This window comes from Mesorhizobium sp. B3-1-7 (assembly GCF_006439385.1).
In the GTDB taxonomy this organism is placed as follows: domain Bacteria; phylum Pseudomonadota; class Alphaproteobacteria; order Rhizobiales; family Rhizobiaceae; genus Mesorhizobium.
Genome location: NZ_VFTL01000039.1, coordinates 1 through 54446, shown reverse-complemented (window position 1 = coordinate 54446; position 54446 = coordinate 1). Strand labels below are relative to the sequence as shown.

At 64.0% G+C, this 54446-nt stretch carries 58 protein-coding genes and 1 tRNA gene (1 of these 59 running past the window's edge); 26 read left to right on the top strand and 33 right to left on the bottom strand.

Annotated features, from left to right (window positions below):
* Together FJ417_RS27160 and FJ417_RS27155 are read right to left on the bottom strand one after the other, a co-directional pair.
* Positions 1-699 carry the 5' portion of an AAA family ATPase gene (locus FJ417_RS27160; protein ID WP_140785546.1) on the bottom strand. It extends 84 nt beyond the left edge of the window, so the window shows 699 of its 783 coding nt (coding positions 1-699); the start codon lies at positions 697-699; its stop codon lies off the left edge, out of view.
* A gap of 44 nt (positions 700-743) precedes the next feature.
* Positions 744-1565, bottom strand: coding sequence for an enoyl-CoA hydratase (locus tag FJ417_RS27155; protein ID WP_140785545.1), 822 nt, complete (start codon positions 1563-1565; stop codon positions 744-746).
* A gap of 136 nt (positions 1566-1701) precedes the next feature.
* Between FJ417_RS27155 and FJ417_RS27150 the strand changes: the two genes are divergently transcribed.
* The 3 genes from FJ417_RS27150 (at position 1702) to rpsI (ending at position 3331) form a co-directional block, all read left to right on the top strand.
* Positions 1702-2166 (top strand): PaaI family thioesterase, encoded by a 465-nt coding sequence (locus FJ417_RS27150; RefSeq protein ID WP_140641529.1) that lies wholly within the window; start codon positions 1702-1704, stop codon positions 2164-2166.
* Positions 2167-2396: 230 nt separating this feature from the next.
* A complete protein-coding gene (rplM, locus tag FJ417_RS27145; RefSeq protein ID WP_140785544.1) occupies positions 2397-2861 on the top strand; it encodes a 50S ribosomal protein L13 in 465 nt (154 codons plus the stop codon).
* Positions 2861-3331, top strand: a complete 471-nt coding sequence (gene rpsI / locus FJ417_RS27140) for a 30S ribosomal protein S9 (RefSeq protein WP_140641525.1) — start codon at positions 2861-2863, stop codon at positions 3329-3331. Before rplM ends, rpsI begins: the two co-directional genes overlap by 1 nt.
* Positions 3332-3455: 124 nt before the next feature.
* Here rpsI and FJ417_RS27135 read toward each other — a convergent pair whose 3' ends face one another.
* Positions 3456-4364, bottom strand: coding sequence for a LysR family transcriptional regulator (locus FJ417_RS27135; protein WP_140707571.1), 909 nt, complete (start codon positions 4362-4364; stop codon positions 3456-3458).
* Between the two features lie 94 nt (positions 4365-4458).
* Here FJ417_RS27135 and FJ417_RS27130 point away from each other — a divergent pair, with 94 nt between their 5' ends.
* Entirely contained in the window at positions 4459-5331 is an 873-nt protein-coding gene (locus tag FJ417_RS27130; protein ID WP_140785543.1) for an aldo/keto reductase family oxidoreductase, read from the top strand.
* A gap of 200 nt (positions 5332-5531) precedes the next feature.
* Here FJ417_RS27130 and FJ417_RS27125 read toward each other — a convergent pair whose 3' ends face one another.
* Together FJ417_RS27125 and FJ417_RS27120 are read right to left on the bottom strand one after the other, a co-directional pair.
* Positions 5532-6590 (bottom strand): glycerophosphodiester phosphodiesterase family protein, encoded by a 1059-nt coding sequence (locus FJ417_RS27125; RefSeq protein WP_140785542.1) that lies wholly within the window; start codon positions 6588-6590, stop codon positions 5532-5534.
* A gap of 166 nt (positions 6591-6756) precedes the next feature.
* Positions 6757-7971, bottom strand: a complete 1215-nt coding sequence (locus tag FJ417_RS27120; RefSeq protein ID WP_140785541.1) for an acyltransferase — start codon at positions 7969-7971, stop codon at positions 6757-6759.
* 125 nt (positions 7972-8096) lie between these two features.
* Between FJ417_RS27120 and speB the strand changes: the two genes are divergently transcribed.
* The 4 genes from speB (at position 8097) to FJ417_RS27100 (ending at position 11299) form a co-directional block, all read left to right on the top strand.
* The gene (speB, locus tag FJ417_RS27115; protein WP_140707563.1) at positions 8097-9098 is read left to right on the top strand and encodes an agmatinase; all 1002 of its coding nucleotides are present in this window, start codon (positions 8097-8099) and stop codon (positions 9096-9098) included.
* 29 nt (positions 9099-9127) lie between these two features.
* Positions 9128-10060: an N-acetyl-gamma-glutamyl-phosphate reductase gene (gene argC / locus FJ417_RS27110; protein ID WP_140785540.1), complete on the top strand. Its 933-nt coding sequence runs from the start codon at positions 9128-9130 to the stop codon at positions 10058-10060.
* Positions 10061-10066: 6 nt separating this feature from the next.
* On the top strand, positions 10067-10900 hold the full coding sequence (locus FJ417_RS27105) for an aminoglycoside phosphotransferase family protein (RefSeq protein WP_140785539.1): 834 nt from the start codon (positions 10067-10069) through the stop codon (positions 10898-10900).
* Positions 10901-10984: 84 nt separating this feature from the next.
* Entirely contained in the window at positions 10985-11299 is a 315-nt protein-coding gene (locus FJ417_RS27100; protein WP_140785538.1) for a hypothetical protein, read from the top strand.
* A 3-nt stretch (positions 11300-11302) separates the two neighbouring features.
* Here the strand turns inward: FJ417_RS27100 and FJ417_RS27095 are convergent, their stop codons facing one another.
* The gene (locus FJ417_RS27095) at positions 11303-12394 is read right to left on the bottom strand and encodes a COX15/CtaA family protein (RefSeq protein WP_140785537.1); all 1092 of its coding nucleotides are present in this window, start codon (positions 12392-12394) and stop codon (positions 11303-11305) included.
* 151 nt (positions 12395-12545) lie between these two features.
* Between FJ417_RS27095 and FJ417_RS27090 the strand changes: the two genes are divergently transcribed.
* Positions 12546-12761 carry a DUF2842 domain-containing protein gene (locus FJ417_RS27090; RefSeq protein WP_040999884.1) on the top strand — a complete coding sequence of 72 codons (216 nt, stop codon included), beginning with the start codon at positions 12546-12548 and terminating at the stop codon, positions 12759-12761.
* 99 nt (positions 12762-12860) lie between these two features.
* On the top strand, positions 12861-13265 hold the full coding sequence (locus tag FJ417_RS27085; protein WP_140785536.1) for a hypothetical protein: 405 nt from the start codon (positions 12861-12863) through the stop codon (positions 13263-13265).
* Between the two features lie 13 nt (positions 13266-13278).
* Here FJ417_RS27085 and FJ417_RS27080 read toward each other — a convergent pair whose 3' ends face one another.
* On the bottom strand, positions 13279-14337 hold the full coding sequence (locus tag FJ417_RS27080) for a polysaccharide deacetylase family protein (RefSeq protein ID WP_140785556.1): 1059 nt from the start codon (positions 14335-14337) through the stop codon (positions 13279-13281).
* 91 nt (positions 14338-14428) lie between these two features.
* On the opposite strand from FJ417_RS27080, the gene FJ417_RS27075 reads away from it, so the two are divergent.
* Together FJ417_RS27075 and FJ417_RS27070 are read left to right on the top strand one after the other, a co-directional pair.
* Positions 14429-15658 (top strand): GNAT family N-acetyltransferase, encoded by a 1230-nt coding sequence (locus tag FJ417_RS27075; RefSeq protein WP_140641499.1) that lies wholly within the window; start codon positions 14429-14431, stop codon positions 15656-15658.
* A gap of 126 nt (positions 15659-15784) precedes the next feature.
* Positions 15785-16021, top strand: a complete 237-nt coding sequence (locus tag FJ417_RS27070; protein ID WP_140641497.1) for a hypothetical protein — start codon at positions 15785-15787, stop codon at positions 16019-16021.
* 98 nt (positions 16022-16119) lie between these two features.
* Here FJ417_RS27070 and FJ417_RS27065 read toward each other — a convergent pair whose 3' ends face one another.
* Entirely contained in the window at positions 16120-16554 is a 435-nt protein-coding gene (locus FJ417_RS27065) for a peptidylprolyl isomerase (RefSeq protein ID WP_140641495.1), read from the bottom strand.
* 287 nt (positions 16555-16841) lie between these two features.
* A complete protein-coding gene (locus tag FJ417_RS27060; RefSeq protein ID WP_140785535.1) occupies positions 16842-19079 on the bottom strand; it encodes an exopolysaccharide transport family protein in 2238 nt (745 codons plus the stop codon).
* Positions 19080-19341: 262 nt separating this feature from the next.
* On the opposite strand from FJ417_RS27060, the gene FJ417_RS27055 reads away from it, so the two are divergent.
* The 5 genes from FJ417_RS27055 to FJ417_RS27035 all read left to right on the top strand — a co-directional run bounded on the left by FJ417_RS27055 (position 19342) and on the right by FJ417_RS27035 (position 24095).
* Positions 19342-19905, top strand: coding sequence for a polysaccharide biosynthesis/export family protein (locus tag FJ417_RS27055; protein ID WP_140658553.1), 564 nt, complete (start codon positions 19342-19344; stop codon positions 19903-19905).
* Positions 19906-19915: 10 nt separating this feature from the next.
* Positions 19916-21043: a glycosyltransferase gene (locus FJ417_RS27050; RefSeq protein WP_140785534.1), complete on the top strand. Its 1128-nt coding sequence runs from the start codon at positions 19916-19918 to the stop codon at positions 21041-21043.
* Positions 21044-21139: 96 nt separating this feature from the next.
* Positions 21140-22675 (top strand): undecaprenyl-phosphate glucose phosphotransferase, encoded by a 1536-nt coding sequence (locus FJ417_RS27045; RefSeq protein WP_140785533.1) that lies wholly within the window; start codon positions 21140-21142, stop codon positions 22673-22675.
* The gene (locus FJ417_RS27040) at positions 22672-23964 is read left to right on the top strand and encodes an O-antigen ligase family protein (RefSeq protein ID WP_140785532.1); all 1293 of its coding nucleotides are present in this window, start codon (positions 22672-22674) and stop codon (positions 23962-23964) included. Before FJ417_RS27045 ends, FJ417_RS27040 begins: the two co-directional genes overlap by 4 nt.
* A gap of 54 nt (positions 23965-24018) precedes the next feature.
* A tRNA-Pro gene (locus FJ417_RS27035) sits at positions 24019-24095 on the top strand.
* Between the two features lie 64 nt (positions 24096-24159).
* On the opposite strand, the gene FJ417_RS27030 is transcribed toward FJ417_RS27035, so the two are convergent.
* Positions 24160-25173, bottom strand: coding sequence for a sugar-binding transcriptional regulator (locus FJ417_RS27030; RefSeq protein ID WP_140707537.1), 1014 nt, complete (start codon positions 25171-25173; stop codon positions 24160-24162).
* Positions 25174-25325: 152 nt separating this feature from the next.
* Here FJ417_RS27030 and FJ417_RS27025 point away from each other — a divergent pair, with 152 nt between their 5' ends.
* Positions 25326-26108, top strand: coding sequence for a hypothetical protein (locus FJ417_RS27025; RefSeq protein ID WP_140785531.1), 783 nt, complete (start codon positions 25326-25328; stop codon positions 26106-26108).
* A gap of 17 nt (positions 26109-26125) precedes the next feature.
* Here FJ417_RS27025 and ptsP read toward each other — a convergent pair whose 3' ends face one another.
* Genes ptsP through FJ417_RS27000 form a run of 5 tightly spaced genes read right to left on the bottom strand, consistent with a single transcriptional unit; the run spans position 26126 to position 30846 of the window.
* Positions 26126-28111: a phosphoenolpyruvate--protein phosphotransferase gene (gene ptsP / locus FJ417_RS27020; RefSeq protein WP_140785530.1), complete on the bottom strand. Its 1986-nt coding sequence runs from the start codon at positions 28109-28111 to the stop codon at positions 26126-26128.
* 49 nt (positions 28112-28160) lie between these two features.
* Positions 28161-28541, bottom strand: a complete 381-nt coding sequence (locus FJ417_RS27015) for a PTS glucitol/sorbitol transporter subunit IIA (RefSeq protein WP_140658568.1) — start codon at positions 28539-28541, stop codon at positions 28161-28163.
* Between the two features lie 26 nt (positions 28542-28567).
* On the bottom strand, positions 28568-29572 hold the full coding sequence (locus FJ417_RS27010) for a PTS glucitol/sorbitol transporter subunit IIB (protein ID WP_140641477.1): 1005 nt from the start codon (positions 29570-29572) through the stop codon (positions 28568-28570).
* Between the two features lie 15 nt (positions 29573-29587).
* The gene (locus FJ417_RS27005; protein WP_127867858.1) at positions 29588-30355 is read right to left on the bottom strand and encodes a PTS glucitol/sorbitol transporter subunit IIC; all 768 of its coding nucleotides are present in this window, start codon (positions 30353-30355) and stop codon (positions 29588-29590) included.
* 53 nt (positions 30356-30408) lie between these two features.
* Positions 30409-30846, bottom strand: a complete 438-nt coding sequence (locus tag FJ417_RS27000; RefSeq protein ID WP_140641475.1) for a transcriptional regulator GutM — start codon at positions 30844-30846, stop codon at positions 30409-30411.
* A 190-nt stretch (positions 30847-31036) separates the two neighbouring features.
* Between FJ417_RS27000 and FJ417_RS26995 the strand changes: the two genes are divergently transcribed.
* The gene (locus FJ417_RS26995) at positions 31037-31678 is read left to right on the top strand and encodes a hypothetical protein (protein WP_140641473.1); all 642 of its coding nucleotides are present in this window, start codon (positions 31037-31039) and stop codon (positions 31676-31678) included.
* 89 nt (positions 31679-31767) lie between these two features.
* Positions 31768-32442 (top strand): HAD family phosphatase, encoded by a 675-nt coding sequence (locus FJ417_RS26990; RefSeq protein ID WP_140785529.1) that lies wholly within the window; start codon positions 31768-31770, stop codon positions 32440-32442.
* Positions 32443-32525: 83 nt separating this feature from the next.
* On the opposite strand, the gene FJ417_RS26985 is transcribed toward FJ417_RS26990, so the two are convergent.
* From FJ417_RS26985 to FJ417_RS26955, 7 genes are all read right to left on the bottom strand, one after another.
* Complete coding sequence (locus tag FJ417_RS26985; protein ID WP_140785555.1) at positions 32526-33689, bottom strand: DUF930 domain-containing protein; 1164 nt, start codon at positions 33687-33689, stop codon at positions 32526-32528.
* Positions 33690-33826: 137 nt separating this feature from the next.
* A complete protein-coding gene (locus FJ417_RS26980; protein WP_140785528.1) occupies positions 33827-35176 on the bottom strand; it encodes a pyruvate dehydrogenase complex dihydrolipoamide acetyltransferase in 1350 nt (449 codons plus the stop codon).
* A gap of 3 nt (positions 35177-35179) precedes the next feature.
* Positions 35180-36178, bottom strand: coding sequence for an alpha-ketoacid dehydrogenase subunit beta (locus tag FJ417_RS26975; protein WP_140641599.1), 999 nt, complete (start codon positions 36176-36178; stop codon positions 35180-35182).
* Positions 36178-37206 carry a thiamine pyrophosphate-dependent dehydrogenase E1 component subunit alpha gene (locus FJ417_RS26970; protein WP_140785527.1) on the bottom strand — a complete coding sequence of 343 codons (1029 nt, stop codon included), beginning with the start codon at positions 37204-37206 and terminating at the stop codon, positions 36178-36180. Before FJ417_RS26970 ends, FJ417_RS26975 begins: the two co-directional genes overlap by 1 nt.
* Positions 37207-37208: 2 nt before the next feature.
* Positions 37209-38537: an NAD(P)H-dependent oxidoreductase gene (locus FJ417_RS26965; protein ID WP_140785526.1), complete on the bottom strand. Its 1329-nt coding sequence runs from the start codon at positions 38535-38537 to the stop codon at positions 37209-37211.
* 257 nt (positions 38538-38794) lie between these two features.
* Complete coding sequence (locus FJ417_RS26960; protein ID WP_140785525.1) at positions 38795-39253, bottom strand: YbaK/EbsC family protein; 459 nt, start codon at positions 39251-39253, stop codon at positions 38795-38797.
* 154 nt (positions 39254-39407) lie between these two features.
* Positions 39408-39674, bottom strand: coding sequence for a helix-turn-helix transcriptional regulator (locus FJ417_RS26955; RefSeq protein ID WP_140641461.1), 267 nt, complete (start codon positions 39672-39674; stop codon positions 39408-39410).
* A gap of 297 nt (positions 39675-39971) precedes the next feature.
* On the opposite strand from FJ417_RS26955, the gene FJ417_RS26950 reads away from it, so the two are divergent.
* The 3 genes from FJ417_RS26950 to FJ417_RS26940 all read left to right on the top strand — a co-directional run bounded on the left by FJ417_RS26950 (position 39972) and on the right by FJ417_RS26940 (position 41816).
* Positions 39972-40580 carry a hypothetical protein gene (locus FJ417_RS26950; protein WP_140641459.1) on the top strand — a complete coding sequence of 203 codons (609 nt, stop codon included), beginning with the start codon at positions 39972-39974 and terminating at the stop codon, positions 40578-40580.
* Between the two features lie 223 nt (positions 40581-40803).
* Positions 40804-40998: a hypothetical protein gene (locus FJ417_RS26945; protein WP_140641457.1), complete on the top strand. Its 195-nt coding sequence runs from the start codon at positions 40804-40806 to the stop codon at positions 40996-40998.
* A 557-nt stretch (positions 40999-41555) separates the two neighbouring features.
* Entirely contained in the window at positions 41556-41816 is a 261-nt protein-coding gene (locus FJ417_RS26940; protein WP_140785524.1) for a hypothetical protein, read from the top strand.
* A 75-nt stretch (positions 41817-41891) separates the two neighbouring features.
* On the opposite strand, the gene FJ417_RS26935 is transcribed toward FJ417_RS26940, so the two are convergent.
* The 7 genes from FJ417_RS26935 to FJ417_RS26905 all read right to left on the bottom strand — a co-directional run bounded on the left by FJ417_RS26935 (position 41892) and on the right by FJ417_RS26905 (position 46670).
* Positions 41892-42194, bottom strand: coding sequence for a DUF883 family protein (locus FJ417_RS26935; RefSeq protein WP_140785523.1), 303 nt, complete (start codon positions 42192-42194; stop codon positions 41892-41894).
* Between the two features lie 94 nt (positions 42195-42288).
* Positions 42289-42828: a MerR family transcriptional regulator gene (locus FJ417_RS26930; protein ID WP_042640150.1), complete on the bottom strand. Its 540-nt coding sequence runs from the start codon at positions 42826-42828 to the stop codon at positions 42289-42291.
* 132 nt (positions 42829-42960) lie between these two features.
* Positions 42961-43284 (bottom strand): integration host factor subunit alpha, encoded by a 324-nt coding sequence (locus FJ417_RS26925; RefSeq protein ID WP_023815657.1) that lies wholly within the window; start codon positions 43282-43284, stop codon positions 42961-42963.
* A gap of 104 nt (positions 43285-43388) precedes the next feature.
* Complete coding sequence (locus FJ417_RS26920) at positions 43389-44360, bottom strand: beta-ketoacyl-ACP synthase III (RefSeq protein WP_140785522.1); 972 nt, start codon at positions 44358-44360, stop codon at positions 43389-43391.
* 9 nt (positions 44361-44369) lie between these two features.
* The gene (gene plsX / locus FJ417_RS26915; RefSeq protein WP_140785521.1) at positions 44370-45437 is read right to left on the bottom strand and encodes a phosphate acyltransferase PlsX; all 1068 of its coding nucleotides are present in this window, start codon (positions 45435-45437) and stop codon (positions 44370-44372) included.
* Between the two features lie 130 nt (positions 45438-45567).
* A complete protein-coding gene (locus FJ417_RS26910) occupies positions 45568-46116 on the bottom strand; it encodes a DUF177 domain-containing protein (protein ID WP_140785520.1) in 549 nt (182 codons plus the stop codon).
* An 11-nt stretch (positions 46117-46127) separates the two neighbouring features.
* Entirely contained in the window at positions 46128-46670 is a 543-nt protein-coding gene (locus FJ417_RS26905; protein WP_140785519.1) for a ubiquinol-cytochrome C chaperone family protein, read from the bottom strand.
* 117 nt (positions 46671-46787) lie between these two features.
* Between FJ417_RS26905 and FJ417_RS26900 the strand changes: the two genes are divergently transcribed.
* The 3 genes from FJ417_RS26900 (at position 46788) to FJ417_RS26890 (ending at position 48979) form a co-directional block, all read left to right on the top strand.
* Positions 46788-47312, top strand: coding sequence for an outer membrane protein assembly factor BamE (locus FJ417_RS26900; protein ID WP_140641443.1), 525 nt, complete (start codon positions 46788-46790; stop codon positions 47310-47312).
* 130 nt (positions 47313-47442) lie between these two features.
* The gene (locus FJ417_RS26895) at positions 47443-47988 is read left to right on the top strand and encodes a dTDP-4-dehydrorhamnose 3,5-epimerase family protein (RefSeq protein ID WP_246687555.1); all 546 of its coding nucleotides are present in this window, start codon (positions 47443-47445) and stop codon (positions 47986-47988) included.
* 1 nt (position 47989) lies between these two features.
* Entirely contained in the window at positions 47990-48979 is a 990-nt protein-coding gene (locus tag FJ417_RS26890) for a glycosyltransferase family 2 protein (protein ID WP_140707517.1), read from the top strand.
* Positions 48980-49073: 94 nt separating this feature from the next.
* On the opposite strand, the gene FJ417_RS26885 is transcribed toward FJ417_RS26890, so the two are convergent.
* The 4 genes from FJ417_RS26885 to FJ417_RS26870 all read right to left on the bottom strand — a co-directional run bounded on the left by FJ417_RS26885 (position 49074) and on the right by FJ417_RS26870 (position 54317).
* Positions 49074-51215 (bottom strand): sodium-translocating pyrophosphatase, encoded by a 2142-nt coding sequence (locus FJ417_RS26885; RefSeq protein WP_140641439.1) that lies wholly within the window; start codon positions 51213-51215, stop codon positions 49074-49076.
* A gap of 254 nt (positions 51216-51469) precedes the next feature.
* Positions 51470-52219 carry an ABC transporter permease gene (locus FJ417_RS26880; protein ID WP_140641437.1) on the bottom strand — a complete coding sequence of 250 codons (750 nt, stop codon included), beginning with the start codon at positions 52217-52219 and terminating at the stop codon, positions 51470-51472.
* Positions 52216-53154 (bottom strand): ABC transporter ATP-binding protein, encoded by a 939-nt coding sequence (locus tag FJ417_RS26875; protein ID WP_140641435.1) that lies wholly within the window; start codon positions 53152-53154, stop codon positions 52216-52218. The genes FJ417_RS26880 and FJ417_RS26875 overlap by 4 nt, the downstream gene beginning before the upstream one ends.
* Positions 53151-54317: an ABC transporter permease gene (locus FJ417_RS26870; RefSeq protein WP_140785518.1), complete on the bottom strand. Its 1167-nt coding sequence runs from the start codon at positions 54315-54317 to the stop codon at positions 53151-53153. Before FJ417_RS26870 ends, FJ417_RS26875 begins: the two co-directional genes overlap by 4 nt.
* Positions 54318-54446 lie beyond the last annotated feature (129 nt).

The window sequence follows — 54446 nt, the reverse complement described above, 5'->3', positions numbered from 1 at the left end:
ATCGGTGTCCTGAAAATCGATGCGGTCGAGGCCGAAGCGGCCGATGCGAAAAAGCCGCGCATTCGGACAAGCCATCAGCAGCGGCGAGTGCGTGGCCATGATCACTTGCGCGGTGCCGGACCGCTCCATGCGCCGGAGCAGTTTCAAAAGTTCGATCTGGCGCGTCGGCGACAGCGCGCTTTCGGGCTCGTCGAGGATATAGATGCCTTGCCGGCGGCAGCGCTCCTCGAAGAAGCGGATAAAGCCCTCGCCATGCGACCATGACAGGAAATCGGGCGGCGCCGCCCCAACATCCAGTGCGGCTCGGTCGAGATAACGCGATACGGAGTAGAAGGATTCGGCGCGAAAGAACCAGCCAGCAGTGACCTTGGGAAGCCAGTGGGCGCGGAGCGTGGCGCCGAGTGCAGCACCGCTTTTGTCGACAGCACGCGAATGGTCGACCGGCATGTAACCTTTTCCGCCGCCAGCCTCGTCATAGCCGGCCAGCGCGCCGATGGCTTCGAGCAGCGTCGATTTGCCGGTGCCGTTCTCGCCGACGATGACGGTGATGGCGCTCGTGAATTCGAACTCGAATTCGCGATCCCCGAAGATCGGCAGGTTCCATGGATATTGCTCCCAGTCGGAGACGCGCGACGGCTCGAGCAGGATGCGCTTGAGATAGGGCGCTTTCAGCCGCGTCAGTTGCTTGCGGGCAGCCACGTCGAACCTTCAGCGATGGGATGGCGCGGCTCCATTCAAGCCGGCTACTCGTCGGTCCATTCGGGCTTGCGCTTACCGATGAAGGCGCCGATGCCTTCCTCGGCGTCGCGCGCCAGCATGTTTTCGACCATCACCCGGCCGGTATAGGCATAGGCGTCGGCGAGCCCCATTTCGGCCTGGGCATAGAAGGCTTCCTTGCCGGTCCTGACCACCAAGGACGATTTGGAAGCAACGGTTTGCGCGTATTTGTTGACAACCTGATTCAGATATTCGCGCGGCACGATGCGGTTGATTAGGCCGAACTCCTTGGCGGTCGCCGCGTCGATCGTTTCGCCGGTGAGCAGCATCTCCATCGCCTGCTTGCGCGAGACGTTGCGCGACAGCGCCACCATGGGGGTCGAGCAGAACAGGCCGATGTTGACGCCAGGCGTGCAGAAACTCGCCTCGTGCGAAGCGATGGCAAGGTCGCAGCTGGCGACCAACTGCAGGCCGGCGGCTGTGGCAAGGCCGTCGACCTCGGCGATCACCGGTCTTGGGTGGCGCACGATCGTCTGCATCAAGGTTGCGCAAGCCGCGAAGGTCTTTTCGAAGAACGCCTTGCCCCGATCCGGCTCGGCGCGGTGCGCCGTCATTTCCTTGAGGTCGTGACCGGCACAGAACACCTTGCCGGATGCCGCCAGGATGATGACGCGCACGGATCTGTCGGCCTTGACGCGATCGAACTCAGCCTGCAGCGCCGCCATCGCCGCCAGCGACAACGCATTGGCCGGCGGGTTGGCGAGTGTGAGGCGCAAGATGCCCTTGTCCTGGCTGACAAGAACAGGGCCGTCGGTGACGGCGGGCTTGATGGCGACGACTTCGGCCACTTTCAAAACCTCGTGCTCATGGAGCAACAGAACTAGCACGCTGCCGGTTGAAGAACAGCCGCGAGACGTGTTTTCTCCGTCGCACCGTTTGGTCCAGGCGCACTGCCCGGAACTGCTCATCATATAGGACGCGCCGATGCCAGCCCAAAGCAATCTGAAGCCAATGCTCAACGCGGCGGAAGTCAATGCGCTGATGGCAAGCGTCTATCCGCAGCTCAACGACAATTTCACCTCCTATGAGGCGATCGATGTGTTTCCGGGCGGCTGCACGGTGCGGCTGAACGCCGACGAGCGGCATCTGCGCCCCGGCGGCACGGTCTCGGGTCCGTCGCTGTTTACGCTGGCCGACATCGGCGGTTACGTCTGCGTGCTCAGCCACGCCGGGCCTGACGCGCTTTCGGTGACGGTCAACCTCGACATCAACTTCATGCGCAAGGCCGAGGCCGGTCCGATCGACGGCCATTGCCGCATCCTGAAGCTCGGCAAGAGCCTGATGGTGTTCGACATCGACATCGTCGCAGGCCCGGACGGTCACACCGTCGCGCACGCCACCGGCACCTATTCAATCCCGAGGAAGCGGGAAAACGATGTGGTAAAATAATACCACTATACCAAGCTATTGTTTTTGCTTTACTTTATCCGCGCAACTCGTTTTCGATTGCCTTGACGCATCAGCCGCCCTCGCCTATAAGCCGACCCGAAGCAGCGGCCCGTAACGGCCGCCGTTTTGTTATTGACGGGGGCGGCTCCGGCTCTCCCGTCAATCCAAGCAACAAGAAACGCCTTCTCTTGTCCCTCGTGGACGGGAAAGGTCAACCTGAGAGCAAAACCATGGCTACCTTTTCGCAGAAGCCTGCGGATGTGGTGAAGAAGTGGGTGCTGATCGACGCCGAAGGTCTCGTCGTCGGTCGTCTGGCCACTGTCATCGCCAACCATCTGCGCGGCAAGCACAAGCCCACCTTCACCCCGCATGTCGATGATGGCGACAACGTCGTCGTCATCAATGCAGACAAGGTGGTGCTCACCGGCAAGAAGTACACCGACAAGGTCTACTACTGGCATACCGGCCATCCCGGCGGCATCAAGGAGCGCACCGCGCGCCAACTGCTCGAGGGCCGTTTCCCCGAGCGCGTCGTCGAAAAGGCCGTCGAGCGCATGATCCCGCGCGGCCCGCTCGGCCGTCGCCAGATGAAGAATCTCCGCGTCTATGCAGGCGCCGAGCATCCGCACACCGCCCAGCAGCCCGTCACGCTCGACGTGGCCAAGCTGAACTCCAAGAACAAGAGGGCTTCGTAATGGCTGAGCTTTCCTCGCTCGCAGAACTCGGCACCGTCGCCGCGCAGCCGGCCGCGCCCGTGCATGTCCAGAAGCTCGACAAGTCGGGCCGCGCCTACGCCACCGGCAAGCGCAAGAACGCCATCGCGCGCGTCTGGGTGAAGCCGGGCTCCGGCAAGATCACCGTCAACGACAAGGAATTCGCGAGCTATTTCGCGCGTCCGGTGCTGCAGATGATCCTCAACCAGCCGATCGTCGCGGCCAACCGCGCCGGCCAGTACGACATCGTCGCCACCGTCATCGGCGGCGGCCTCTCCGGCCAGGCGGGTGCTGTGCGTCACGGCATCTCCAAGGCGCTGACCTACTATGAGCCGGGCCTGCGCACGGTGCTCAAGAAGGGTGGCTTCCTGACCCGCGACAGCCGCGTGGTCGAGCGCAAGAAGTACGGCAAGGCGAAGGCTCGCCGCAGCTTCCAGTTTTCCAAGCGCTAAGAGGCGCTTGGGGCCAAGTTTGCCAAGCGTTAAAGAGCGCTTGGGGCCAAGTTCTCGAAGCGCTAAGCGTTACGGGTTCCAGCTTTCCGAAAGGCCGCCTCCGGGCGGCCTTTTTTGTTTTCCGTTACCAATGTCCGGCTGGCGTCTTGATGTAGTCGATGAAGGCGCGCAGCGGCGCCGGCACCAGCCGGCGTCCGGGATAGTACAGAAACGGCCCGGAGAATTCCTGCCACCACGGCTCCAGCACGGGTTCCAGCGCGCCGCTCTCGAAATGCGGGCGCACCCAGTCCTCGAAGAGCCAGAGAATGCCGACGCCGGCGATCGCCGCATCGATGGCTAGATCGACGCCGCCACCGATGCTGACGAGCAATGGTCCCCTGGTATCGACCCGCACCACCTCGCCGTCGCGCTCGAATTCCCAAGGCGTCATGACCCCGCTCGGAAAGCGACCGCGCACGCACGCATGCCCAAGCAGGTCACGCGGGTGTTGCGGCCGGCCGTGCCGATCGAGATAGGCCGGAGAGGCGGAGGTGGTGAAGCGCTGGACGCGTGGCCCGATCGGCACGGCGATCATGTCCTGCTCCAGCCGCTCGTCATAGCGGATGCCGGCATCGCAACTGGCCGCCAGCAGATCGACAAAGTTTTCCTCCGCGATCACCTCCAGCCGGATGGCCGGATAGGCCGCGAGAAATCCCGGAACGATTCTTGGCAGCACCAACCGAGACGCGCTGATCGGGACATTGAGGCGCAACGTGCCGGCGGGCCGGTCGCGAAAGCCGTTCACGACATCAAGCGCCGCTTCGACCTCGCCCAGCGCCGGGGCAAGCCGGGCCAGCAGGCTGGCGCCTGCCTCGGTCAGGGCGACACTGCGCGTTGTACGATTGAAGAGCCGCACACCAAGTTGGGTTTCCAGACGGCGGATGGCTTCACTGAGCACGGACGCGCTGCCCGCCGTCACGCGGGCCGCTTCGCGAAAGCCGCCGGCGCGTGCCACTGCCATAAATGCCTGGAGATCGTTGAGATCAGCCGCCATTGTTCTTAGTTCCGCACAGGTCGTGCTGGTTATACCAGGTTATCGGGACAGCGGCCATGCCCTATCTCCCTCGCCGACAGCGAAGGAGAACACGATGTCCAGCGTAGACAAATCCGGCACTTACAAACTCGGCGACCGCTCCGTTCATCGCATCGGCTATGGCGCCATGCAGCTTGCGGGCAAGGGCGTGTTCGGTCCGCCGAAGGACCATGACGCGGCGATCGCCGTGCTGCGCGAAGCGGTGGCGCAAGGCGTGAACCATATCGACACCAGCGATTATTACGGTCCGTACGTCACCAACAAGCTGATCCGCGAGGCATTGGCGCCTTATCCTGACGACCTCGTCATCGTCACCAAGATCGGAGCCCGCCGCGGAAGCGATGCCTCGTGGCTGCCGGCCTACTCGTCCGAGGAACTGACGCAGGCCGTGCACGATAATCTTCGCAATCTCGGGCTCGACGCGATCGAAGTGGTCAATCTGCGCATCATGTTCGACACCCATGGCCCGGCGGAAGGCTCGATCGAGGCGCCCCTGACTGCCCTTGCCGAGCTTCAGCGCAAGGGCCTGGTGCGCCATATCGGCCTGAGCAACGTCACCCGCGCGCAGATCGCGGACGGCCGCAGGATCTGCGATATCATCTGCGTGCAGAACCAGTACAATCTGGCGCACCGGGACGACGACGCGCTGATCGACGAACTGGCGCGCGACGGCATCGCCTATGTGCCGTTCTTCCCGCTCGGCGGATTCAGCCCGCTGCAATCGTCGACGCTGTCTGGGGTCGCAGAACGGCTTGGCGCGACGCCGATGCAGGTGGCGCTGGCGTGGCTGCTGCAGCGGTCGCCCAACATCCTGCTGATCCCGGGCACATCGTCGGTCGGGCATCTGCGGGAGAATCTTGCTGCGGCGGAGCTGGAGCTGTCGGCGGATGTGCTGAACGAGTTGGATGGGGTGGCGAAAGCGGCGTGAGGTCGGCGCTATCACCCCGCCCGCGCCTGCGGCGCGACCTCCCCATCGAGGGGAGGTAGGGCGCCGAGCCATACGTTCGAAGGTCCGCTTAATCTCATCGACTTCGCAGGCGTAGCGAAGAGGAGTTCGCACGACGCTCTACCTCCCCTCGATGGGGAGGTCGGCGCGAAGCGCCGGGCGGGGTGAAGCGCCAACGCGCTCTAATTAATACTCGCCGTATGCGCCGGCTCAGCCTGCTTGCTCTCCGTCGGATAAGGCACCCGATAACCGTTCGCCTTCAGCCACTCGATCGCCGCTTTCGGCTCGTCGGTCTGAATGATGGTGGCGCCGCGGTCGACCCAAAACCCCCAGGCTTCGCGCGGCAGGCTGGCGGCGACGGCGAGTTCGTCGCCGCGCCCGCCGGCAAGGAAGCCGCCCGGTTTGTTGACGATGGCGTAGGTGTCGGCCCAGAGATGCCAATCGCCGCGCGCCGCTTCCGCTCGCATATGGTTACCGAACAGCGGACCGCCGGTCGAAGTCAGCGTCTCGGCACCGTTGCGCCAGTTGATTAGCTCGATGGCATGCGGCGCGAACGCCTTGTCGACCTCGCCGGCGAAAGCTGCATCGTGGACAGCGTCGTCGGCGAGGATCGGCATGAACTGGAAGCCGCCGCCGGCCTTGGCAAGCGCCGCGCTCGCGGCGTCAATGCGCTGCCGATTCCAGAGGTTCTCCTTGACGATTACCTGATCGGCCATGCCGAGATCGCGCGCCTCGGCGATCATGCCCGGCAGGTCGGTCACCTCCAGCTTGTTGTCGAGGTTGATCAGGATCCTGTCCCTGGTCGTAAGCAGCATCTCGCGCAGCGTCGACACCGTCTCGTTGGTGACGGCGCCTGTGCCCTCGATCACCAGCCGGCATTTCTTCAACTCGGCAAGCGTGTATTTCACCACCTCGCCCTTGCAAGTGGTTGTTCTGTCGAGCCAGCTGTCATGCATGATGACGAACTCGCCGTCTCTCGCGCGTCGGACGTCGACCTCGACGATCTCGGCCCCAATCGCGATCGAGCCCTCGATCGCGGCCAGCGAATTCTCGGCGTAGAGCGTCTTGCCGGCCTGCATGCTGCCGGCGCGATGCGCGGCGATCATCACATGATCGCGCCACTGGTTGGCATGTTCGAAGCGGTCGAGGATTTGCGCGGCGCGCGTCTCGCCGGCTAAACCTTCGCCGGAGATTGCGGCAAGCGCGATGGACAGAAGAAGGCTCAGCCAGAGTGTTCGCATCGGGGAATCGCTCCGTTCCGGGTCGGAACCCGGTTAGGCGATGCCCATGACAGGCCGGTGAACGAAGCCGGCTAGTTGTTTCCTTGTTTGGCGCAATTCCGGACGGAAAGGCTACGGCGAAGTCGCCGAACCTGACCGCTTCACACTTTTGCCGGAATTGCCCGGGTCAAATCCGCTTGGAAAGGCGGCGGAACCAGGCGAGCGCGGGCATCTCGACGAAGCGCCAGGTGATCCAGGACGCGACGATGACGGCGATCAGCATGGCGATCAAAGCCGCGAAGCCGATCCAAGGCGAGCCAGTGCCGAAGCCGGTTGCATGGTCGCCGCGCAGCATCAGGTCGCCGACGATGCCGAGCCCGAGCTTGCGCTCGATCAGGCCGCCGGCATTGATCATGCGCGCCTGGACGAAGATGTGGACCATGTAGATCGAATAGGAGAGCGAGCCGAGCAGCAGCATCGGCCGGCTGCGCAGCAGGGCGCTGACCCATCCGCCCTCATGGGCAAAGAGATAAAGCGCCAGCGCGAAGACGACCGGCGCCGCAATACCAAGGTCGTTGGTGCCGGCAATGGAGACGAACAGCGCGATCCCAGCGATCATCGCCAACTCGGCCAGCGTCCAGGGGAGGCGCCCTGCCCCGCCGCTCAAAGCCTGTCGCGCCTCTGCAATGGAATCGTGCTGAAACCAGGCAAGCAACGCACCGAGCGAGAAGCCGTAAAGGCAGCGGATGAAGCCGAAATCGAAGGACACGTCCATATGACGCGTCGAGACCGCAAGCAGGAAAAGGGGCGCCGTCACCGCGGCGGCAACGAACCATATCCATGCGCGCTGCCCGGCGGTGAAGACGACGGCGGCAAACAGCAGATAGGTGAAGAACTCGGCAGAAATGCTCCAGCTCGGCGCGTTCCAGCTCAGATGATCTTCGACCCCCATGCCCTGCAAAAGGAAGAGGTTGGCGACGAGGCTTTTCAGGTCGAAGCCTCCGGTGAAGGGCGCGGGTCCCGTTCCATGCAGCGCCGGCAGCACGAGCCGCAGCGCCTCGAAGCCGGCGAAAGCGGCAAGCATCAGGAGATGCAGTGGATAGATGCGGCCGAAACGGACGAGCGCGAACCGTGCAAGGTCGCCCTGACCGGCGAGCCGGCCGCCATAGGCGCTGGCGATGACGAAGCCGGAGAGCACGAAGAAGAAATCGACGAACAGATAGGAGCCGCCGACAAAAGCGCTCTGCGATACCATCGAGGTCGTCGGGAAGTGGAACAGCGCCACCAGCAGCGCGCAGATGCCGCGCCAGGAATCCAGCACCAGGAAGCGCGCGCCGGCCGCCGTGCCGACACGGGTCGCCGCGGGCGCGGATGCAAGGTTGAGCAGAGCCGTCTCAGCCATAATGATACAAATCCTGTGTTGGCGTGGCACTCGCCGAGCGCCGCTTCGTTTCCGCAAGCTGTGACTGGCATGTTGCGTGCCGGTTCTGTAGTTGTGGCTGCCCCGATGAAAACCGAGGATTCCTGATGGCGAACAACGAGATCGACCATGCCTTCACCGCCCGTTCCAAGACGGGCGCGTCGTTCGAGCCGACCTATGCCGGCGCGCTGTCGTTCATGCGGCGCAAATACACGAAGGACGTGAAGGGCGCGGACGCTGTCGTGTGGGGCATTCCCTTCGACGCCGCGGTCACCAACCGGCCCGGCGCGCGCTTCGGGCCGCAGGCGATCCGCCGCGCCTCGGCGATCCTCGACAACGATCCGCAATATCCGTTCTCGCGCGACCTGTTCGAGCACCTCTCGGTGGTCGACTATGGCGATTGCCTGCTCGACAGCGGCAATCACCAGAAGACCCCTGGTACGATCGAGCGCGAGGCGGCCAAGATCCTGAAATCAGGCACGTTCCTTTTGACGCTCGGCGGCGACCATTTCGTCACCTGGCCGCTGCTCAAGGCGCACGCCGCGATCCACGGGCCGCTGGCGCTCGTACAGTTCGACGCGCATCAGGACACCTGGCCGGATGACGGCAAGCGCATCGACCACGGCTCCTTCGTCGCCCGCGCGGTGAATGAAGGCATCATCGACCCCGATCGCTCGATCCAGATCGGCATCCGCACTCATGCACCGGACACATTCGGCATAAAAATCCTCTATGGCCACGAGGTCGAGGAAATGCGCGCCTCCGACATCGCCTATGCGATCGTCGAGCGCACCGGCGGCAAGAAGACTTATCTCACCTTCGACATCGACTGCCTCGACCCGGCCTTCGCGCCGGGCACCGGAACGCCGGTGGCAGGCGGCCCCTCCTCGGCCAAGATGCTGTCGACGCTGCGCCAGCTCGGCCAGATCGACATCGTCGGCGCCGACGTCGTCGAGGTTGCGCCGGCCTATGATCATGCCGATATAACGGCGATCGCCGGATCGATCATTGCCATGCACTATCTCGGCCTGTTGGCAGAGCGAAAGGCGCGGCTCGACGAACTGAGCAACGGCAATCATGTAGCAGTAAATCACGCCAACGGCATATAACATTGGAATCGCAAGGAATTTGGCAAGCGATGAAACCGAAAATCTTCATTGACGGCGAACACGGCACGACGGGCCTCCAGATCAGGGCGCTGCTGGCCGACTGCGGCGACTTGGAGATCATCTCCATCCCGACGGAACGCCGCAAGGAGGCCGCCGCCCGCGCCGAATTCCTCAACGCGGCCGACGTCGCGATCCTTTGCCTGCCCGACGCGGCGGCCAAGGAAAGCGTGTCGCTGATTACGAACGACACCACGAAGGTGATCGATGCCTCGACCGCGCACCGCGTGGCCGAGGGCTGGGAATATGGCTTCGCGGAAATGGACAAGGACCAGGCGAAGAAGATCGGCAGCGCGAAACGCATCGCCAATCCGGGCTGCTGGCCGCAAGGGCCGATCGCGACGCTGCGGCCGCTGGTTGCAGCCGGCCTTCTGCCTGCCGACTTCCCGATCACCGTCAACGGCATCTCCGGCTATTCCGGCGGCGGCCGGCCAATGATCGAGGACTATGTCGGCAAGGGCGAGGACGCGCCCGAATTCCTGCCCTACGGGCTGACGCTGCAGCACAAACATGTGCCGGAGCTCCGCACGTATGCGAGGCTGTCGCACGACCCGATCATGCAGCCGGCGGTGGGCAATTTCGCGCAGGGCATGATCACCGTGGTGCCGCTGCAGCTCGCGGGTCTCGACCGCGTGCCGACAGGCGCGGAGCTTCACGCGGCGATCGCCGATCACTATGCGTCGATCGACGGCGGCGTGGTCGAGGTCGCGCCCTACACGCATATGGAGCGCATGCCGGAAATCGATCCGGAGATCTATAACGGCACCAACCGGATGAAGGTCTACGTCTTCGCCAATGACGAGCGGGCGCAGGCGCTGCTGATGGCCGTCTACGACAATCTCGGCAAGGGCGCGTCGGGTGCCGCGGTGCAGAATCTCGACCTGATGCTCGGCATCAAGCACTGAGCGGTCATGCAGGCATTCCCTGGGCGCTGGAAGGTCAGCGCTCCCGAACTCATTGCGGAGACCTTTTCCAGCCGGATCTGGAAGGTGACGCGCGAGGATGGTTCGCCGGCAATCGTCAAGGACCTGAAACCCTTCGACGACGTCGCGGACGAGTTGCGCGGCGAGCATTACCTCGCCTGGCGGCGCGGCGAAGGCGCGGTGCGGCTGCTGGGCCGCGACGGCAATCGCATGCTGCTCGAATATGCCGGCGACAGGCTGCTTTCCGAACATCTTGCGGAGCATGGCGACGCTGCCGCGACGGCGATTGCCGCCGAGGTCATGACCAGGCTTTTCTCGCCTTCCGAGCACACGCCTCCATCGGACTTGCAGCCGCTGCGGGAAAGGTTCGCAAGCCTGTTCAAGGCGGCAAGGGCCGACCGCGATGCCAACCGGGAAACCCTTTACGTCGACGCGACGCCGATCGCCGAGCGGCTGCTTGCCGATCCGCACGCAGTCCGCCCGCTGCATGGCGACCTCCATCACGACAACATCCTGTTCGGGCCGCGCGGCTGGCTGGCGATCGATCCCAAGGGCGTGCTTGGCGATCCCGGCTTCGACGCGGCGAATATGTTCTATAACCCGCTCGACCGCGACGATCTCTGCCTCGATCCGCACCGAACCGCGCATATGGCCGAGATGTTTGGCACAACGCTCGGACAGTCGCCACGCGCCATCCTCGACCATGCGATCGCCTATGGCTGCCTGTCGGCCGCGTGGCATCGCGAGGACAAGAACGCGGTCGACGAGAAGCGGGAGCTGGCTGTGGCCGAAGCCGTTCGAAAGGTTCGGTCGCAATTCTGATCACCGAGACAGGACCGACCGCGGTAACCGCCGATTCACCATGATCGGCTATTGATGGAGTCGGCCCTCCTCAAAGGAATTCCCATGGTCAGCGCGATCTCCAGCTCCGTCCAAGCGGTGCAATACTCTTCGTCCACCTCGTCCGACAGCGAGGCCCAGGAGGCCGACCTCGAAAAGCAGATCCAGGCTCTGGAAGATCAAGCCAAGGCGGCTCAGGACCAGGTCGACGCCGCCAGGCTGCAGCAGCAGATCGCGGCGCTGGAGGCCAAGCTCGCCGCGCTCAAGGCGGCCGACGCGAAAAAGGCCGATCAGGACCAGTCGACGACGTCCGCCGCTGCTGCCCGCCAGGCCGAATTCGACAACGAGCCGACGACGCAGTCGCATTTGTTCTCGATGTGACCGTCAGCTCTTGACGGTAATCTCCGTCGGAAGCGGGTAAGCGCCCTTGGTGCCGCGCCAATGCGCGGCGGCGAAGCCGAGCAACACAAGCGCGATCGCCTGATGCGTCAACGCCATGTGCAGCGGCACCTGCATCAAGAGCGTGCCGATGCCGATCGAGGCCTGGACCACCACCAGCGCGAACAGAAGCGTGGCCCGGCGGGCATGGGTGGTGCCGGGCTGGCGCCGCCATGTCGCGATCATATGCCAGAGCGCCACGGCAAAGATGGTATAGGCGCCCAGCCGGTGGACGAACTGAACCGTCTTCGGATTTTCGAAGAAGTTCAGCCAGGCGGGCTTCAGGAGAAGCAGGTCGGACGGGATCACCTTTCCATCCATCAGCGGCCATGTGTTGTAGGAAAGGCCGGCGTGCAGCCCGGCGACCAGCCCGCCAAGGTAGATCTGGACCAGCGCGAGAAGCACGATGAAACCGGCGAGCCGCTGCGTCGACCGGCCGGCGGCGGGCTCCGAATGCGGCGCCAGCCCGCGCGAGACCACCATCGTCGCGGTGAAGATCAGCGCGGCAAGCGTTAGGTGCGTCGCCAGCCGGTACTGGCTGACCGAGACGCGGTCGGCCAGGCCGGAAGCCACCATCCACCAGCCGATTGCGCCCTGCAGTCCGCCCAGCAGAAGGATGCCGACGAGCTTCAGTCCAAGGCCTCGCTCGATGCGGCGCGTCGCCCAGAAGAACAGCAGCGGCAAGGCAAAGACCGCGCCGACGCTGCGCGCCAGGATGCGATGTGCCCACTCCCACCAGAAGATCGACTTGAAGTCCTCGACGCTCATGCCCTTGTTGATCTCGGTATATTGCGGGATCTGCTGGTAGCGCTGGAACTCTTCCTGCCATTCGACGTCGTTGAGCGGCGGGATGACGCCGTGAATCGGCTGCCACTCAGTGATCGACAGCCCCGAGCCAGTGAGCCGAGTGGAGCCGCCGACAAGCACCAGCGCGAACAGCACGAGCAGCACGACGTAAAGCCAGCCACGCACCAGTGCGCGGTTCTGGAGGTCGCGGTCTCGAGCGGCATAGGGGGCCGTGGCGGTGAGGGCAGCCATAGGCGTTTTTCCGGTCGTTGAAGGCTGAAGTGGTGGACCAAGGCCGCCCAACTGGCAAGACCGGACAGCGCGGCACGCCGTCGCGCCGGGCCGCGACGGTTGCGCGCTTTCTTCATTCGGCCTAAGCGGAGCGGGTCAACGGAACCGCGACATGCCCATTCGCCTGAAAAAGCTGATCGGAACCATATTGCTGGTGGCGCTGGTCGTCATCTACGCGCTGATCGCGTCGGCCGTCGCGGTCACCAGGCTCGCCGAATACGGGCCGACGGCGCATCTCCTCTTCTTCCTGCTCAGCGGCTTTCTGTGGGTTCTGCCGGCCATGGCCATTATCAAATGGCTGATCATCGAGCCACGCCCGAAGGGCTGAGCTCGCCGGCGCCGGGCAAGCAAAAACACGAATGTGATTCAGACGTGATCGGGTGCGCGCCTACCCTGCCTGGTTCATAGCTCGGCAGGGAGGCTCGGCATGCTGAGGACCATGTTCGCGGGGCTGATCGTTTTGACCGGCTCGCTCGCCGTTTCGATCGCGACAGCGGAAACCATCAATGTCTCGGATGCTCACGGCGGCAGCGTCGCCGCCTATAGCCAGCGCTGGAAGGGGCTTGCCGCGCGCGGCGTCGATGTGCGCATCGTCGGCAAATGCCAGTCGGCCTGCACCGTGCTGCTCGGCTATATTCCGCGCAGTCGCATCTGCGTGACGCCGTCGGCGAGCTTCGGCTTCCATCTGGCGCACCGGCCCGACATGACCGCCTTGTTGTGGAAGGCCTACGCATCCGACATCAGAGGCTGGATCAAGGCGCATGGCGGGCTTGAAACGCAGCTCAAATGGATGAGCGCGCCCGACACCTACCGTTATTTCCATAAGTGCTGATCAAGGCGCAGGCCTATATCGTAACGACCATCTTGCCCGCATTGGCGAGCGGCGTGGTGATGCCGGACAGCATCGTGCGGATATGCGCCACGCTCTGGTAGCGGCCATTGACGGAGATGCGCGGCAGCGCGTGCAGGAAGCCGGCATGCTCGGCGCGCAGCACACCATGCCGCGTGGTCACCGCCGAGGCATAGCCTGCGTCGCGGGCAAAGCCAACCTCGCGGCAACCGACAGCGCTCGCATAGCCATAGGGGTAAGCCAGATGACGCGGCTCCTCGCCAAGCCTTTCGGCCAGGATGCGGCGGACGTCGCCGATCTCATGGCGCGCATCGGCTTCGGACAGCCGCTTCAAGTTCCGATGATTGACGGTGTGGGCGCCGATAGTCACCAGCGGGTGCGCGGCCATGGTGCGAAGCTCATCCCAGTTCATCAAGGTGCATGGGCGGCCCGAGCCGAATTTGAACCCATTGGAACGAGCAAGTTCGCGCAGCGCAGCGCCCTGCTCTTCCTCGGAGACTTCCAAGGTCAGCCAGGCGTTCAGCCGCGCGACGGCCTGGATCTTCCTGCCTGGCGTCGAGCAATCGATCACCGTCGGCTTGCCCGCCATAGTCAGCGTCAGGCGCGAGCTGGTGTCGACGATATCCTCGATCACGTCCCACCAGAGTTCGACGGCGCCGTCGATCAGGCCGGGGGCGACGTAGATGGCGATCGGCGCGCCGTACCTTTCCAGGATCGGAAGCGCCTCGGTCATGTTGTCGCGATAGGCGTCGTCGGCGGTGATCGTGGCGAACTGGCCGCCCTTGCCACCCGTCTTGATGCGCTCGATCGCTTCATCAAGGGAAACAAAGGCATAACCCCGCCCCTTCATGTCCGCGATCAGCCTGTCGAGGAAGGCGGGCGCGATGTTCAGATGTCGGTTGACGCTGTTCGGCTTCTCCGGTGTCGCGGTGACGCGGTGCAACATCAGGATAGCGCCGATGCCGCCGACAAACGGCCGCGCCAGAGGCGCGAGACCGGAGTAGCGGGCAAGGTTCAGCGCCAGTTTCCGGATTGCCTCGCCCCCGTCGATCATTCCTTCACCTTTTGCGCCTAGGCTCATCCAAGCACGAGTTGCGCCTATGCGAACCCCCAAGTCGGAACCAATACGTCTTAAGGATTGAGGGATGGTTGACGCCGCCGCGTCATTTGACGGCAACTGGGTCGCGGCCAACGAGACTTCCGCGCGACCCATGCGAGCCGATCAGGGTCGGTGGACTGCGACCGCAAAAGACGGTGCCGGGCTTGCCGACTACGTTCAATTCTGCGCCTCGGCGCTGTTCGCGCCAGCGCAAAGCGCATCCTGGGTAAACAACTGGGCAACCGCGACCGGCGCCGACATGGTTGTCGCGACGCTATCCTGCGATGGCCATCCGGCGCTTTCGCTTGCGCTGGAAGTCGTAGGGCGCGGCCCGTTCAAGGTTGCCCGTTTCGCCGGCGGGCGCCACGCCAACGGCAATTTCGCCGCCGCCGATCCACGTTTCCTGTCTGCTATCGACGGTCGGACGATCCGCTCGGTGTTCAAGGTCATCGCCCGAACGCGGCCGGACATCGACCTGATCTCGCTGGAAAGGCTGCTGCCCGACCTCGACGGCGTCGCCAACCCGCTCGCCGCGCTATCCGGCTTTCCAAGTCCGAACCTTGCGCTCGCGGTCGATCTCGACGGCGGGTTCGACGCGCTCTTGTCGCGCGCGAGCGGCAAGCGCAAGCGCAAGAAGCACCGTTCGCAGACGCGCAAGTTCGAGGCGGTCGGCACCTTCCGCCGCATCGAGGCGCACACTCGCGAAGAGGTCGACAGGCTGCTCGACGCCTTCCTCGAGATGAAGGAGGTGCGTTTCGCCAAGATGGGCATCGCCAATGTCTTCGGCGACAGGCAAGTGCGCGACTTCTTCCGGACGCTGTTTGCCGATGCGCTGACGGAGGAAAAGCCGTCCTTCCTGCTGCACGGCCTGGACGTGGCGGGAAAACTGCGCGCGGTTACCGGCTGCAGCCGCTCCGGCAAGCGACTGATCTGCGAGTTTGGCGCCATCGCCGAGGACGATCTCGCCTTCACCAGCCCCGGCGACTTCCTGTTCTTCGACAATATCCAGGAAGCCTGCGATCTCGGCTTCAAGGTCTATGACTTCTCGGTCGGCGACGAGCCTTACAAACGGCTCTGGTGCGATCTCGAGATCCAGCATTTCGAGGTGCTTGCGCCGCTGACATTGAAAGGCCGCGCATTGGCGACGACGATGCGGCAAGGCGCGCGGGCCAAGGCCTTCATCAAGAACAATCCGATGGTCTGGAAGTTGACCAAGATGCTGCGCCGCAAGGCTGCCGGACAGGCTGCACCTGCCGCAACCGAGGACGACAGCTAGGCTTGGTAAGAGTCGCACAGTCGCCGTCGCGTTTCGGGGCGATGCGGCAAGCGGGCCGAGACCCTGAGGGACTTGACGGAACCTATCGAGTGCCGAGAGGTTTTCGCACCCAGAAGGAGAATGGCCATGGCTAAGTGCGACCAGTGCGGCAACGACTATGACAAGGCATTCCTAGTGAGCTTGAGCGGGCAAACCTACACGTTTGACAGCTTCGAGTGCGCGATCCAGAAGCTTGCGCCGATCTGCCCGCATTGCAGGGTGCGGATCATGGGACATGGCGTCGAGCAGGGCGATATCATCTATTGCTGCGCGCATTGCGCCGGGCAGGAAGGGGCCAACGCCCTGACCGATCGCGCACCGTGACGATCGCGATTCCTCGGCCTCTCCCTTGGAGGGCCACGCGGAAATAACTTTCTCGTAGCGCTCTTGACCGCGATCCTGGGGCAGTCGTTCAGTTCCAACTACGCCGCCTGAACGATCTCGACCAATTCAACGTCGAACACCAGGTCCTTTCCGGCCAACGGATGATTGCCGTCGAGCTTGACGCTGGCGTCGTCCGCGCCGATGACCGTTACTTGCATGGGACGTCCCTCGCGGGTGCGGGCCTGCAATCGGGTGCCAATATCGACGTTGATGTTTTCCGGCACGCTGGCGCGGTCGATGACTACGACCGCTTCGGGGCGATGCGGGCCATAGGCGGCGTCAGCGGGAACGGTGACGGTGCTTTTCGTGCCGACCTCCATGCCTTCGACATGCGTTTCGAGACCAGGAATTACCTGTCCTTCGCCCAGTGTAAACTGCAACGGTTCACTGCCGGAAGAATCGAATTGGGTGCCGTCGACCAGACGCCCAGTGTAGTTGATACGTACAGTGTCGCCATTCTTGGCCTGTGTCATAACAGCTATCCTTTGGGAGTTTCGAGGGACCGGCCTAGGGTTCACGGTCCGCTCTTGATCATCCACGCACCAAAGTGCGCAGCGCGAAACATCAAAACTAGGTGCTATGCCGCCGATGTAAAGTGCGGGGGCCGCCGAGAAATGCCCCGGCTCGGTCTTGCACCTAAGGACTGTCATGCCCCCCGACTGAGCCGTGCTCGATTCGCTGCGGTCTCGGCCTCCGGTTCCTCGCGGTTGTCCTTAGCAAGCGCCGCGGCAGCGCAGGACAGCCTTGTCGGCCTCCAGCCTTACGCAGCCGACCGGCGTCCGGGCAATGGATCTCCCGGTTCGTGGCCGACCGGCGTGACCAGCGTCAGGTTGGGATAGCCGTTCTCGATCAGCTTCACCGCGGCCTGCGTCACCTGGTCGTCGGCCTCCAACATGGACAGGAAGACTTCGGTGCCGTCGCCGACAAGGCGGCCGATGCCTTGCGCGTCGGCCGGGCCGCACTCGACCACGACGAGATCATAGGCCGTGGTGAGCGACTGCATGATGATCGGCAGCCGGTCGGCGGCGCGCATGGCGCGGACAGGATCGGCGGTGCCGACCGGAATGACATGCGCATCCGAATAGAGATCGGGGTGGATGACGTCGCTGAACTGCGCTTCGGAAGCGAGCAGATTGGTGATGCCGGGGAAGAGGCTTGTGTCCAGCATCGGCCGCGACGCCGCGCCCGATGCGGTGAGATCGAGCAGCAGCACACGCAGGCCGGCATCCGATACTTCGCGCGCCACGAGCACGGCGGACGCGGCCGCCTCGTCGCCTTCCGGCGACACGAAGATCGCGCGCGCGGCGCCCGAAGCGATCAGCTTCTCCGCGGCCTTGTCGACATCGATCTCGCCCAGCCTGGATTGCCTTGGCTCCGGGGCCGATTCGCTGGGCTCGGCCTGCTTGACAGCCGCAGCGCGAACCTCCGCCAACTCGTGCTCGGCCGGCCTCGGCAGTTCCGATTCGGCGATCGAATGCCCCGGCTCGGCTTCCTCGGAAGGCGCAAAGGCCCGAGCTTCGCCATGTGCTTCGGCGACCATCGGTTCCACCCGGGTCGCGGGCATCGCCACCTGCTCGATATCGGCGAAGCGGGCGCCGGCGGCCGGACCCATGGCGCGGCCCGAGAACAGCTCGCCAAGCAGCGTGCCGATCGCCATCAGCAGGAGCGAAGCAGCGGCGGCGGCGCCGGTGATCGGCCCGATTTTCGGGAAATAGGGCTGAGACGGCACCTGGGCCTGCGCGATCAGGCTCGCCGCGACGGGCGAATATCTGCGATCCTTGCGCGAAGCCACCGCATTGTAACTAGCCATATAGGATTCAAGCTGTTGGCGCTGAACATTCGCGTCGCGCTGCAAGGCGTCCAGCTGCACCTGCTGCTCGCCAGCCCGCGCCGAGGCGGCTTTCAGCGTGTTGACGTCCGCGATCAGCTGATCCTCGCGGGCCTTGGCCGTCTGGGCTTGGGCCGACAGGCCGCGGATGATCTTTTGCGCCTCATTGCGAATCTGGCCGTCAAGATCGGCCAGCTGCGACTTCAGCGCCCGAATGCGCGGATGGTTGTCGAGCAGGGTCGTGGAAAGATCGGCGATGTTGGCCCTGAGCTCCACCTGGCGCTCGCGCAGGCGCTGGATCAGCTCGGAAGACAGGACTTCCGGCACGCTGTCCAGCGAACCGCCATTCTGCAGCGCCCGGCGCACGCTCTCGGCGCTCGCCTCGGCGGCGGCTCGGCTGGCGCGCACGCGCGACAACTCGCTCGACAGCTCAGAGAGCTGCTGCGTCGGAAGCACCGCATTGTTGCCGCCCATCAAGAGGTCGGACTGCGCACGGAAGGCCGCGACCTTGGCCTCGGCGTCCTTGACGCGATTCTGCAGGTCGGCGATTTCCGGCGCCAGGAAGTCGGTGGCGGCGGCGTTCGATTCGAGCTTGGCGTCGCCCTTCGAAGCGATATAGGCGTTGGCGATGCCGTTCGCGATGTCGGCGGCGAGCTTGGGATCCTTCGAGGCGAACTCGATCGCGATCGCACGCGTCTTTTCAACGGCGTAGACATTGAGCTTGTCGTGCATGGCATTCAGCACGCGCTCGTCCGGCGGGATATCGAAGGGATCGCTTTTCAAGCCGACGAGCACAAGCACGCGCCCGAGCGACGACATTTTCAGCGTCTCGTCGAACTCCGGCAACTTGTCCAGGTTGAGCTTGGTCGCCACCTGCTTGAGGATGTCGGGCGAGGAAATGATCTGGACCTGGGTCGCAACGCCTTGTTCGTCGAGAATCGGTTTGTCGTCATCGTTGGTGCCCGGCGGCCGGGTGTATTCCGATTCGCGCGAGCCGATCTCCAGCTTGGCTGTCGCCTTATAGTAGGGCGTCGCGAGCCAGGCGAAGGCGAAGGCCAGCCCGGTGACCAGAAGCGTCACGAAGACAATGCGCAGCCAGTTCCTCGCCAGGCTGGCGAAGAGCTGTCTCAGATCGACATCGACGTCTGCGGCCGCGGACTGAACGGACATGCATCCTGCTCCGAACTTTGAGTCGAGGATGGACCGTAAACAACTATGGTAACTCACCCGTTAAGATCAGAATGAGCGCTTATTAGAGAGCACTCAAAGAAGATTGGGCGAAAGCAATAGAACAATTGGGCTTTTTGCCGATCTCCGCGCTCCCGGACCAAGCTCCTTTACCACCCATTAACCCTAACAGGATGATAACGGTCGCACTTTCCTGGGGTTGGCCGCGACTTGCGGCAAGAGCGATGAAGGTTCCTGGCCGGTCATGAAAAGCACTGCTTCCCTCTTTCGCGCTTTGCTTGCCCTGTCGCTGCTGACCGGCTGTTCGAGCTACCGCCCGACACCCGCCGCCTTCCATGAAGTGCTCGATCAGCCCTACCGACTCGGCGCCGGCGACCGCGTCCGTGTCACGGTGTTCGAGCAGGATGGGTTGAGCAACACCTACAGCGTCGACCAGTCCGGCTATCTCTCCTTCCCGCTGGTCGGCGCGGTGCCGGCGCGCGGCCACACCGCGCAGCAGTTGGAAAAGGCGATCGCCGACAAGCTGCGCCAAGGCTATTTGCGCGATCCCGACGTTTCGGTCGAAATCGACCGCTACCGGCCGATCTTCGTCATGGGCGAAGTGGGTGCCGCCGGCCAGTATTCCTACGTGCCGGGACTCACCGTGCAGAAGGCGGTCGCCATCGCCGGCGGCTTCACGCCGCGCGCCAATCAGGGGAGCGTCGACATCACCCGCGACATCAACGGCAAGGTGATGACCGGTCGGGTTCTGACATCCGATCCGCTCCTGCCCGGCGACACCGTCTACGTCCGCGAACGCCTGTTCTGAAAAACCCGTCGTGGCGGTGAATCTCAGGATCGTCCACTGCTTTCGCTCACCTGTCGGAGGAATCTTCCGCCACGTGCGCGACCTGACCGAGGCGCAGGTCGCCGCTGGCCATGCGGTGGGAATCGTCTGCGACTCGACCACCGGCGGCGACTATGAGGAGCGCTTGTTCGACGCGATGAAGGACAGTTTGGCGCTCGGCATCCATCGGACGCCGATGCAGCGCCATGTCGGGCCGGGCGATCTCGCCTCGGCCTGGCGCACCTATCGAATCATCCAGGAATTGCGGCCGGACGTGCTGCACGGGCACGGCGCCAAGGGTGGCGCCTATGCCCGGCTGTTCGGCTCACTGTTGCGGGTATCAAGGTTTCGCGTTGCCCGCCTCTATTCGCCGCATGGCGGCTCCCTTCACTATGACGAGACGACGGCGACGGGAAAGCTGTTCTTCGGCCTGGAGCGCTTCATGGCGCGCTTCACCGACTGCCTGCTGTTCGTTTCCGACTACGAGCGGAAGACCTATCGCCGCAAGGTCGGCGAGCCGCCGATACCCAACCGGCTGGTCTATAACGGCCTGCGCGCCGCCGAATTCGAATCGGTGACGACGGCGGATGCCGCCGATTTCCTGTATATCGGGATGATGCGCGACCTGAAGGGTCCGGATATCTTCATCGATGCGCTGGCCTTGGCCGGCAATGAGCTCGGACGCCCCCTGAGCGCAGTTATGGTCGGCGACGGCGACGACCTGCCGCGCTACCACGCGCAGGTCGAGCGGCTCGGCCTGGAGAGCCACGTCCGTTTCCTGCCGCCCATGCCGGCGAGGGACGCTTTCGCGCTGGCCGAGTTGATCGTCGTGCCGTCCCGCGCGGAGGCGATGCCCTATATCGTGCTCGAGGCCTTGGCCGCCGGCATGCCGATGATCGCGACCGCTGTCGGCGGCATTCCGGAAATCTTCGGCGAAAACTCCCCTGCCCTGATCCGGCCCGACGCATTCCAGCTCGCCGCCAAAATGGGGACGGCGCTCGGCGACTTCGACGGTTATCGAAAACTGATGCCCCAGGCCGATGAACTGAAGGCCCGATTCGGCGCCGACGTCATGGCCGCCGATATCGAGAAGGCCTATTTCGCGGCACTGCACAAATAGGCCGCGGGCCGCAACAACTCCAAAACCACCGGTTGTTTCAAGGCTTTCTTAGCTCTCTTTTGCTATGCAGTTGCGCGAAGCTCGCGGACAGTTCCCATGAATGAGATCGACCCCGCGCACCGCTTTTCCATGGATGCGGTGCGCAACTACGACACTCCCGCCGAGGGCGAAAAACCTGGCGGCATCAACGATGTAGCGCGCCAGGTCGCCTCACAATACCGGCGCGATACCATGTCGCCGATCATGGTCAGCGGCGTGCTGCGCATGGTCGAGTTCGCCATGCTGTTCCTGTCTGGGCTCTGCGTGTATTTCTACTATGTCGGCTTCTTCAGCTATCTGGCCTGGCAGTATCCGCTGGCGATCGCGGCGACGTCGTTCCTGGCCGTGGTGTTGCTCGACGTGACCGACTGCTACCAGATCGAGGCTTTGATGCGCCCGCTGGCCAACTTCGGCCGCGTGCTGCTGGTCTGGGCCGGCAGCTTCGCGCTGATGGCGCTCACCGCCTTCGCCATCAAGGCGTCGGAAGACTATTCACGCCTGCTGTTCGGCACCTGGTTCGTGGTCGGCTTCGTGCTGATCTTCGGCCTGAGACTCGTGATGTCCAGCCTCATCCGGCGCTGGGCGCGCGACGGCCGCATGGAGCGCCGCGCGCTCATCGTCGGCGGCGGCAAGGCGGCCGAGCAGCTGATCCGCTCGGTCGAGAAGCAGCCCTACAACGACATCCGCATCTGCGGCATCTTCGACGACCGCAACGACAAGCGCTCGCCGCCGATCGTTGCCGGCTATCCGAAGCTCGGCACCATCTCCGAGCTCATCGAATTCGCCCGCATCGCGCGCATCGACATGCTGATCGTATCGCTGCCGCTGACCGCCGAATCGCGCGTCTTGCAGTTGCTCAAGAAACTCTGGGTGCTGCCGGTCGACATCCGGCTTTCGGCGCATTCCAACGCGCTGCAGTTCCGGCCGCGCGCCTACTCCTATATCGGCTCGGTGCCGATGCTCGACATCTTCGACAAGCCGATCAACGACTGGGATTCGGTCGCCAAACGCGCCTTCGACATCTTCTTCTCACTTGTCGGCATCGTCCTTTTTTCGCCGGTGATGCTCGCCACCGCGATCGCCATCAAGCTCGACAGCAAGGGCCCGGTGCTGTTCAAGCAGAAGCGGCACGGCTTCAACAACGAGATCATCGAGGTCTACAAGTTCCGCTCGATGTATACCGACCGGTCCGACCCGACCGCCAAGCAGACGGTGACCAAGAACGATCCGCGCGTCACCCGCGTCGGGCGCTTCATCCGCAAGACCTCGATCGACGAGCTGCCGCAGTTCTTCAATTCGCTGTTCGGTTCGCTGTCGCTGGTCGGGCCGCGCCCGCATGCCATCGCCGCGCAGTCGCACAATTTGCTCTACAACGAGGTGGTCGACGGCTACTTCGCCCGCCACAAGGTCAAGCCCGGCGTCACCGGCTGGGCGCAGATCAACGGCTGGCGCGGCGAGATGGACACCAACGAAAAGATCCGCATGCGCACCGAATACGACCTCTACTACATCGAGAACTGGTCGATGCTGTTCGACCTGCGCATCCTGTTCCTGACGCCGATCCGCCTGCTCAACACGGAAAACGCCTATTGAGCGCAATCGCCCATCCGTTGCAGCCGCAGGCTGTCAACAAGTTGTCGCCGGAGGCGATTAACGCCAAGCTGATTTCGCTGATCGCGTCGGCGGCGATCGGCGTCGGCATGCTGCTCTCCGGCTTCGTCATCAGCGAGCCGGCGCCCTACGAAATCTACATGGCAGGGCTGATCGCGGTCTGGGCGCTGTTCGGCCTTCGAATCTCGCGTGCGATCGTCCCGTTGCTGGTGCTGCTGGTGGCGATGAACATCGGCGGCATGATCGCCATGACGCAGATGGCGGACCTCGCCAACACGCCGCTCTATCTCGCCGTCTCGCTGTTTTTGGCCCTCAGCGCGGTGTTCTTCGCCTCGGTGACTTCGGTCCACCCCAGCCTCTACCGGCTGATCTTCATCGCCTATGTCGTGTCGGCGGTGGCGACGTCGCTGCTCGGCATCGCCGGCTACTTCCATGCCTTCCCCGGCGCGGAGATGTTCACCAAATACGACCGAGCGGCCGGCGCCTTCCAGGATCCGAACGTGTTCGGGCCGTTCCTGGTGCTGCCCGGCACCTATCTGCTCTATCTGCTCCTGACCGGCCCGGTGTCGCGCATGCCGCTTCTGGCGGTGCCGCTGCTCATCGTCACCGCCGGCATCTTCTTCTCCTTCTCGCGCGGTGCCTGGGGCATGTTCGCCGTGTCGGCGGTGCTGCTCACCGCGTGCCTCTTTCTGCAGAGCGCCAGCGGCAGGTTCCGGCTGCGGGTCGTGGTGATGACGATCGCGGCCGTGGCGCTGCTAGTCATCGCATTCGTCGTCATCCTGCAGTTGCCCGGCGTGTCGGACATGTTCACGCAGCGCGCGCAACTCGAACAGAGCTACGACTCGGCGCGGCTTGGCCGCTTCGCCCGCTATTCGATCGGCTTCCAGTTGGCGATGGAGCACCCGTTCGGCATCGGCCCGCTGGTCTTCGGCACGATCTATGGCGAGGACACGCACGACATCTGGCTGAAGGCGCTGATGGATTACGGCTGGCTCGGCTTCGTCTCGTTCCTGACGCTCACGCTATGGACGATCGGGGCCGGATTCCGCATCCTTCTACGCGACCGGCCGTGGCAGCCTTATCTGCTTTGCGCCTATGTCGCCTATCTCGGCAATATCGGGCTCGGCACCTTCATCGACATCGACCACTGGCGCCATCTCTACCTGCTGTTGGGCTTGATCTGGGGCGCCATCGCGCTGGAGTACCGGCACCAGCGGGAATTGCGGCTGGGAAGGCCTGCATCCCTGCTTGCAATTTCACCTGCGCGATAGGCACCGAATTCGGTTGACCCGCACCGCCTTATCACGATACATCGCCACCCGGTCCGGAGTGTAGCGCAGCCCGGTAGCGCACTTGACTGGGGGTCAAGGGGTCGTCGGTTCGAATCCGGCCACTCCGACCATTTAAATCCTTGAAATCCCCCACGAAGACGGCACGAATGTGCCAGGCGAGTTTATGCCTGCAGCCTAATCTGCATGCGCGGCCAGCATGCGGCGCGCGCTTTCCTCGTCGGTGATCAGGATGGTCGGCGCGATCAGGTTCATGGCACCGAGCAGCGCCTCGGTCTTCTCGGCGCCGCCTGAGGTGAGGATGCGGATCGGCGCCTTACGCAGGCGATCGACATCCACCGACATCACATGGCTGTTGACCGGATGGTCGACCAGATCGCCATTGCGGTCGTAGAAATGGAACAGAAGGTCACCGACGGCGCCCCGCGCCAGCAGGGCCTCGCGGTCCGCTTCCTTGAGGAAGCCGCCGCGCGAGAAGGTGGTGGCCGAAGCGATGCCGCCGACGCTCAACAGAACGGCGTCGAGCGCATCGGCCATTTCAAAAATCTCCTGCAGGCCGCAACGCTCGACCAGCGCGATCTTGGTCTCGACGCTGTCGACGACGGCCGGCGTCGGCATCAGATAACCATCGCCCTGGAAGATCTGTGCAAAGCGCCAGGCGAACTCGGCCGGATTGACCCGGCGCGCGACGCCGACGCCGCCAAGCAGCGAAATCACGCTGAAATCGGTCAGCGATTTGGCACTGATGAAGGGCAAGGTATGGAATAGCGTCACGCCCCAGCCGACGCCGACCCGCATGCCGGATTTCATCGCATCGGACAGGAACATGCCGGTCTTGGCGGCGATTGCCGGGATTGGATCGGCGTTGGGGTCTGTGAGCGGCGCGACCAGCGCCTGCTGCAGCCCAAAGGTCTTCTCCAGCGCCCGCTCCAGCCGCACGATCTCCAAAAGCTCGCTCTCGATGGTGATCTTCACCTCGTTGCGCGCCCTCGCCTCCGCCAGCATGCGCACGATGGTGACGCGGCCGACGCCGAGCACGTCGGCAATCTCGTTTTGCGTCATCTGCTCGACGAAATACATCCAGGCGGCGCGGATCCTGAGGCGGTCGGTCCGGCTTTCGCTGACGACCTGCTCGGATGCCTCAGCCGCCGCCCTGCCGTTTTCGGATTCGCCCTGCCGCCGCCTGCCCAATTTCCCCTCCAAGCCCGGCGATGATGCTGCCTCGCCGATTCTGCATGCTGGTTAAATATTGCCTATTGATCTACCAATCGAGACGAACAATCTAGAGAGGGTGACTGGCGCCCCAAGCCCTGACCGGCTTCAGCGTTTCGAGGCAATTGGCGATGCTGCGACAAATTTCCGAAGATGTCCGCGCCAACCTGAAGGACCGACTTCGGGAATTGCGCGACGCGATCCGCCAGAACCGCCACGACAGCGCCGGCGATACCTCGCACGACATCGCCGGCAATTTGCCGCCCTTCCCGGGCCGCAGCCTGCTTGGCCATGCCGCAAGGGCCGTCGACGAGGCGCTGACGATCGCCGAATCCTTCGTTCCGCATTCCCGGCCGCTCAAGGTCGACGGCACGACCGTCAAAAGCCTGCGGACCTATTTCCCGCAAGGCGACGAAGACCGGCAGATCGGCGGCGAACGCCAGTTCAGGCGTGACATGTATTATCTGACCCGCGCGGTTCTCGCCGGCTACGGCATCGACAATCCGCGCGTTCACGAGGCGGGCTTTTCCGCCGTGCACGCAGCGATGCGCAAGCGCCACGCCGATCTTCTGGCTGCCGCGACGGGCGACGCGGCATCCACGGATGAGGTCGCGGCGGCCTGCGCTGCTCTCCTCGTCGAATGCCTCAACCACCGTCCTGTTCAGCCTGGCGAGATCGGGACAGGCCCGGCGATAGCCGGCGACCGGTCTCTCGACATCAGATGCCTTGCGCCGGTGGTGCTTGCCTGCGGACTGGCGACCAAGGCCGACGGCACGCCCGAGCCCGACATTCTCGAGATCGCGGTGCTGGCGGCCGAAGTGCGGGAGGATCGCATCCGGCAGGCCTGCGCCCAGGCCAATGCCGTCCAGGAACTGACACCGGTTCTCGCCACGCTGCTCGCGCATCTGACGTAACCCGCCGCGAGGATCCGCTATCGCTCGGCCACCATGGCCGCGATCGTCTTCTTGGCGCGCTGGATCGAGGCCGGGCTCATGCTGAGTTCGGTCAGGCCCATCCCGACGAAGGCCGGGATCAGGTCCGGACGGCCGGCGGCCTCGCCGCACATGCCCACCATGATGCCGGCGGCGACACCCGCCTTGGCCGTCAGCTCGATCGCCGACATCACCGCCGGATTGGTGACGTCATTGAGCTTGGCGACCGTCGGATTGAGGCGGTCGGCGGCCATGATGTACTGGGTGAGGTCATTGGTGCCGATCGAGAAGAACGCCACTTCCCTTGCCAGGGCCGGCGCGATCAGCACGGCGGCGGGCGTCTCGATCATCACGCCGAGATCGAAGCTTGCATGCGCAACGCCTTCGGCCTTCAATTCCGTCGCGCATTCATCAACCAGCGCGCGGGTGCGCGTCACCTCGGCGATTTCCGAAACCATCGGCAGCATCACCTTGATGTTGCCGTGGACGGCGGCACGCAGCAGCGCCCGCAGCTGGCGCTTGAAGATGTCGGGCCGGTCCAGGCACATGCGAATGCCGCGCCAGCCGAGGAAGGGGTTTTCCTCGTCGGGAAATTCGATGCCGGCGATCGGCTTGTCGCCGCCGATGTCGAGCGTGCGCACGATGACCGAATGCGGCGCAAACGCCTTGGCCAAGGCGCTGTAGGTCTCGGCCTGCATGTCCTCCGACGGCAGATGCATGTGGCGCATGAAGAGCAGCTCGGTGCGGAACAGCCCGACGCCCATGGCGCCGGCTTCCTGCGCCGCCTCGATCTCCTCCAGCGAGCCGATATTGGCCGCGACCTCGATCACGGTGCCGTCGGCGCGCTTCGGGGTTAGGCCCTTGAACACCTTGAGGCCCGCACGCTCCTGCGCCGCCGCCTCGACGCGCCTGTTGAAATCAGTACGCGTGGCCTCGTCGGGGTCGACGAGAACGTGCCCCGCATTGCCGTCGATGGCGACCTCCTTGGCCGCACGCAACTCGTTGATCTTATCCCCCAGACCCAGCACCGCCGGAATGCCGTGCGAGCGGGCGATGATGGCGATGTGCGAGGTGGCGCCGCCATGGCCGCAGATCACGCCGCCGATGCGCTTCAGCGGCGCGCGCGCCAGATCCCAGGCGCCGATGTCGTCGGCAATGAGGATCGCGCCCTGCGGTATCGTCTCCAGGCTGACTTCGTCCTGGCCGAGCAGCACCAGGCAGATCTGCCGGCCGACGGCATGGACGTCGTCGGCCCGGGCGTTGAGATAGTGGTCGTCGACCGCGCTGAAATCGGCGGCGATGGTGGCCGCGGCCGCAATGACCGCCGAGACCGCGTCGTCACCGCCCCGGATCAGCCTTTCGACCTCGCCGGTCAGGCTGTCGTCGGCGGCGATGTCGCGCAGCGCCGCGACGATGCCACGGTCGCCGGCGGAGAGATTGTTCTCCGCAAGCGTGCGGTCCATGCGCGCCTGGACGCTGGCGACAGCACCGCGGAAGCGCTCGAGCTCACTGTCGATCTCATCGGCCTGCAGGCGCCTGCCCGGCCCCTCGATTTCCGGCGGGAAATGGGCAAAGGCCGGCCCGATGGCCACGCCTTCGCTGGCGGCGATACCCTGGAGTTTTGGTGCTCCATCCGGCGACGCGGCAGTCGGCGGCGTGGCCTGCGGAACGGACAAGGCGGCTGTAGCTTCGGAGCCAGCTTCGGCAGCCTCGCCTTCGTCGTCGAGGCCGGCGCGCGGGTTCTCCAGATAGCCTATCAGCGCCTCGATGGCCTCGATCGCGTCGGCGCCGTTGGCGCGCACGGTGACTTCCTGGTTTTCCTTGACCGCCAGCAGCATCAGCTTGACCGAGCTCTTGGCGCTGACCGCCTTGCCGTCCTTGACCAGCTCGACATCGGATTCGAAACCCTTGGCGAGTTTCACGAACCGCGTGGCGGGACGGGCGTGCAAACCTTCATGCACTCTGACGATGGTCGAGCGTTCCATGGCAATAACTCTAGGTTTGTGGCGCCGTCGACAGACAGCGCGGATACTATCAGGCGGCGATGGTGATGACAGCGCCCGGCGTAAGCGCCGCCACGAGCGCTCCGGTATCGACCTCGGATGCGCAGACTTCGCCGGGCCTTTCAGCCTCGGTCGCTCCGTTGAAGGAGATGACGACGTGACCCATCTCGCGGACCTTGCTCCACGCGGTGGAGCCGACCGCCGTTATCACGGCCGAAACCGGTCCGAGCGTGATCGACGCGCCTTTTTGCGGTGCGTCGTCACTGGGTCCCTGCTCTGCCAGATGAAGCACGGAAACCTCGGCCAGTTCCGGAGGCGAGCCATCCGCGAACAGGATGACCACACCGCCCTCGGCGAGGTCCGCCACTTCGGGTCCTATTGCCGTGACCCGTGTCTTGAGAAGAACCGACATATGGCGAACCTCGTTGTTACGCGTTTTTAGAACACGATCAGGGAGACGACCCATGCGATCAGCACGGAGACCGGGCCCATGATCTGGCGGCTGATGAGCACCGCCGGCACGCCGATTTCGATCGTCTTCGGCTTGGCCTCACCGAGCGCCAGACCGACGGGAACGAAGTCGCAGCCCACCTGCGTGTTGTAGGCAAACAGCGCCGGCAGCGCCATTGCGGGCGAGATAGTGCCGTTGGCGATCTGCGGGCCGATGATGGCGACGCCGATCACCTGCGCGATGACCGCGCCCGGTCCCAGGATGGGCGACAGGAACGGCAGGCCGCAGATGGCCGAGATGACCAGCAGGCCGACGATGTTGTTGGCCAGCGGACCCATCGGCTGCGCCAGCACGTCACCGATGCCGGTATAGAGGATCAGGCCGATCAGCATGGTCACGAAGGCCATGAAGGGCAGCACGTTGCGGATGACCTGATCGATGGTGCGGCGGCCGGAATTGAAGAAGATGCCGACGACGCGGCCCATGACGCGGCCGATCGAGCTGATCAGGCCGATAAGCCCGCCCTCGCTCGGCAGCGGCTCGGCCGCCCTGGATGCAGTGTTGTTGCTTGAACTCATCGATGCTGCTCCCCCCGCAGTGGTGACCGCTTCGGATCCGTCCGCCATTGTGACATTGGCCGGCTTCACGCCCGAAACGTAGATGTCTTCCGTGATGAACTGAGCGAGCGGACCCGCCTGGCCGACCGGCGTCAGATTGACGGTCGGGATACGCTTGCGCGGATAGACGCCGCAGCGCGCGGTGCCGCCGCAGTCGACGACGACGACCGCCATCTCGCTTTCGATCGGCGGCGCCTTGAAGCCGTCGACCGCCTCGGCGCCGGTCATATCGGCGATAAGCTGCGCCACCGGATGAATGCCGCCACCGGTTACCGACACGACCTTGCTGCGCTGTTCGGTCGGCTCGATGACCAGCGGACCGCCCCAGCCGGTGGACCCCTTCGAGATCTTTACTGCCTTGTATGTCTTGGCCATGGTGTCCTCCCGCCCTTAGAGCTCGACGCCCTGGCGGCGTGCCATGATGGCCGTGATGCGCTCGGTCAGCATGCCCTTGAGCAGGATGACGACGAGGCCGACGATGGCGTACCAGATGGCCACCTTGACGTGGTAGCCGTTGGCGATGACGCCTCGCTTCTCGAGGTCGAGCAGCGCGACCAGCATGCCGCCCCAGACGAAATATTCGCCGGGGTTGATATGCGGGAACAGGCCGAGCGGCGGATGCACGTAGGACACGGCCGCGTCGTAGAAGGCGGGCTTGTGCTTTTCTTCCAGGAAAGAACCGAAGGTGTAAGCCATCGGGTTGGTGAGGAAGAACACCGACAGGACCGGCAGCACCGTATAACGGGTCAGCGCGATGCGGCCGGCGCCGCGCGCCAGGCCGTGAACGCGCTCTTCGCCGACCAGTTCGGTAACGGCGTAGAAGGCGGTCATCAGCACCACCAGCGTCGGGATGATGCCGGTGACGAAGCCGGCGAACACTTCGCCGCCCTTCTGGAAGATGCCGATGAAATACTTGCCGATCGCGGTCAGCCAGCCGAGCTGCTCTTCCTGCTGCACGTTCTTCAGCTGTTCCTTCAGCTGATCGGCGGTGACCGGCGCGTTGTCGGTCGTCGCCTGCGCCAGGACAACAAGATGATCGGTGGCATGCTCGACGCCGAGCTTGCCGTGCCAGGCAGCATCCGAGACCATGGTGCCTGCGACATGCAGGTTATGCACCGCTAGGTCGGCATGCTGCGCCAATAACGAAATTACAGACATTTCTCCTCCTTATGACCCCTGCCGGTCATTCCCAGCCGGCTGCCGGCGTCCGTTTATGCCCTTGCTACGTTCAAGCCGGACAGGCCCGGCTTCTTCCCCGGCTCCGACCGCGCGCGGTCGATCTGCTCGATCGCCCGTTTCACGGCCTCGGCCACACCGGGTTCCCCCTCCCCCATGATCGCAGGGTTGGACCGGAGTCGATCGAGGGGGACGCCCTCGAATTCTTCATGTCGCTTGAACTTGGTCAGCACCGAGCGGCCGCTCATGACCATCATGCGGCGCACGATCAGATCCGGCGTCACGACGATCAGCGCGATAGTGCCCTTGGCAAGCCGGCCGCGGAAATTGCCAGCGCCGACGAAGCCATCCTTGAACTCTCCGGTGACGCCTTTGAAGACGTCCGAATAATGCCGCATCTGCAGCCAGACGCCCAGCGATTGCAGCGCCCAGACAACAAACAGCAGAAGCAGTGCCCACTGCCAGATCGCCATTCGGTACTCCTCCCGACTCTCGTTCCTCCGACGCATATTGGACGGAGGTGAGATGACCCGAAAGTGAGAACATTTGTTTCCTCGGATGTCAACATGTATTATATTAGCCGTCATAACGCTCCACAGGCGGCTGACCGATTTCGGCATCGGCAACGCCTGTGCTAGCCTGCCGTCAAACGGGAAGTGAGACATGGACCTGCCTTTCAGGCACGAACTCGCGCTGATGCCGGACCTTCGCCACCGGCTGCGGCAGCTGCGCTGGTTCCGCGCCACCTTCCGCAGCAGCGCGAAAGTGGTGTCCGAAACGTTCGGCGTGCGCTTCGAGATCGACGAGGCCAAGTTGACGCGCGCTTTCCTCGACTGGATCGAAGTCATGGAAGCGCAGAAGCGATTCGCTGCCGTCGACCGCGCGGACTTCATTGTCTTCGCCGCCGGGCTTGTGCTGCGCGAGCTGATCCGGCAGGCGCCGGCGCGGGAGATTTCCGGCCTCACCGACATGATCGAGAGCGAGGCCAATGCCGGCACGGCGGAAATCGTGCGCTTCTGGCCGGAAGGCTTCCTCTATACCAACTACTGCGTATCGGCGATCCTGGCCGTGCACGAGCAGGAGTTCGGCACGGCGCCCAGCATCGACAAATGCGCCGACGACCTGCGAACCTGGTGGTCTTACCGCGAGAACGCAACGGAAATGCCCGCCTATGCCGTGGCCTTTCTCGACCGCTTCCTCGGCGCCGAGCCCAACTGGATCACACCCGACCGCGCGCAGTCGCGCCAGGCCATGCAGCGCGCGCTTGGATCCACGCCGGTCAGCGAGGCGCTGCGCCAGCTTTGAGGCGTTGGGGACGGAGCCGCCCGACTATTGAACATCTGACTTTTTATCGATAGCGATGTGCGCATTGGCACAGGAGCCGGGAGAAGCGCGTGGCGCAACCTAGACTGATGATTTTCGATTGCGACGGCGTTCTCGTCGACAGCGAGCCGCTGGCCGCCAAAGCCTATGAGCGCGTCTACGAGAAACACGGCATGCCCGGCGTCCATGGCGGCATCATCGCCCAATGCATCGGCATGAAGCAGTCCGACATCATCGTCAAAATCAAGGAACTGACCGGCCATCAGTTTCCGGCCGCCGCCGACGGCGATATCTGGGCCGAGACCAAGCTGCTCTTTTCCGAGGAGCTGAAGCCGACGCCGGGCATCGCGCCATTCCTGAGCGCGCTTGCCGGCGACCGCTGCGTCGCTTCGTCATCCTCGGTCGAACGCATCAACCACAGCCTGTCGGTGACCGGGCTGTCACGCTTCTTCGGCGAAGCGATCTTTTCCTCCTCGATGGTGAAGAACGGCAAGCCGGCGCCCGACATCTTCCTCTACGCCGCCGAGAAAATGGGGGCGAAGCCGGCCGACTGCATCGTCGTCGAAGATTCGCCGCTCGGCGTCCAAGGCGCGGTCGCGGCCGGCATGATCGCGATCGGCTATACCGGCGGCGCGCACACTTATGCCGAGCACTGTGCGCGGCTGAAGGCTGCCGGCGCCGATTTCGTCTGCGCCGACTGGCACGAAGTCGGCCGGCAATTGGCGGGGCTTGGCGTTCCGGCCTGATCCAACTCTTTGTTGGAGCATGATCTTCTCCGAAAACCGGTTCCCACTTTTGCATTCGCTGACCTTCGGTTCGGGATCATGCTCTAGCGGAGACTGGGGAAGCGACGCCGGGTCCACTCACCGGGCGGGACCAGTCCCCCCACACGGAAGTTGAAGGACAGGACCCTCGTTGCATCGGCGTCGACCTCGCAGCGGAAGCTCAGATCGTACCATTGCGTTGTCGTGCTGAAGGCAGCCTGCGTAGGGTTAAGAACATTGCCCTGCTTCAGGGGAATAGTCGGCAGCCATTTGGGCGAGTAATCGGCACTTTGCAATTCCTGGTTCAGAACGTTGGCGCAAAGATTGGCAACGCGCTGATCGCGCGGCACGCTCTCCATCGAGCTTGTGGCCAGCGCGTTGCCGGTCGCACCCGGCGAGTAGAGCTTTCTGACGCCCGGCAGGCCGGAATAGATCGGCGATCCCGCAACCTCGGTGTCGGCGGGGTTTGACCTTCCTGGGTTCCCGCTTGGCGCTCTCAAGGCTCTTGCCGATTTGAACTTCATCGCCTTGGAAGGTTTAGGCTTTGCCTTTTCGGTTGACGATGGAGGTGCGGGCTTGTCGCCGGCTTCGGCCGTCAACGGCTTTGGCGCTTCGGCCGCCTGGTTCTCGGCGGGTTGCGACGCCTTGTCCGGCTGCTGCTTGTCAGTGTCCTCGGTCGCCTGCTTCTCCTCGCTTTGCGAGGGTTTTTCGTCCGGCGGGGCGGTTGCCGGCTTATCTTGGGCCTTGCTGGTATCCGCCTGCTGCTCGGGCGTTGCAGCGGCTGGCTGGTCGGGCGCCGGCTTCGGTGCGACCGGCGGCTTCGCTGGTTCATTTTGGGCTGGCGACGGCGCGTTGGCTGGAGCGCTGCCTCCGTTCAGAGATTTCTCCGGGCCGGTATCCTTCTCGCCATACTGGAAAACGCGCTTCAGAACCGGAATGTCCTGCGGTTTCGGCGGCTGCGGAGGCGGTGGCTTTTGCACGGCCTGCTCAGGCGGCTTTTCAGCCTTCTTTTCAGGCGTCGGCTGCGGCGGCTTTGGAGCGGGCTTCGGCTTGGGCTGATCGGGCGGCGGCACGATCGCGACATTCACCGGCTGTTCCTGCTGATCCGGCTGTTGGTCGGGTCTCGGCAAGCCAAGGAACAAGAACGCTGCAATCAGGGCATGCAGGAATAGCGATGCGGCCAAGGCCCACCGCCAATTCCGAAACCATTCCCGCATCTTGCCGTTCATAGCGCCCGATGTGGAACGAAATAGCGGCGGCTTCAAGCGCTAGGCCGGGTTTCCTACGAGCTGCCGGCCTGACAAGTCGGTGATCGGAGGGTCCGTGGCGTTAAGAGCAAGCCGGATCAAGGGCCTGCAGGGTTGGCTTACACCAGCATGCCCATCGGGTTTTCGATCATGCGCTTGAAGGCGCCGAGCAATTCCGCGCCAAGCGCGCCGTCGACCGCGCGGTGATCGGTCGACAGCGTCACCGACATCACGGTGGCTATTCTGATCTCGCCCTTCTTCACCACCGCACGCTCCTCGCCGGCGCCAACCGCCAAGATCGTCGCATGCGGCGGGTTGATGACGGCGGCAAAGTCCTTGATGCCGAACATGCCCAGATTGGACACAGCGGTCGTGCCGCCCTGATACTCTTCCGGCTTCAACTTGCGGCTCCTGGCGCGGCTCGCCAGGTCCTTCATCTCGTTGGAGATGACCGACAGCGTCTTTTCGTCCGCATGCCGGATGATCGGCGTGATCAGGCCGCCGGGGATCGACACGGCGACGCCGACATCGGCGTGCTTGTGCTTGACCATGGCGCTGTCGGTCCAGGAGGCGTTCGCGTCCGGCACCGCCATCAGCGCCATCGCCATCGCCTTGATGACCATGTCGTTGACGGAGAGCTTGTAGGCCGGGGCTTCGCCCTTGTCGGTCTTCCGCATCGGGGCCGCGGCATTCAACTGCGTGCGAAGCGCCAGCAGCGCATCGAGCTCGCAGTCGAGCGTCAGGTAGAAATGCGGGATGGTGGATTTCGCCTCGACCAGGCGGCGCGCAATCGTCTTGCGCATGTTGTCGTGCGGCGCGAGCTCGTAGGAGCCTTCGGCGAACAGCTTCAGCACCTGGTCGTCCGACATCGGCTTGGGTGCTGGGGCCGGAGCGGATGGAGCGCCGGCCGGAATCTCGGCGGCGGGCTGAGCAGAGGCGGCCGCGTCTTTCGCGGCGGCTGCGGCCTCAACGTCGGCGCGCACAACACGGCCGCGCGGACCGCTGCCTGCTATAGCCGAGAGGTCCAGATTTGCCTCACGGGCCAAGCGTCGAGCCAAAGGCGTGGCTCGGGCAGGCCCTTGCGATTGGCTAATCTCCCCCCTCGTGGGGGAGATGGCCGGCAGGCCAGAGGGGGGGGCGACAGACTGAGACGTTGGCGGGACAGCGCCCCCCTCTGTCGGCTTCGCCCGCATCTCCCCCCTTAGGGGGGAGATTGGCGCGTAGACTTCGTCATCGGCATAAATCCACGCCACCGGCTCGCCGACGGGAATGTCGACGCGCTCCTTGCCGGTGACGTTGCGCAGCGTGCCGCTGGCCGGCGCATCGATCTCCATCGCCGCCTTGTCGGTCTCGATCTCGAAGAGCACGTCGCCCTTCTTGACCTTGGCGCCTTCCTCGGCGAACCAGCGCGAGATCTGTCCGGTCGCCATGTCCATGTCGACCTTGGGAAGAATGACTTCGGTCGGCATCGCTCAGCGGACCCCTTTCACGAGGTCGCGGGCGGCGGCGATGATGTCGGGAACCTGCGGCACCGTCGCCTTTTCCAGGTCCGGATTGTAGGGGATCGGCGTCTCGGCGCCGCCGAGCCGCACGATCGGCGCATCGAGATAGTCGAACGCCTCGCTTTCGGCGACGAGCGCGCTCACTTCCGCGCCGATGCCGAGCGTCTTCACCGCCTCGTAGACGCAGAGCAGGCGCGAGGTCTTCTTCACGCTGTCGATGACGGTCTGCCTGTCGAGCGGCCGGATCGTGCGCAGATCGACCACTTCGATGTCGATGCCCTCGCCCTCCAGCACGGCCGCGGCATCGAGCGCCTTCTGCACCATGATCGAGGTGGCGACGATGGTGAGATCGCGGCCTTCGCGGCGGATCTCGGCCTTGCCGATCGGAACGGTGTAATGGCCTTCCGGCACATGGCCCTTCATCTTGTAGAGCAGCTTGTGCTCGAAGATCATGACCGGGTCCGGATCGGCGACCGCGGCAAGCAGCATGCCCTTGGCATCGTGCGGCGTCGCCGGCTGTATCACCTTCAGGCCGGGCACATGGCCGAGCCAGGCCTCGAGGCTCTGGCTGTGCTGGGCGGCGGCGCCCGTGCCGGAGCCGGCCGGGAAGCGCATCACCAGGGGCACCGAAACCTCGCCGCCGAGCATGAAGCGCATCTTGGCCGCCTGGTTGACGATCTGCTCCATGCCGAGCGTGGCGAAATCCGAGAACTGGAATTCGAAGATCGGCCGCATGCCGGTGACGGCGGCGCCCACCGCGACGCCGGCGCCGCCCAGTTCCGAGATCGGCGTGTCGATGACACGGTCGCTGCCGTAGCGCTCGACAAGATCGCCCGTCACCTGGAAGGCGCCGCCATAGACGCCGATGTCCTCGCCCATCAGGAAGACGCGCTCGTCCATGTCCATGGCGATAGCCATGGCTTCCTGGATCGCCTGGGCGTAGCTCAGTTCACGCACCACGGCATCCATCACGCATGCTCCGTGTAAACGTAGTCCGCAAGGGCGGCGATCTCGGGCGCCGGGCTCGCCTTGGCGAACTCGATGCCGTCGGCGATCTCCTTGGCGACCGCGTCGCGGATCGCCTGGATGCCCTGGTCGTCGATGAAGCCGAAGTCACGCAGTTCGGTCTCAAACAGCGTGATCGGATCGCGGTTCGCCATCCAGTCCTCGATCTCTTCCTTGGTGCGGTAGCGGTTGCGGTCGCTCTTGGAATGGCCGCGATGGCGATAGGTCTTGGATTCGATCAGCGTCGGCCCCTCGCCCGCGCGCGCCCGCTCCATCGCCTTGAAAGACGCCTCGGCGACCTCGGAGAAGATATTGCCGTTGACGATGACACCGGGCATCGAATAGGCGGCCGCCCGCTCGGCGATGTTCTTCACCGCGGTCGAGCGCGCCGTCGAGGTCGACATGCCGTAGCCGTTGTTCTCGCACACGAAGATCACCGGCAGCTTCCAGATCGCCGCCATGTTCAGCGCCTCATGAAAGGCGCCCTCATTGTTGGCGCCGTCGCCGAAGAACGAGACCACGACCTTGCCGGTCTTCATCCTCTTGGCGGAAAGTGCGGCACCCACCGCGATCGGAATGCCGCCGGCGACGATGCCGTTGGCGCCGAGATTGCCCTTGGCGACATCGGCGATGTGCATGGAGCCGCCGCGGCCCTTGCAGTAACCGGTGGTCTTGCCGAAGAACTCGGCGAACATACGGCTGACCTCGGCGCCCTTGGCGATGCAATGGCCATGGCCGCGATGCGTTGAGGTGATCTGGTCATCCTCGGCGAGCGGCATGCAGATGCCCATGGCGCTGGCTTCCTGGCCGATCGACAGGTGCATGGTGCCGTGGATGAGGCCGCGCATGTAGCACTCTTCGGCGCCCTCTTCGAAGCGGCGGATGAGGTACATCTTATGAAGCACCTCCCGGAGCTGCTCCGGACTGTACTGGCGATAGACGAAAGGCAGGTTGGCCCGGCTATCCACGACGGCTTTGCTGGCTCCAGCCATGATCACGCCTCCACAGCGCCGTAAACGAGCTTGTCCTGGCGGGCGCGCAGTTCGGCGATCTTCGAGCCCGGCGCGGGCGCCGCGTTGGCATAGGTAATGAGCTCGCCCTTCTTGATGGGCTGGGTGACGGAGCCGCCCTGCAGCAGGCCGCAGGGAACGGCGCGCGCCGCATGGGCCTCCGGAGCCGTCATGATCCAAGCGCGATAGCAATACTCACCGATGGCATCGAGCTTGTCGCCGGGATTCAGATCCTTCTTGGCGACCGCGCAGACCTCGGCCACGGGCTTGGCCAGCGGCACCATGTCGGCCTTACCGTAAAGCACGACCCGGGCGCAGGTCAGCGGCACTTCCAGCGAGGTCAGGTGATAGGGGCGATGGAAGGTGAAATACGGGCCCTTGCCCATCTTCAGGTCTTCCATGCGCTCCGAGATGCGCGGATGCGACATGTCGGCGACGACGAAGACGCCGGGCGCGACACCCTTGCCGATCGAGTAGTCGACGACGCCGACCTTCGACAGCACGCCGCCGTCCTTCTCGGGCACCAGCACCTTCGACAATTCGCCAAGCGTCGCCGCCGGACCGTGCATGCCGGGCTTGTCGGGGACCAGCCCGGTCGCGTTGGCGATCGCCGCCATCTCGACCATGGTCTTCGAACCGTCGACGAATTCGACCAGCATGCGCACATTCATATGCCGGCGCTTCGCCTCCTCCTCATAGTCCGGAGGCGTGGCGTCGATGTTGAGCGGGTTGTTCTTGCCTTTGCCCGCGGCAACGATCGGATGCCCCATGGCGGAGACGAATTCGATCAGTTCCATGCAGGAAGACGGCTCGTCGCCGGCGCCCAGCGAATAGGTGACGCCGAGACGGTCGGCCTCGCTCTTGAGGTAGGCGCCAATGGTGACGTCGGCCTCGACATTCATCATCACCAGATGCTTGCCATGCTCCATGGCGCGCAGGCCGATCTCGGCGCCGACGGCCGGAACGCCGGTCGCGTCGATGACGACGTCGATGAGGTCATTGCCGATGACGAGGCTGGAATCGCTGGTGACGGCGATCTTGCCGGCCTCCATGGCCGAGGTCATCGCCGAAGCGTTGGAAACCTCGCGCGCATGGCCGGTTTCCTGGAAGGCAATATCGACGGCCTTGCTGGCCGCCGGCAGGTTGAGTTCCGAAATGGCGCCGATCTCGATACCGGACATGTGGGCGACGCGGGTGACGATGTCGGTGCCCATTTCGCCGGAACCGATCAGGCCGATGCGGATGGGCTTGCCCGACTTGGCTCGTTCCTCAAGATCGCGGGCAAGGCCCGTCAACGAAATGTTGGATGCCATACCGTGTATTCCTCCCATATCGCATGCTGTTCGGTTGCTTGACGGGTATTGAACATATGTATTTCTGTCAAGACTAATGTCCAGAATTTGGCCATTGGTCGACGCTTTTCCAATGGCTCGAGGCGCAATGGCTAAAGGCGCGGGCAGCGGGCGCCCGTACCGAACCAAATGGAAAACGAGCGGGCCGCGGCCGAACGTCGGTCAAAACCGCGCCACGGCCCCCGACGAACCATGAAAAGATATCTAGGCGGCAATTGTTACTGGCAAACGTCGACCCATACAGCGCCGACCAGATCGGCCATGCGCTGCGGCCTGATGCGCACCGCGGCATTGGTGGCGCCTGCTGCCGGAACGACCTCGCCGAAGGCTTTGAGCGACAGATCGCAATAAACGGGCAGCGGCGCCGGCAGGCCGAACGGACAGACGCCGCCCGGCGGATGGCTGGTGGCTGCCAGCACCTCTTCGCCGCCGAGCATGCGCGGCTTGCCGCCCATCCTGTCCTTGAATTTGCGGTTGTCGAGCCTGGCGATGCCGCTGGTCACGATCAGCATGGTCTCGTCGCCGACGCGCAGGCAGATCGTCTTGGCGATCTGCGCCGGCGTGACGCCGTGCGCCTCCGCCGCCAGCGCCACTGTTGCGGAACTTGCTTCGGTGACGATGACTTCAACATCGGGCGCGTGCTCGGCCAGAAAGGCGCGGACCGATTCCAAGCTCATGGTGAATCCCTCGTCAGGTCTGTCGAACAGCAGCGCTCGGCGAATCGCATGGCATGGCGGTTATTGGCAAGAGCCAGCGCCTGCGCCTCGCAGGCACTAAAAAGCCCGCCGGGCCAACCCTCGGCGGGCTTCTGGATGGACGCTTCTGGCGTCTCTATTGCTGTGTGGGCCGATTCTCTGCGGACGGCACCCTGATCAATTCCTCTTCCGGCACTTGCAGCGCGGAAGCGATGCGCCGGAGCTTGGCGGGGTCGACGTCCTTGCCGTCCTCGATGTCGACGATCTCGCCCACAGCCAGGCCGCAGGTCAAAGAAAGTTCCTCGATCGTGTATCCCCTCGTTTCGCGAGCGGCTTTCAACGGATTGAGGCCGGACGCGGCAATGATATCGTTGGAAACAGCGTTTCGTACGGTGTTGGGCATGGCAACTCCTTAAAGATGAAACAGGTCGGATGAAATGTGGTGTTGCCTGAGACGGCGGGAGAATGCTCGTTAACAAATGATTTGCCAAGAGCACCCATACGGCGTCACGCCATCGTGAAGCTGCGTTTTGGCCGAATGCCTCGGGCCCCGTAGATGTAAGGCCGCTCGGCGCTCAATCAAGTTCTTTTGAAGATCCTCGACCGGATTCGCCGGCATTTTCGACGCCTCGATTCGTTAGCTCACCGTCACCGGCAGCCAAACCCGCGCGCCGGGCGTTTCACGGAAGGATCGAATGCCATGAATTTGAAATCGTTCGCAATTTTGCTTGGCGCCATCTCAAGCGTCGTCGGCGCGACGGAAGCGCAGGCGGCGTACGCCACACGCGTTCGAGGCACCGTCGTCGGCGTTGCCGGATCGACGCTCACGGTGAAGGACCGCGACGGCAAGACCGATGCGATCGCGCTTGCCGACGGCTGGAAGATCTCGGGCGTCGCCAAGGCATCGGCAGCCGATATCAAGCAAGGCGATTTTCTTGGCATCGCCTCGATTTCCAAGGCCGATGGCGGCAGCGGCGCGCTGGAAGTCGTGGTCTTCCCGGCGGCCCTGAAGGGTACTGGAGAAGGCGACCGCGACTGGGATCTGCAGCCCAACAGCCGCATGACCAACGGCACCGTCGCCGACGTCACCGAGATCGAAGGCCGCACGGTCACGCTCACCTATGACAACGGCCAGAAGAAGCAGATCGCGATTCCGCAGACGACACCGATCGTGACATTCGCCGCCGCCACGCCGGCGGATCTCACGCCGGGCATCGCGGTGTTCGTCAACGCCGAGCGCGGCGGCGACGGCAAGCTCGTGGCCAACCGGGTCGTGGTCGGGAATCACGGCATCGCGCCGCCTATGTGAGGCCAGGTAGCCGCATCCTTGGATTTCCAAGGAGCGCGCAATCCTCGTAGGCCAGGGCGGGCGCGCGGCGCAAGAGGGCTCCCCAGAAACAATCCAGAAACAAAAATCTACATTTGGGAAAAATTGTCGAAAAAAACCAGGAGGATAGTCCCTATCGCGAGGCTTGGGTCACCGATTTGCTCCGGTGAATCTCGGAAGGCCCGCGTAAAAAGGAAACGAAGTCATGAAGAAGTCCCTCCTCTCCGCGCTCGGGCTGGCTCTGGCCCTGGCGTTCACCATGCCGATCCTCGGCGCCACCAGTGCCGACGCGGCTCCGATGAAGAAGCATCACCATCATCGTCATCATCACAGGCATCATCACCGCCATCACCACCACCATCATCACCACCACAAGACGATGGCTCCGAAGAAGGCCTGATCCTTCCCTTCTGCCGATGGGAAGGCAGGCCTTCGCCGCCAGAGCGGACCAGTCTTCCCATCGGACTTTTCGGCTTAAACATCCGGTGATGCCGAACCGCACTCCGGACTGCGTCTAATGGGGACTGCGCCGATCTTTCGGCCAGACACCGCCTGCTACTGGCGGTCGCCCGCGCCGTCGTCACGCTCGCCATCCGGCTCTCGTTGCCCGCTTCGCCATGAAGCTCGGCTATTGGCCAAATCCCGCCGCCCCGGCGCTATAACGAACTGATGCTGTGGCGAAAGATCGTCGACCGCAACCCGCGGTTCGTGACCCCGACCGAAGGCGTATATCCTATCCGCGCCGCCTGCCCCGAATTGCCCGTGGCGCGATGCGGGGCACCGATAAGTTTGACGGCTGAACACAGACGTCGCCGGCCAAACGAAAAAAATCGCGCGGCATATGAACCTTTCCCTTGGGGCCAGCACTAAACGGTCATGGGCACCGCGAAGGTGCTCCTCAACCCAACGGGGACGCCAGGACGGCGATCCCAACAACCAATGGAAGGAAATGCTCAAATGACCAACTTCAAGCGTATCAGCCTCGCCGCGGCTCTCGTCTTTTCGGCTTTCGGCTTGGTCTCGGCTCCTGCCTTTGCCGGCACCCATCCGACCGGCGACGGCGGCGCGGTCTGTAAGGGCCATGGCTCGTGCCTGGTGCTGCAGCTGGATTGCAAAGGCACCTATACCGATGCCACCGACAAGAACGGCACCGTCTACGGCAAGTGCAGCCAGGTCATGAAGGTCGATCCGAAGACGCGGCTCAAGCTCGCGAACTGATCGCTGTAGCCAAATGACACGGAAATGGCGGCCGTCGAGGACGGCCGCCATTTCTGTTCATATCGCGTCGATCGATCAGCGCCGGCTGATAAGAAGGCCGGCAAGCAATCCGACCACGACCAGCCCGACCGCGGCGGCCGTCGCCGGATGATCTCGCGCCGTACGCTCAATAGCCCTGCCCCTGCGCCTTATTGCGGGCAGCGCCTCGTGGAGCCGATCGGCAAGTTGCGAATAATAGTCGGACGCCGCCTCGCGGCCATCCCCGTAATAGGCGTCGCCGCGCCTGGCCAAAACCTTCTTGAGATCGTGCAATTGTCGCGAAAGCGCCGCGACCTGCTTGTCGATATCAACGTCGGAGAGGGTCGAAAACGGTGCCATGTTTGTTGTCCTTCTCTTCGAGAAGGCCTAACGCATGGACGCAGAGCCAGTTCCGGCAGGCTGAGCGCGCGGCATCAAGTCGAATGACGACCGTTCAACGAACCTGGTCGAGCAGGCGCTTGCATTCCAGCAAGTCGAACAGCGCCTCCTGCAGCAAGGCGCGATTGTCACGCGACAATTTCGAGGCGTCTGGTTGTACCGGACCTTCGTCGTCGCTCTTGCCGAGGCCGAAGAAACGGCGGCTGGGCTTCACCTTCGGTTGGCCGACCAGCGCGTCTTCGTCGCCGCGCGGCTGCGCGGCCGCCGTCAGCGGCACCTGCTCGGCCTGGCGGCGCTGGGCGATCGCCTCCACGGCGGCCATGTCGCCATTGCCGATGGCGACCAGGAAATGGTTGCCGTTTTCGCGCAATAGTTTCTGCACGCCTTTGATCGTATAGCCCTGATCGTAGAGCATATGCCTGATGCCCTTGATCAGCTCGACATCCTGCGGCCGGTAGTAGCGCCGGCCGCCGCCTCGCTTCATCGGCTTGATCTGGGTGAAGCGCGTCTCCCAGAACCGCAGCACATGCTGCGGCAGATCGAGATCTTCCGCGACTTCGCTGATGGTGCGGAAAGCGTCGGGGCTCTTGTCCATGGGCCAATCCTCCACACTGGACCGCGATCCGGCTCATGATGCCGAATCGTGCCTTATTTCAGCGATTTATGAAACGATATTCAAGCCCGACGTCAAAATGGCCGGCGGTTTTCAACCGCATTCGCCAGCAAACTATTTGCCGCCCTTGCCCTTGCTGTTCTGATGCGAGCGCAGGATCCGGCTCTTGAGCACGTTCGACGATTTGAACGTCATCACCCGGCGCGGCAGGATCGGCACTTCCTCGCCCGTCTTGGGGTTGCGGCCGATGCGCTCGTTCTTGGAACGGACATGGAAGGTGGCGAAGGACGACAGCTTCACCGTCTCGCCGCGGACGATTGCCTCGCAGATCTCATCGAGGACAGCCTCGACGAGCTCCGCCGATTCAGTTCGCGACAAGCCAACCTTCCGGTAAACGGCTTCAGCAAGGTCGGCACGCGTAAGTGTCTTTCCCCCCATGCGACCGTCCCATCTGCTCGCAAAAACGTAAATCGATACAGGTAAAGGCAGAGCCTAAGTAATTGATCCGGCAAGGTCAAGAACCGAACCGGCGAGTTCGGCACTTACCAGCGGAGCAATACCGCGCCCCAGGTGAAACCTCCACCCATCGCCTCGAGAAGCACAAGGTCGCCCTTCTTGATGCGGCCGTCGGCGACGGCCACCGACAAAGCGAGCGGCACCGAGGCAGCCGAGGTGTTACCGTGTAAATCGACGGTGACCACCACTTTCTGCTCGGCAATCCCGAGCTTCTTGGCGGAAGCGTCAATAATCCGTTTATTGGCCTGATGAGGCACGAACCAGTCGAGGTCCTCGGCTGTTATGCCGGCCTCGCTGAAAGTCGCCTCGATGACATCGGTGATCATGCCGACGGCATGCTTGAACACTTCACGGCCTTCCATCCTCAGATGACCGACGGTTCCCGTGGTAGAAGGACCGCCGTCGACGAAGAGCTTGTCCTTGTGCACGCCATCGGAACGCAGGCTCGCCGCCAACACGCCGCGATCGGTAATCGCGCCCGCTCCGTCTGCCGCTTCCAGAACCAGCGCGCCGGCGCCGTCGCCGAACAGCACGCAGGTCGAGCGGTCGCTCCAGTCGAGGATGCGCGAGAATGTTTCCGAACCGATCACCAGGACGCGTTTGGCCAGGCCGCCCCGGATATAAAGGTCGGCGGTGGCGACCGCATAAACGAAGCCCGAGCACACCGCCTGCATGTCGAAGGCAAAGCCGTGATGCATGCCGAGCCGGTTCTGGATTTCGACAGCGGTCGCCGGGAACGTGTTGTTGGGCGTCGAGGTCGCCAGGATGATGAGGTCGATATCGGCGGGCGTCATGCCGGCGCTGTCCAGCGCTGCGCGCGCCGCCGCCCCGCCAAGCGAGGCTGTCGTCTCGTCGTCGGCCGCGACGTGGCGTTGGCGAATGCCGGTGCGCTGGACGATCCACTCGTCCGAGGTTTCGACCATGCCTTCGAAGTCGGCATTCTTCATGATGCGGCGGGGCAGCGCGGCACCGTTGCCGCGCACGACTGATCTGATCAAGGCTCTGTCCTATTCCTCGGCGTCGGCGACGCCGGATTTCCTGTTTGCCTGCGCGGTCGGATTGCGCGCATGGAACAGATCGAGGTCGGCCTCGATCCGGTCAAGCAGATTGTTGCGCACCATGTCGTAGCCGAGTTCGACGGCGGCCGCGAAGCCGTCCGAATCGGCGCCGCCATGGCTCTTCACCACGATGCCGTTCAATCCCAGGAAGACGCCGCCGTTGGAGCGCCCGACATCCATCTTCTCGCGCAGCCTGTCGAAGGCGCCCTTGGCGAAGACATAGCCGATCTTGGCCATGAGCGTGCGGCTCATGGCGGCGCGCAGATAGCCGGCGATCTGCCTTGCGGTGCCCTCGGCAGTCTTGAGCGCGATGTTGCCGGCAAAACCCTCGGTAACCACCACGTCGACCGTGCCCTTGCCGATATCGTCGCCCTCGACGAAGCCGCGATAATTCATCGAAGCCATGTTGGCCTCGCGCAGCATGCGGCCGGCTTCCTTGACTTCTTCCTGGCCCTTGATCTCCTCGACGCCGACATTGAGCAGGCCGACGCTCGGCCGCTCGACGCCGAACACCGAGCGCGCCATGCCGGTGCCCAGAATGGCAAAATCGATAAGCTGGTGCGCATCCGCGCCGATGGTGGCGCCGACATCGAGCACCACGCTTTCGCCGCGCGTCGTCGGCCAGAGCGCCGCGATCGCCGGGCGGTCGATGGTGGCCATAGTGCGCAGGCAGAATTTCGACATCGCCATCAGCGCGCCGGTGTTGCCGGCCGAGATGCAGGCCTGCGCGCCGCCGTTCTTGACCGCTTCGACGGCCTTCCACATCGACGACTTCCAGCGGCCATGGCGCAGCGCCTGGCTCGGCTTGTCGTCCATGCGCACCGCGATCTCGCAATGGACGAACTCGCTTATCTCGGCGAGTTTCGGGAACTTGGCGAGTTCGGGACGCACCACGTCCTCGCGGCCATAGATGACGAAGCGGATGTCAGGGCGGCGGATGGCGACCGTCATCAGCGCCGGGACGACCACGCTCGGTCCGTGATCGCCGCCCATGGCATCGATGGAAATCCTGATCACGTAGTGCTTTTCTCACGGGTTGCCTGGCTTGCGGCGGACGCCTGCCAGGGTAAGGGGGCTCGCGAAGGTTCGGCGAAAATAGCGGTTTTGCGCCTAGGCACAACCAACTTTTCCAAAATCCGGACCACTCTCAGGATTTTCCGAGCAGCGAACGCAGCTTTTTCTGGAATTCGCTTTCTTCGGATTGATCGTCGCCGGCGACGTCGAGCGAGGCTCCCGGCTTGCGCGGATAGGGGTCGATCGCCAGGCCGAAAAACTGTTCGGCCAGCGCGCCGACATCGATGGTGTCGCCGGAAAATGTTTCCGGACTGTCCGGTCCGTCGGCGTCGAGGATCATCTCGCCGCCGCCCTCGAAACCCTCGCGCCCAAGCTTCGACTGCTCGGGCAGAAACAGCGCCTCGACGGGCTCGTCGATATGCGCGGTGACCGGATCGAGCGTGACGATGCAGGCCTGTGTGATGTCGGCCTCGACGCGACCGGTGACCTTGACGCCATTGCGCTTCCAGGAGGCCACAAGCAGTTCGGCGCGATAGTTCTCGACCGAAAGCAGTTCGTATTCGGCGGCAAGCGCCTCGCGCTGGCGCTTATCGGCCTCGACCAGGACAGGCAGGCCCTTTTGCGGCAGCCGCGCGACATTGGCGACAAAGGATACAGGGCTGCGCAATTCGGCGTCTTTCATCCCGGCCTCCTTCACGCGGTCCCGGCGGCCGGGAACGCGGCGATGCCGGCGACGATCGATTCGGTCGGCTGCGCGGCAAGCTTCTGGCTAGCCGCGCAGACATAGTCCGCCAGCAGCGGCGCCTGCGGCCAGGGGCCGGAGTCCGGCCTGACGTTGCGGGCGAGCGCCGCCGCAAGCGCCACCCGGTCGTCTTCCTTGAGCGTGTCGTCATAAGCGGCCGTACGGCCGTAAAACATCTTTGCCAGCTTCTTCATGCGCTTGGGCACGCCGACATCGCTGATGCCAAGTTCGCGCAGCGAATGCTCGACATCGAGGAAGAACTCGTCGATCAGCACTTGCGCGACTTCGGCGGCCACACCTTGCTCGCCACGCAGCCGGTGCTGGACGAGATACATGTGCAGCGACAGCATCTCGAAGCGGCCGAGCGGCGTATCGGGCACATTCCAGTCGGAATAAAACACCGCTTGCCGCGCCGCCGCCACGATTCGTGCGTAGAGCGCGTCGGTGATAGCGCGGTTGGCATTGCGTTCGCGGCCAAAAAGGCGCTGGAACATTGAGGGCGGTCTCCCGGGGACCTGTTGTTTGATTTGGCCTTGTTGCATCGGCATGCAAGCTGGTTTACCGGTTTTGCGGCCCAGCGCAAGTTGCGGGGATGTGATGGAGAATTGTTGTTGGGTGCGCTGAAATTCAAGTCGTTCTTTGCGCCCGCCCCGTTGGGCGTGGCTTCGCTGCTGGTAGTGGTGTCAGCGCTTTCCGCCTGCAATTCGTCCAAGATGTTCGGCGATCTCCATCCGAGCGAAACGCTGACGAAAGGCTACGTCATCGACCAGCAGGCAATCGATTCGGTGCCGGTCGGGTCGAGCCGCGAGCAGGTGCTTTTGGCGCTGGGCACGCCGTCGACGACGGCGACCTTCGACAACGAGGCCTTCTACTACATCTCGCAAACGCGCAAGCGCTATGTCGCCTTCGACAACCCCCGCATCATCGACCAGCATGTGCTGGCGGTCTATTTCGGCGCCGACGGCCGCGTCACACAGATCGCCAACTACGGCCTCAAGGACGGCAAGATCTTCGACTTCATCTCGAGGACGACGCCGACCGGCGGCAAGGACCAGAACTTCCTCAGCCAGATCATCAGCGGCGCCAGCAAGCTGGCGCCGGGCATCCCCGGCGGCGGCAGCGGCGGCACGCCTTAAGTCTATCGACGGCCTGCAGAACAATCAAACCCGCCGCCTCGCCGGCGGGTTTTGTTTAGGTGCGGCCAAGACGCATACTTGCTTATATTCCGGCGTCCCCCTATCAATTTGCTGGGGATTGGGACCGGTCATGAGCAACAGCGATCGTACTGTGCCGCAAGGTTGGATGGCGATAGGCACGCCTGACCGGCAAACCGTGACACCTGACTGGCTTGTCGTCGAAGCGCCGACAATCGACGGCGTCGCGCTCAAGGAAATCCGACCTGTCGCGACTTCGACCGGCTACCTCACCGAGGTTTTTCGCGAGGAATGGAATCTCGACGGACTTCCGGTCGGACAGGTGTTTCAGCGCACGCTTTATCCCGGCGCGGTGACGGGATGGCATGCCCATGGCGTCACAACCGACCGGCTTTTTTGCTCTGTGGGCAGCGTTCGAATCTCGCTGTTCGACGGTCGCAAGGCCTCGCCGACATTCGGCACGGTTTGGCACAAGATTGTCGGAGCGGTCAGGCCCGCTATCGTCATCATTCCGCCCGGCGTCTGGCACGGTGTCGTCGCGCTCGGAGCGGAGACTGCTTTGGTGCTCAACCTCGTCGACAAGGCCTACGCCTATGACGCGCCCGACCATTGGCGCCTGCCGCCGGACACCGAACAGATCCCCTACAAGCTGGTGTAGCGTGGAACAGGCCGGTCAAGGCGCGGCGATCGGACCGATCGAACCGCTGGTCTCGGTCGTGATAGCGACGCACAATCGTCCGGCGGTGCTGCATCAAACGCTGAAGAGCCTCGTTGGCCAGACCCTGCAGGACTGGGAAGCCATGGTGATTGGTGATGCGTGCCGGCCGGACACCGCGACAACGGTTGCCGCTTTCGGCGACGCCCGCATCTCCTATATCGATCTTCCCGTGAACTTCGGCGAGCAGTCGGGGCCTAACAATATCGGCTTTGCCAGAGCACGCGGCCGTTTCGTTGCCATATTGAACCATGACGACCTATGGTTTCCCGACCATCTGACGTCCATGAGCGGCTGGATCGACGCCACCGGCGCCGATGTGGTGATCGCCCGGGGTGCGGTCATCGAGTCGGCCGCGAGCAAAGGTTCCAGGCATATGATCCTCGGGACGGGGCGGCACGGCTTCTATGACCCGGTCACCACAGTCGGCTTCGGCTCCGCGCAAATGGTCCGGAGAACGTCGCTGCCAAGGCTTGGGCCATGGCGCCCGGCCAGCCAGTGCGTCTGCGAGAGTTCCCAGGACTGGCTGTTCCGTGCATGGCGCAACGGTGCGGTGATTGCGACAATGCCGCATCTGACCGTGCTCATGCTGCATTCGGGCAAGCGCGAAGGCAGCTATGCGCGTGATACGGCGCAGGAGCAGGAAGAACTGATGAACGCGATGAGTTCGCCAGACGCGTTGCGCGTCAGGATTCTTGGCAACGCCGAGGAACCGGCTCCCCTCAAGCGCTTCCGCTACCTCAAACGCAGGCTGCTGGCTGCCCTCGGCATACATCCGCGAGCGCGTTCCTTCCGCCGCCAATTTCGCCACGGCGCGTTCATTGCCATGCTGCGCCAGACTCGCGGCTTACCGCCAATGCCCGAACGCGAACCGGATGCCGAAGCGTTGCTGGCCCGCTATCGCCATGACAGCGAAAGGCCGGAAGCCGGTTGAGTGCCCCCGGGCGGAAAGCATGAAGGATGTCATGCCGAAAAACAAAGCCCGCGGGATCGCTCCCGCGGGCTTTGTCGTGGAATAGCCGTCGCGATCAGCCGTGCGCGAGCACGGCGAGCAGGAGCAGCGCGACGATGTTGGTGATCTTGATCGCCGGGTTGACGGCCGGGCCGGCGGTGTCCTTGTAGGGATCGCCGACGGTGTCGCCGGTGACCGATGCCTTATGCGCCTCGGAGCCCTTCAGGTGCTTGACGCCGTCCTTGTCGGTGAAGCCGTCCTCGAACGACTTCTTGGCGTTGTCCCAGGCGCCGCCGCCGGAGGTCATCGAGATGGCGACGAAGAGGCCGTTGACGATGACGCCGAGCAGCGAGGCGCCGAGCGCCGCGAAGGCCGAGGCCTTGGAGCCCGAGATCAGCAGCACGCCGAAATAGACGACGAGCGGCGCCAGCACGGGCAGCAGCGACGGGATGATCATTTCCCGGATCGCCGCCCTGGTCAGGATGTCGACGGCGCGCGCATAGTTCGGCTTCGAGGTGCCGGCCATGATGCCCTTGTCCTCGCGGAACTGCTTGCGCACTTCCTCGACGATGGAGCCCGCGGCGCGACCGACGGCGGTCATCGCGATGCCGCCGAAGAGGTAGGGGATCAGGCCGCCGAAGATCAGGCCGGCGACGACATACGGGTTGGAGAGGTCGAAGGAGACCTCGCCCATGCCCTGGAAGTAAGGATACTTGTCGCCATTGGCGGCAAAGAATTTCAGGTCGTTCGAATAGGCCGCGAACAGCACCAGCGCGCCGAGGCCGGCGGAGCCGATGGCATAGCCCTTGGTGACGGCCTTGGTGGTGTTGCCGACAGCGTCGAGCGCGTCGGTGGAGTGGCGCACCTCCTTGGGCAGGCCGGCCATTTCGGCAATGCCGCCGGCATTGTCGGTGACAGGGCCGAAGGCGTCGAGCGCCACGATCATGCCGGCAAGTCCGAGCATGGTGGTGACGGCGATCGCGGTGCCGAAGAGGCCGCCGAGCTGGTAGGTGGCGATGATGCCGCCGACGATGACGATGGCAGGCAGCGCGGTCGATTCCAGCGAGACCGCGAGGCCCTGGATGACGTTGGTGCCGTGGCCGGTCACGGAAGCCTGGGCGATCGAGTTCACCGGGCGCTTGTTGGTACCAGTGTAGTATTCGGTGATCACCACGATGAGGCCGGTCACCAGGAGGCCGATGAGGCCACAGATGAACAGGTTCTTGCCGGTGATGGCGATGCCCGCGACATTGCCGACCTCGCCCCAGCCGACGGTGGCCGAAGTGGCGATGGCGAGACCGACGATCGACAAGAGGCCGGTGACGATCAGGCCCTTGTAGAGGGCGCCCATGATCGAGCCGTTCGAGCCAAGCTTGACGAAGAAGGTGCCGACGATAGAGGTCAGGATGCAGGCGCCGCAGATGGCGAGCGGATAGAGCATCGACGCACCCAGCGCGGCCGTGCCGCCGAAGAAGATGGCGGCGAGCACCATGGTGGCGACGACGGTCACCGCATAGGTTTCGAACAGGTCGGCGGCCATGCCGGCGCAGTCGCCGACATTGTCGCCGACGTTGTCGGCGATGGTGGCCGGGTTGCGCGGATCGTCTTCCGGAATGCCGGCCTCGACCTTGCCGACGAGGTCGCCGCCGACGTCCGCACCCTTGGTGAAGATGCCGCCGCCGAGACGGGCGAAGATCGAGATCAGCGAAGCGCCGAAGCCGAGCGAAACCAGCGAGTCGATGACGACGCGGTCATTCGGCTGCAAGCCCATCGGGCCGGTCAATATGGCGTAGTAGATCGAGACGCCGAGCAGCGCCAGACCCGCCACCAGCATGCCGGTGATGGCGCCCGACTTGAAGGCGATGTCGAGGCCGGCAGCAAGGCTGTTCGAAGCGGCTTGCGCAGTCCGCACATTGGCGCGCACCGAAACATGCATGCCGATGAAGCCGGCGGCGCCCGAGAGCACCGCGCCGATCAGGAAGCCGATAGCGGCGGTGATCGAAAGCAGCCACCAGGCAAGCAGGAGAACGACGATACCGACGACCGCGATGGTCGTGTACTGGCGCGCCAGATAGGCCTGGGCTCCTTCGCGGATGGCGGCGGAGATTTCCTGCATGCGCTGATTGCCCTGATCGGACGCAAGGACCGAACGTGTCGCCCAGATGGCGTACAGAACTGACAGCAAGCCGCAGGCGATGACGGCGGTAATGATGGTCATTGCCGGATTTTCCTCGATTGTTGGCCCAAAAGAACCCCTCCCTGGGCCGTTGGAACGGAGATGGATGCCGCGCACGGATTCCACCCCTTGGCTGGGGTGTATGCGAAACAGGGCTTGGAACGTCAAGATATTGTTCGGTTTTTGCCCGGCTTTCGCCCAAAAGAAGAGGGCAGGAATTGTTGTGCCAGCGCAAGCTTGGAATTAGATCGATTGAAATGGCGCTGGGGCACATTCGCCAATCCGCAGACGTAGCGTTATTCCGCCCCCTGCCCCATGCGTCGCGCGGCGTAGCGTTCGACCGCCGACAGACCGTCATAGATCAGAACGGCAAGCGCGGCGACGATCAGGCCGCCCTGCAGCACGAAGGCAAGGTTGTTCGAGATCAGGCCGGCGATGATCACCTCGCCAAGCGTCTTGGCGGCAACGGTCGATCCGATGGTCGCGGTGGCGAGGCTGATGACGACCGAGAGCCGGATGCCGCCGAGGATCACCGGGGCGCTCAGCGGCAGCTCGACCTTCATCAGCCTTTGCCAGCCGGTCATGCCGGCGCCACGCGCCGCCTCCATGACGTTGCCGGGCAACGTGGTGAGCGCCGTCAGCGCGTTTTCGAAGATCGGCAGCAATCCGTAGAGGAAGAGCGCGATCAGCGTCGGCTTCTCGCCGAAACCCACGGCCGGCACGGCGAGCGCCAGCACGGCAACCGGGGGAAAGGTCTGGCCGATATTGACCAGGCTGCGCGACAAGGGCAGGAACTCGGCGCCGGCCGGCCTGGTGACGAGGATGGCGAGCGCCACCGCGACGATCGTCGCGGCCACCGTCGCGACCAGGACGATCCGCAGATGCTGCAAGGTCAGCGTCAGCAGGCTGCCCTGGTTGTAGATTGCCGGCGCGCCATTCTCGGTCAGGGGCTTCAGCAGCGGCTCGAACCAGTTGGGGCTGGTGATGAAGACCACCAGCACCACCAGAACGGCCAGCCTCAGCAGCGCGGGCAGCCAGGCTTTCATTGCGGCCTCGCCGCGCGCTTCACCAAGCATTCGATGGTGACGCGGCCAATGAGCTTGCCGTCGGCGCCCTTCACCGGCAGCGCAGGGCGGCCCGACCACAACAGCTCGGCCAGCGCGTCGCGCTGCGTGGCTTCGCCTGGGATCGCCTCGCCTTCGGCGCCGCCCGGCTCCACGGCATCGCGCACAGGCCCCAGCGACAGCAGCCGGAACGGCCTTTCGCTGGCGCCGACCAGTGTCTCGACGAAATCGCTTGCGGGCCTCGCCAGGATTTCAGCCGGCTTGGCGTATTGCACCAGCTTGCCGGCATCCATGACGGCGATCTTGTCGCCCAAGTGCACAGCCTCTTCCATGTCGTGGGTGACGAGGATGATGGTGGTGCCGAAACGCTTCTGGATCGCCAGCAGATCCTCTTGCGCCTTGGTGCGGATGATCGGGTCGAGCGCGCCGAAGGGCTCGTCCATCAAAAGCACGTTGGGCTCGGCGGCCAAAGCGCGGGCGACGCCGACGCGCTGCTGCTGGCCGCCGGAAAGCTCGTGCGGATAGCGCGGTCCATAGGCCTGGGGGTCGAGCTGGTAGAGTGTCATCAACTCGTCGACGCGCGCCTTGATGCGATCCCTGTCCCAGCCGAGCAGCAACGGCACGGTGGCGATGTTCTGCGCCACCGTGCGATGCGGAAACAGGCCGTGACCCTGGATGGCGTAGCCGATGCTTCGGCGCAGCTGATAACCCGGCACGGAGCGGTTGTCGGCGCCGTCGAGCTTGATGACCCCGGAGGTCGGCTCGACCAGCCGGTTGATCATCCTGAGCAGCGTCGTCTTGCCGGATCCCGACGTGCCGACAATGGTGGCGATAGTTCGGGGTTCGATGATCATCGAAACATTGTCGACCACCGTCGTTTGGTCATAGCGCTTGGTGATGCCTTCGATCTCGATCATGCCGTTTCAACTGCCCTGCGCCTGGTGGCGGCCATTTCGATGACCGCGTCGAGGATAATGGCCGCGGCAAAGGCCAGCGCCACGGTGGGCAGCGCGCCGAGCAGCACGAGGTCCATCGCCGTCTGGCCGACGCCCTGGAAAACAAATACGCCGAAGCCGCCGCCGCCGATCAGCGCTGCGATCGTGGCGAGGCCGATATTCTGCACCAGCACGATACGAATACCGGTCAGGATCACCGGAAAGGCGAGCGGGAACTCGACATCGAACAGGCGCTGGCGGTCGGTCATACCCATGCCGCGCGCGGCGTCATTGGCCGCGCGGGGTACACCAGCCAGCCCAACCACGGTGTTTGCCACCACCGGCAGCAAGGAATAGAGGAAGAGCGCGACAAAGGCCGGCGCGGTGCCGATGCCCCTGATGCCGATGGCGGCGGCGCCTGGCACGTGCACGGCAACCCAGCCGAGCGGAGCGATCAGCAGGCCGAAGAGCGCGATCGACGGAATGGTCTGGATGATGTTGAGCACATTCAGCACGCCTGCCCGCAGTTTCTCGACGCGATGGCAAAAGATGCCGAGCGGTATGCCGACGATCACCGCGCCGGCCAGCGAGCCAAGCGCCAGCGTGACGTGCTTGGAGGCTTCGGCCCAGAAACTGTCGGCGCGGCCGGCATATTCCTTGAGGATGGAAAGGCTGTCCCAGCTTCCCGAGACGAGCAGCACGGCGATGGCAAGCGCTGCAAGCACGAGCACGCCGACGCGTGACCAGGGCGAAAGGTTCAGCCTGGTCAGCACATCGGCGAGGAGCAGAGTGAAGGCAAAGATCAGCAGCCAGAAACCGGACGCCGGGGCGATGCGGGCGAACGTGTTGCCGGCCGGTGTCAGGAAACCGCCGGCGACGCCGATGAGGACGGCGAGTGCGGCGAGCGCCACGATGCTGGCGGCCAGCCTTAGGGTGAGCGGCGTCCGCAGCAAGGCGACGATGGCGGCCGCGATCACTATCGCCAGCAACAGCATGCCAAGCGTGGGCGGCAACGACTCGAGGATCGAACGCGCCTGCCCGGGTACGATGCGGTTGGCGCGGAACGTGGCAAAGGGGGCCAGGAAAGCGGCGTAGGCGACGATCGCGGCGATGACCACGCCGAGCTTGTCGAAACGTAGGGTCATGGCCTCCCCCTTGCGGTCTTGGCGGTTGGCGAAAGCCGGCGGGAGAACCGATCTCCCCCCTTGCGGGGGAGATGGCCGGCAGGACGGAGGGGGGTGCTGTCCCGCCGACCCTTCAACCTATCGAAGGAA

Coding starts and splice junctions, on each gene's coding strand:
- FJ417_RS27135 (WP_140707571.1), bottom strand. CDS start 4,364: ATGGCGGCTGATCTCAACGATCTCCAGGCATTTATGGCAGTGGCACGC.
- FJ417_RS27125 (WP_140785542.1), bottom strand. CDS start 6,590: ATGCGAACACTCTGGCTGAGCCTTCTTCTGTCCATCGCGCTTGCCGCA.
- FJ417_RS27045 (WP_140785533.1), top strand. CDS start 21,140: ATGAATGAGATCGACCCCGCGCACCGCTTTTCCATGGATGCGGTGCGC.
- rplM (WP_140785544.1), top strand. CDS start 2,397: ATGGCTACCTTTTCGCAGAAGCCTGCGGATGTGGTGAAGAAGTGGGTG.
- FJ417_RS26965 (WP_140785526.1), bottom strand. CDS start 38,537: ATGGCATCCAACATTTCGTTGACGGGCCTTGCCCGCGATCTTGAGGAA.
- FJ417_RS27055 (WP_140658553.1), top strand. CDS start 19,342: ATGAAAAGCACTGCTTCCCTCTTTCGCGCTTTGCTTGCCCTGTCGCTG.
- ptsP (WP_140785530.1), bottom strand. CDS start 28,111: ATGGAACGCTCGACCATCGTCAGAGTGCATGAAGGTTTGCACGCCCGT.
- FJ417_RS27010 (WP_140641477.1), bottom strand. CDS start 29,572: ATGGCCAAGACATACAAGGCAGTAAAGATCTCGAAGGGGTCCACCGGC.
- FJ417_RS26995 (WP_140641473.1), top strand. CDS start 31,037: ATGGACCTGCCTTTCAGGCACGAACTCGCGCTGATGCCGGACCTTCGC.
- FJ417_RS26975 (WP_140641599.1), bottom strand. CDS start 36,178: ATGGATGCCGTGGTGCGTGAACTGAGCTACGCCCAGGCGATCCAGGAA.
- FJ417_RS27000 (WP_140641475.1), bottom strand. CDS start 30,846: ATGGCGATCTGGCAGTGGGCACTGCTTCTGCTGTTTGTTGTCTGGGCG.
- FJ417_RS26940 (WP_140785524.1), top strand. CDS start 41,556: ATGACCAACTTCAAGCGTATCAGCCTCGCCGCGGCTCTCGTCTTTTCG.
- rpsI (WP_140641525.1), top strand. CDS start 2,861: ATGGCTGAGCTTTCCTCGCTCGCAGAACTCGGCACCGTCGCCGCGCAG.
- FJ417_RS27060 (WP_140785535.1), bottom strand. CDS start 19,079: ATGTCCGTTCAGTCCGCGGCCGCAGACGTCGATGTCGATCTGAGACAG.
- FJ417_RS27070 (WP_140641497.1), top strand. CDS start 15,785: ATGGCTAAGTGCGACCAGTGCGGCAACGACTATGACAAGGCATTCCTA.
- FJ417_RS26955 (WP_140641461.1), bottom strand. CDS start 39,674: ATGCCCAACACCGTACGAAACGCTGTTTCCAACGATATCATTGCCGCG.
- FJ417_RS27150 (WP_140641529.1), top strand. CDS start 1,702: ATGCCAGCCCAAAGCAATCTGAAGCCAATGCTCAACGCGGCGGAAGTC.
- FJ417_RS27065 (WP_140641495.1), bottom strand. CDS start 16,554: ATGACACAGGCCAAGAATGGCGACACTGTACGTATCAACTACACTGGG.
- FJ417_RS27085 (WP_140785536.1), top strand. CDS start 12,861: ATGCTGAGGACCATGTTCGCGGGGCTGATCGTTTTGACCGGCTCGCTC.
- FJ417_RS26945 (WP_140641457.1), top strand. CDS start 40,804: ATGAAGAAGTCCCTCCTCTCCGCGCTCGGGCTGGCTCTGGCCCTGGCG.
- FJ417_RS26875 (WP_140641435.1), bottom strand. CDS start 53,154: ATGATCGAGATCGAAGGCATCACCAAGCGCTATGACCAAACGACGGTG.
- FJ417_RS27100 (WP_140785538.1), top strand. CDS start 10,985: ATGGTCAGCGCGATCTCCAGCTCCGTCCAAGCGGTGCAATACTCTTCG.
- FJ417_RS26870 (WP_140785518.1), bottom strand. CDS start 54,317: ATGACCCTACGTTTCGACAAGCTCGGCGTGGTCATCGCCGCGATCGTC.
- FJ417_RS26880 (WP_140641437.1), bottom strand. CDS start 52,219: ATGAAAGCCTGGCTGCCCGCGCTGCTGAGGCTGGCCGTTCTGGTGGTG.
- argC (WP_140785540.1), top strand. CDS start 9,128: ATGAAACCGAAAATCTTCATTGACGGCGAACACGGCACGACGGGCCTC.
- FJ417_RS26970 (WP_140785527.1), bottom strand. CDS start 37,206: ATGGCTGGAGCCAGCAAAGCCGTCGTGGATAGCCGGGCCAACCTGCCT.
- FJ417_RS27005 (WP_127867858.1), bottom strand. CDS start 30,355: ATGTCTGTAATTTCGTTATTGGCGCAGCATGCCGACCTAGCGGTGCAT.
- FJ417_RS26910 (WP_140785520.1), bottom strand. CDS start 46,116: ATGAAAGACGCCGAATTGCGCAGCCCTGTATCCTTTGTCGCCAATGTC.
- FJ417_RS27105 (WP_140785539.1), top strand. CDS start 10,067: ATGCAGGCATTCCCTGGGCGCTGGAAGGTCAGCGCTCCCGAACTCATT.
- FJ417_RS26950 (WP_140641459.1), top strand. CDS start 39,972: ATGAATTTGAAATCGTTCGCAATTTTGCTTGGCGCCATCTCAAGCGTC.
- FJ417_RS26925 (WP_023815657.1), bottom strand. CDS start 43,284: ATGGGGGGAAAGACACTTACGCGTGCCGACCTTGCTGAAGCCGTTTAC.
- FJ417_RS26930 (WP_042640150.1), bottom strand. CDS start 42,828: ATGGACAAGAGCCCCGACGCTTTCCGCACCATCAGCGAAGTCGCGGAA.
- speB (WP_140707563.1), top strand. CDS start 8,097: ATGGCGAACAACGAGATCGACCATGCCTTCACCGCCCGTTCCAAGACG.
- FJ417_RS27015 (WP_140658568.1), bottom strand. CDS start 28,541: ATGTCGGTTCTTCTCAAGACACGGGTCACGGCAATAGGACCCGAAGTG.
- FJ417_RS26895 (WP_246687555.1), top strand. CDS start 47,443: ATGAGCAACAGCGATCGTACTGTGCCGCAAGGTTGGATGGCGATAGGC.
- FJ417_RS26935 (WP_140785523.1), bottom strand. CDS start 42,194: ATGGCACCGTTTTCGACCCTCTCCGACGTTGATATCGACAAGCAGGTC.
- FJ417_RS26885 (WP_140641439.1), bottom strand. CDS start 51,215: ATGACCATCATTACCGCCGTCATCGCCTGCGGCTTGCTGTCAGTTCTG.
- FJ417_RS26905 (WP_140785519.1), bottom strand. CDS start 46,670: ATGTTCCAGCGCCTTTTTGGCCGCGAACGCAATGCCAACCGCGCTATC.
- FJ417_RS27090 (WP_040999884.1), top strand. CDS start 12,546: ATGCCCATTCGCCTGAAAAAGCTGATCGGAACCATATTGCTGGTGGCG.
- FJ417_RS26985 (WP_140785555.1), bottom strand. CDS start 33,689: ATGAACGGCAAGATGCGGGAATGGTTTCGGAATTGGCGGTGGGCCTTG.
- FJ417_RS27075 (WP_140641499.1), top strand. CDS start 14,429: ATGGTTGACGCCGCCGCGTCATTTGACGGCAACTGGGTCGCGGCCAAC.
- FJ417_RS27095 (WP_140785537.1), bottom strand. CDS start 12,394: ATGGCTGCCCTCACCGCCACGGCCCCCTATGCCGCTCGAGACCGCGAC.
- FJ417_RS27080 (WP_140785556.1), bottom strand. CDS start 14,337: ATGATCGACGGGGGCGAGGCAATCCGGAAACTGGCGCTGAACCTTGCC.
- FJ417_RS26960 (WP_140785525.1), bottom strand. CDS start 39,253: ATGAGCTTGGAATCGGTCCGCGCCTTTCTGGCCGAGCACGCGCCCGAT.
- FJ417_RS27025 (WP_140785531.1), top strand. CDS start 25,326: ATGCTGCGACAAATTTCCGAAGATGTCCGCGCCAACCTGAAGGACCGA.
- FJ417_RS27130 (WP_140785543.1), top strand. CDS start 4,459: ATGTCCAGCGTAGACAAATCCGGCACTTACAAACTCGGCGACCGCTCC.
- FJ417_RS26980 (WP_140785528.1), bottom strand. CDS start 35,176: ATGCCGACCGAAGTCATTCTTCCCAAGGTCGACATGGACATGGCGACC.
- FJ417_RS27120 (WP_140785541.1), bottom strand. CDS start 7,971: ATGGCTGAGACGGCTCTGCTCAACCTTGCATCCGCGCCCGCGGCGACC.